Source organism: Corynebacterium sp. MSK122, from assembly GCF_030229435.2.
GTDB lineage: Bacteria > Actinomycetota > Actinomycetes > Mycobacteriales > Mycobacteriaceae > Corynebacterium > Corynebacterium marquesiae.
In genome coordinates this window covers 57672-114712 of sequence record NZ_JASPHV020000004.1, presented here as the reverse complement: position 1 = coordinate 114712, position 57041 = coordinate 57672, and the positions used below count along the sequence as shown (strand labels likewise).

Below are 57041 nucleotides of genomic sequence, written 5' to 3'. Positions count from 1 at the left end.
CTCGGTCTGTTCCAAAACCATTGACCTGTGCGAACATGACGAAAACGTAGAGGAATCCGCCAATAATTACAGCTAAGAGTAAAGAGCGTGGAACCGTGCGTTTGGGATTTGCTGTTTCCTCCCCAAGGGACGAACCTGACTCAAACCCTGCCCAAGAGAGAAAAGCGAATACTGACGCTGTCATGATTGCTGACCAAGAGTTTCCAGCTGGTGTTAGCGATTGAAAGTCAAGTGAAGTAGTGGTATCGGAAGTTCCTTTAGTCACCTGAAATAGGATGACAATGGAGAGGATGACCATCGCAACTATTCCGACAAACCCAATCGCCAGCGTCACACGGGCCGCTGCAGACGAGTTTCTCAAATTTAAATATAGCCCCGCTCCAGAAATGATAATAGGAATGAGGAACCAAATACCTGGCGGAACTGGAACGCCCAGTTCGTGAAGCATTGCCTCAAAGAAAACGCTGCAAGCACCCAAAATACAAGTAGTCATGAAAATATAGGTGCCTAGTAACGCGAAGCCGCTAAAGAATCCAGACTTAGGGCCAATCGTAATTCCAGCTAGCGCATATACCGAACCGGCGTGCGTAACTCTCTGGAGAAGTCGTACAAATGCGTAAGCCACGAAAAGTGTTCCAGCAAAAGCAACAGCGAATGCGAAGGGTACTGCTTTGCCGACTAGGCCGGCTACTCCAATGCCATTTAATGACATGGCCATAACCGGTCCCATGAAGCCGACAGAGATCGCCGTTACTTCCCAAGTGGAAAGAATTCTTCGATTAGCGGGAGGGGAGTTCATTGGGGAGGACGCCATTTTATGGATCCTTTCATGTGGTGTTCTTTGTGAAATAAACCATACAAAGATATGATGCAGATCGCAATGGATTTAGTAAAGAAATGTAAATCACGTTCCGTTAATTTGAAGTTGGTTTAATTGCTGGAATTTGGGGCTTCGGAAGAATGAACTTTTCGTTTGGTGGCGGTTGCGGATAGTGTGGACTGCCTTACTTCTCTGTTGGGAACCCGTTTTATGACAGTAAAACGGACGAAGCTGCTCTCGGTGGTTGTAGTAAACGGCCCGTAAGTATCAGTCCTTTTCTGGAATCTTTATAGTGAATTCCTCCGGTGGGAAAGGTTTCGTAAAAAGGGTGGGAACATTCACTCAATGCCGCAAATGTTTTCGGGTGGGGACTTGCAATCCTTGAAGCGATTGACTCGTGGCGGTTTTGTGGTGTGTATCCAGGGTGAATGCCTGTCTTCCCCCCCTTGGTTGCCGGCATCAAAACAGCATCTGATGCACAACACTAGGTGCATTATGGGGGTTGATATGGGGACGCCGATACGGCGGGGTCCCACCACTGGGGTATTGACGATGAGGGCGGCGGTAGCTAGTGGTAGGTGTTTGTCTGGCGCGGCAGAAACAGTGGTGTGAAAAGGCGATTTAGGTAGTGAGTTTGAAAGTGGATTGGGAAGCCTGACGTTGGATTGTGTTGTGAAAAGTAGCTACCGTTTCATGTCATTTGCCATGGGAACAGCCAGGGCGATTTGGGTACGTTCTTGGCGTACATTGTCTAGTGGTTTCCTGACTGGCTTGGATGGGGGCAGTGTGTGGAGGACGTGTCGAGAGTGAAAGGGGCTATGGGTGTGATACTTACGGCGGTGGAGAAGTGGGCTTTTAAAATCGGTAGGTGTTCATCATGGGGGGGAGAATGTTAATTATTATGAATTGCCGATCTTATAGATGTAAACGTTTGAGTCAGAGGTCTAATAGCTAAAATCCCACGGCTGTATCTTTAAAGCCCTTAGCCTGCCACAGTGTTGCTTGTCTCTGAAACGGGATGTAGAAGAGAATCAAGCTGGCATAAAAATACCCACGCGGCGCTGAAAGTAGCGCGGCGTGGGCTGGGGGAGCGGACTAGGAATTAGTCCTGTGCAACACCAACGTTGACTTCGATGTTGCCGCGGGTGGCCTTGGAGTAAGGGCACATCTGGTGGGCGGCGTCGGCAAGCTCCTGTGCCTTGTCGTCCTCAACGCCTGGGATAGTGACCTCGAGGTCCACGCCGAGGAAGAAGCCCTCGTCGTTCTTGCCCAGGGAAACGCGGGCGCCGACGGTGGAGTTATCCACGTCTACGCCCTTGTCCTTGGCCACTGCCTTCAGAGCAGAGTGGTAGCAAGCGGCGTAACCAGCAGCGAAGAGCTGCTCCGGGTTAGCGCCCTCGCCGCTGCCGCCCATCTCCTTCGGGGCGGTCATGGTGAAATCCAGATCGGAATCCTTGACTACAGAGCGGCCGTCGCGGCCTGCTCCGGTGGAGAGTGCTTCGGTGGTGTAAACGGCGTCCATGATGACTCCTTTTCTATTGGGTCTTTGTACGTCCGCCGATTGTACGCAAGAACGCTAGTCTTCGACGATGCTGACGGTGACCCTTGGTAATGCCGCGGGTGGCGTTGGAGTAGAGGTGGATTTATGAACGTTGCCGGCACTCCGATTGGTTGTGGGGCCGGCGATAGGCCGAGCCGGAAACTCGAGCCCGACGGAAAGCTGGGAAGCCCATTTGTACCGAATACATAACGGCAGTTATAAGCGAAGATACTTATGTTGACGTGGGCTTTGGCTCGAGGATGAAGCTCTAGTCAGATCAACTTCCATTTTCGGGCGGAAGAAAAATGCTTTATAGAGCGATTGCTAGTGGTCGATTGGACAGCTCGGTAGAGCGGCTCAGCCTATTGCTCTAGGTCGAACGATTGCCTTCCAACTTCCTTCTGGCCGAAATTATCCTTAGCCACTAGTTGAACTGGAGTAAATTCGTCATCGAGTTCATAGGCGATAGTACCGCGCGCAGTGCCACCCTTTTTGATCTCCTCAAACTCATCGTCAGAAGTTTCTGGATCATAGTATCCGCCTACCGTTAGCTCGTTAACGGTATCGGGATTATTGTCCTGAACGGCCGTGAAATAAAAGGGAAAATCTGAAGCGGTCATCTTCTCATCAGTTTTATTAGTCACCTCGTAATTGAACACGATTAATGGCTTCTCGCCCGCTTCATTGCCGGCTCCGCCAGCTGGGATGATTTTGTGCTGATTGATCTTGATCGTGGTGCCAGGCATTTCGAGAACGCCGTTTTCGAAGCTCCGAGTGGAATCGGTGCTCTTTAGAGTGTTTACAGTGGCTGGTTCATCTTTGATCTTCTTCAGCTCAGCGGTGAAATCAGCATCGTCGAAGGAAACTTTGAAGCTCAAAGTGTCATTATTGACCGTGAAATCCTTTTGGTCATCCGTAGAAGCCATGAGCTCAGTATCGGTGGCTACGGAATCGCGCTGTGAAGCAACGGTATTACCAGCAGCAGCTTCGGCTGAGTCGAAGGAGCCGATCCAAAAGACCATGCGCTTTTCACCGTTATTAAATACCCACTCGACTGTGACAACGTCATCGGTCGTGCTGGCTTCCATCCACCCATCGTCCGAAGCACTGTCAACTTGTTTCCAGGTTCCGATTGCAGTGCTGGAATCGTGTTGAGATTCAGAAGCGCTCTTATCTTGCCCGCCTGATTCTTCAGAGGATTTTTCTGCGCTGGAGCAAGCCCCAAGAGACAGTGAGGAAATGATTAGGAGAGAAGAGAGAAATCTACGCATAAAAGAATTTCTACACCCAGGGGGTAGTGTTCACCCTAATCAACGTCGGTCATAGGGGGTAAAAGTTTCAGGAGGGTGGCATTACAGGCCGATGAATTGGTCTTTGGTGTCCCATTGACTAATCTTCTGAGGGCAGAGAATCGCCCTAGTGGGCGGTGCAATCTGTGTGGGGCTATAGCTCAGTCGGTTAGAGCTACGGACTCATAATCCGTTGGTCCCGGGTTCGAGCCCCGGTGGCCCCACGGTGAGAGGGAGGCGTCGGCAAGCAAGGCCGGCGCCTTTTCTCGTGCCTGGCTGCGCATATGGGTGTGCTAATTGCGCGGTGACGGGCGGTGAAGTCTAATAACCATATGGTTGAAGTGGATCCGCTCATTGAATCTCTCTACCGCTGGTCCGATATCAGTGGTGTGCTGCTGATGGGAATTATCGGTGGCACTATGGCGCGCAAGCGCGGCTACGATATCATCGGCTTCTTCTTCATTGCGATGTTTTCTTCCCTGGGCGGCGGTATGGTGCGCGATGTACTCATTAACCGCGGCACCGTTGCGGCAATGAGCCAGCCGGAATACCTCTACTTGGCTTTTACCGGTGCGCTGATTGCTCGCTTTGTTTATTTCAAAGGCAAGACCTGGGATTATCTGCAGGCGCATGGCGACGCCGTCGTTTCCGGCCTGTGGGCCGCCACCGGCGCGGTGAAGGCCATTACCTACGGCCTGCCATTGATCCCATGCATCATGATGGGCGTGTTTACCGCTACGGGCGGATCGATGATTCGTGACATCGTGATGGGGCGCGAGCCTAGCGTCTTTGGCGATAACCAACCGACGGTTATCCCGGCTGTTGCTTGCGCTGTCATCGTCTTGGTGGGCCACCACTTCGACATGATGGCGGTGGGCATGATCATCGGGCCGCTAGTTTCTATCTTCTTGGCGCTGCTGGGCATCTGGGCTGGGTGGCGCGTGCCGGCCTACCAAGATTGGGCACCTATTAATGACACCGCCGCACAGGTTAAAGTGTTGGCCAAGAAAGCCGAAAATAAAAGCCGTGCGGTTGGCCGCCGCCTCGAGCCGCACCGCCTACGTTCTTGGCGCCACCGCCAGATGGAGGCCGCGCTGCAACGCCGTATTGAAAAGGAAGTGCGCTCCGGCAAGCGTCGCAAGGAGGCTGCTGCGGAGGCTAGTGAGTTTATGGAGTCGTTTGAATCGGACGTCGATCAGCTCAGCGCCCAGACCGCGGAGACCGAGAACACCGACATTGGCGTGGATCTTAGCGGTGACTCCTATGAGGCGGAAGAGCAGGCTTCCCACGAGGAATCCCAGCGCCTGCTGGATACCATCTTGGAAGATGACAAACTTACCGATGAGCTCATTGACCGCCTCATGAAGCGTTATAACTCCCGCGGCTAGGGGCCGGGCAATCCGCGCTCGATCCATTGGCTGCTTGCACGGTTGCTGGCAGCCAACTGGCATCCAGTTTTCAGGCATGCGGCCTAGGCTAGGGGCATGAACCTGAAGTATTACTTCTACGAGCTGTGGAGCCTCTTTGTTGACCACGGCTTGCCGCTTATCGCACTATTGCTGATAGGCATTTTGATCCCGCGCATCGGCAGGCTGGCCATCCGCATTATGGAGCGCCGCCTTGATGAAGAGGAAGAGGCCACCAAGGCGCGCCTGGCACTGACCGGTGCGCTGGTCTATATCGTGCAGGCAGCAGCGTACTTCCTTATCATCTGGGCCGCGCTGACCAATCTCGGCGTGCCAGCGGTAGGTGCGGCGGTGCCGGCGACGATAGTCTCGGCCGCCGTGGGCTTTGGCGCCCAGTCCATCATTGCGGACTTTCTCTCCGGCTTCTTCATCCTGTCGGAAAAGCAATTTGGCGTGGGCGACTATGTCAGCTTCGATGGCGTGACCGATGTGGAAGGCACCGTGGTGATGCTGACCCTGCGCACTACCAAGGTGCGCACTCCCACTGGCGAGCTCGTCACCGTGCCCAATAGCTCGGCCGGCGCGGTGACCAACTATTCCCAGGAATGGTCGCGCGCCGTGGTCAACTTTGACGTGCCGGTGCAAGAGGGCGAGACCCTGCCAGAAATCACCCGCCGCGTTCGCACCATTTCCGAGCAGGCGATTCGAGAGCCGTCCATCGCCGTAGACGTCAATGGCGAGCTGGAGGTGCTGCCGGCCACCCAGCTGGTTGCCCCGCAGGCCGCCGGCCAGTCTTGGCACGTGACCTACCGCGTATTGGTGACCGTAAACCCCGCCCGCCAGTGGGCGGTGGAGCGTGCCATTCGCTCCGCGCTGCTTTCCGAGTTCTGGGATCACTACAACGTGGCCGACTTGGACGAAATCCAGCGCCCGCTTCTTCCGGCAGGCGACAATGCTGCGGCACAAGAGTCCGTCAAGGATGCCTCCGCGGCAGGGGAGGGCTCGCACCCCGATTCCCAGCCGGAACACCAGTCGCCTGAGGCGGATGGCCCGGATAGTGATGGCCCCGGAAAGCCCGCGCTGCCGGATGAGGAGGACCACGAGCCCGAGCCCACCCAAGGAATCTGGCGCGCGCTGGAGACTAATTCCAAGTTCCAGAAGATCGCCACCATTGGCGGCCGGGTCCGCGCCTCTACCACGGGCCTCATCCTGGCTCTGCTTGTCGTCGGCGCCTTGGCCCTGGCCTCGAGCAACCCCGAAAACGCCGACGCCGGCTGGCTTTCGCCCGAGCACTGGCGCGATAGCGGCGAGGCGGCCTCCTCCTCGCAGCTTTCCGACGCCCCCTCCACCAACCCCACCCCCGAATCCACCGAGACCGGCACGCAGTCCGAGCCGACAGAAGACAGCTCTGCTCCCACGGAGACCGCTAACCCGCAAGGCTCTAATGGCGCTGGCGCGACCGATACCCCTGCCGGCAGCGGTGGTGGCGGCGGTGGCCAGGGAACTGGCGCTACTGGTAATGCCTCGCCCGCCCCGAGTGCCGCCAACGGTGCAGATAACGCCGGGACTGATTCCGGCAACGGGGCCGGCACTGCGCCCACTGCCGGAAGCGACGCTGGCGACGGCACCCAAGCGTCCGGAACCGCCGGCAGCACCGGCCAAGAGATCCCGGCAGAGCCGCGCTAGTAGGGCTGGCCTTCTACAGTGAGTCGGTCCGTCCAGCGCTCATTATTGGGCGAGGTAAACCTGGCATACACGCTGGTGTCATTATCCTTTTGACAGTGGTGAAATAGTGCAGCCCGGCTGCGCGTTGCACTGGGCATGACTTCACTTTTCGAACCACTGGAACTTGGCCGATTCAAGCTAGATAACCGCGTCACCATGGCGGCACTGACCCGCCAGCGTGCAGGCGAAAGCGGTGTACCTACCGAGCTGCACCAGAAGTACTACTCGCAGCGTGCAACGGCCGGTCTGGTAGTTACGGAGGGAACTTTCCCGGCGTGGACCAACCGCGCATTCCCGGGCCAGGCGGGCATTGCGACCGACGAGCAGGCAGAAGGCTGGCGCGCCGTCGCGGACCGCGTGCACGAGGAAGGCGGCACCCTGTTCATGCAGATCATGCACGGCGGCCGCACGAGCCACCCGGACCTGATCGACGGTGCGAACCCGGAGGCGCCGAGCGCCTTTGACTGGGGCGGAACCGTGCGTGGATTCGCTGGCAAGATGGACGCGCCGGTGCCGCGCGAGCTGAAGAAGGAAGAGCTGCCGCGCATCGTGGATGAATTTCGCCAGGGCGCGCGCCGGGCTATTGATGCTGGTGTCGACGGCGTGGAGATCCATAACGCGAATGGCTACCTGCTGCACGAGTTTATGGCGGCCTCGTCCAATAAGCGCGAGGATGAATTTGGCGGCAGCCCGGAAAATCGCTGGCGCCTGCCAGAGATGGTCATTCGCGCCGTGGTGGAAGAAATCGGTCCCGACCGCGTGGGCGTGCGTTTCTCCCCGGCACACAATGTGCAGGGTGTTATCGAAGACGATCAGGAAGACATGCTGGCCACCTACGGCGGGCTTCTCGATGCCCTGGCACCGCTGAACCTGGCTTATGTGTCCCTGCTGCACGGCGAGCCGGACAGCGAGCTCATCGCCACGCTGGCACGGAAGGCACGCGCAAACGGCGTGACCAAGGTGCTCATGAATGATGGCTTCCCCACGATTACCTCCAAGGAGGATGCCCAGCGCGAAATCGAGCTGGATTATGTGGACGCCGCAGTGGTGGGCCGTCAGCTCATTGCCAACCCGGACCTGGTGCGGCGCTGGAGTGAGGGCCTTGAGCTCAACGAGCCGGACCAGGCTACGTTCTACCTGGGCGGCGAGCGCGGCTACATCGACTATGAGTATGCCGCGGACTAGGGAAGAATCCGCGGCACCAAAGGGGGCCCGACAGGCGGGCGAGTGATAGGTAGTGAAATTCCCCAGAGAGGGTCTTTCACTATCTCTATCGAAGGTGTACTACTCGTTCGTTAACACCGAGTACCTGTCATGTGACAGAACTTACAACTACTTGGTGTAGCCCTCACCCGGGCGCCAGGTCATGGTCACGGCCTCGCGCACCGGGGACTTGGCGGTGAGCAGATTATCTACGCGCAACCAGTGCATTTCCGCCGAATCCGGGCGCACGGTGACATAGCTGTAGCCGTGGTGGTCCAGATCCACGTGGCGGGTGTGCGGGTTGGCGCTCATCAAGTAGCGCTCAGCCAGCTTGGACAGCTCATTGCCCTCCGGCAGCTTCAGCTGCTCGTTCACGTTGGGTGCAGACACGGAGGCGCAGACCATCTCGGCGCCAAAGATGCGGCCGTCCTTGCTGATATTGTGCGCCCACTCGGAGTGGATATCGCCGGTGACAAAGAGGGTGTGGGAGTCGTGCTTTGAGAGGGCGTCGATAAGCAAGCGGCGCTCCGCCGAGTAGCCATCCCACTGGTCCCCATTGACCGGAATACCGGTGATATTGGAAGACAGCGAGGATGAAACCGGCTTGGTCTTGTCATCTTGTTGCAGGGTAGCCAGGTTCATGGGGGAGAACATGACGGAATTGCCCAGCATATTCCACTTGGCAGAAGAGGTCTCAATCTTATTGAGCAGCCAGTTGTACTGCTCGGAGCCGAGCATCGTGCGGCCTTCAGCGGCCATCTTGCGCGGGCCAAAGCGCACCTGCTCATCGCGGTAGGTGCGCAGGTCCATCATGGTTAGCTCCACTAGGTCACCGAAGGTCAGGCTGCGGTAAAGGTGGCCCTGCTCGGATGGGTTGGTCGCACGCACCGGCATCCACTCAAAGTAGGCCTGCATCGCGGCCTTGCGGCGGTCCAGGAAGGCTCCTTCTTCACCTTCGGTGTGGTTCTCGGCGCCCTCGCGCCAGTTATCGTTGGCTACCTCGTGGTCATCCCACACCACGACCCACGGCAGCGCACCGTGTGCGGCCTGCAGGTTTTCATCGGTGCGGTAGCGGCCGAGGCGGATGCGGTAATCCTCCAGCGAGATAATCTCGTGCGCTGGGTGGTGCAGGCGCACCGGGCCATAGCCGGCGTACTCGCGCTGCGGATACTCGTAGATATAGTCGCCCAGGAAAATCATGTAATCCAGCTGATCCGCGCGGCCGCGCTGGGCAATATCGCCATAAGCATTGAAGAAGCCGGACTCCCAATTGGCGCAGCTAGCCACGCCAAAGGTGAGCTCCTCCGGGGAGGCGCTCAGCGCCGGGGCGGTCTTGGTGCGGCCGACGGGCGAGTACTTATCCTGCGCCTTAAAGCGGAAGAAGTAGACGGTCTCCGGCTCCAGGCCGTGCGGGTCCACGTGCACGGTGTGGTCCTTGCGGGCGTCTGTGGTTACTTCTCCCCGCTTGACGACGTCCCCGAACCCCTCATCCTTGGCAATTTCCCACTCCACCCGGGTGGCTTCGCCCAGCCCGGATCCCGGCATGGCATCGGCATCCGGGGTCACGCGGGTCCACAGGATGACCGAGTCCGGAATCGGGTCGCCAGAAGCCACGCCGTGGAGGAAGGGCCGCTCGCCCAGCTTCGGCTCCACCATGTGCTGCTCCACGCGTGGCGAGAGGCTGCTTTGGGCATTGGCGGCTGCACCGGACAAAGCGATGGCGGCACCGGCCGTGCCCGAGGTCTGCAGGAAGCGGCGGCGATTAACTGCGCTGCCCGTGTTCTTAGAATCATTAGACATGGTTGAAAGTTTTCTCATGTCTAATGGGTGTGCAACCGTTTCCTGCCCGATTCCATAAAATGTTCTTGTTGTTTTAACCGGTGGTTTACTTGGGCGGCCGCCTGTGGGCCTGACGCGTCTGGCGGCTGGGCGGTTTCGAGGGGCTTTCGCCGGCTTCTGTGGCTTAGGTCCAGTCTGATCGGGCTGATTTGAGGTCTTTAGGGCTGAATTGAGGGGTCCATTCGCTCAGATCGGCCCGATCACCTTGGACCTAAGGTGTGCGGGACCCAGTAGGCCAAAGGAGTGACCGGCTCGAGAAGGCGCGCCCAAAGCGGTCCAGTCCTTCCGAATGCGGCTCAGTAGGCTAGAGGGTATGAGTGAATTTAGCCAAATTAGCCAGTGGCCCGCGGATACGGTGGCCGGAGCCTTACTACACCAAGGTGAGGTGGCAGAAACGGTGGGGGATACTGCCCGCGAGTTTCCGGTGGCATCAGTGACCAAGCTGGTTGCGGCCTACGGTGTGATGCTGGCCGTGGAAGAAGGCGCGGTGGAATTGAAGCAGCCGGCTGGTCCGGAGGGCTCCACTCTCGAGCACCTGCTTGCCCACGCCTCTGGCATTTCCTTTGACTCCCGGGAGCCGCAGAAGCCAGTGGGCGAGCGCCGCATCTATTCCTCGGCCGGTTATGAGTGGGCCGCGGATACCGTGGCCGAAGCTACGGGCATGGACTTTGCCGAGTACCTGCGCGAAGGCATATTGACCCCGCTGAGCATGAAGTCCACCCGGCTCGAAGGCTCGGCCGGCCATGGCCTGGTTTCCACAGTGGAGGACCTTGCGGCCTTTGCCGCGGAAGTTCAGGACCCACAACTCCTGCACCCCTCCACTGTGGCCGACATGCGCCGCGTTCACTTCAATGGATTGCGCGGCATTGTTCCGGGCTACGGCAGCTTCAAAGACTGCACCTGGGGCCTGGGCTTTGAAATCCGCGGCGATAAGGAACACTGGATGGGCTCCTTGCCTGCCGACGCCGTCGGTCACTTCGGCATGTCCGGCACCTACCTCTGGGTCGCCGGCGACTATGCCATGGTTGCGCTCACAAACCGCGACTTTGGCGAGTGGTGCAAGCCCCTCTGGCACGATACAAATACCGCCATCTGGAATTCTTTGTAATCTGCTAGCTGTGGCGGAGCGAGCACCTTCCACTGGGGGAAGTGGCGCGGTGGAAGGCTCCCCCGTGGGGCGGGGAGAAGCCGGGGAATTTCGTGCGAAAGGAGGCCATCCTGCGCGTGAAACTGGCATGAGCGCATGGCCGGCTGTTGCGTGAGAGCCTAGTTGCGCTTTCCGGTGCGTGAGCAGGGCTTCTGTCGCCTGCCGTCAAGGAGGGTAAGAATTTTCTCAGCAAACTCCAAATCTCACATTTGTAACATTGGTTTCACCTGCAACTTTAGCCCCAGTCTGTACCTAGGGTTGAGGTTTAGCGAATGGGGGTTGAAGTGAAAGTTGAGGGTTGTAGGGAGGGCTGTGACGCAGGAAAATTGGGAGCAGACGCATCAGACAGTTCGTTGGGGAAGACGAAGCTCGTCTTGCATCGCGCCGGGCCGGCAGGCCTCGTGCGGTGGTGATCTATGTCGAGGGAGAATCGGCTATGAATACGTGCGTTAACCCTGCGCCGGTTGAACAGCCGGCCTCCACCTCCACGTGGCCCTCCGTCAACGGTGGCGCCACCGTGGTCACCGGTGTGCTCAAGATTTCCGGGATGCCGCGCACGCTGCGCTCGGAGATTGAACACGCCATGGATCGGTGCATCCGTACCGAGTCGGAATTTATCATTCCGGGCGATGACCCACTGACCGCTCAGTGGTGCACCCGCTGGTTCCGGGATGGGCTTTCCATAGCGGCGCTTGCCCAAGGCGGTAGCGCCTGTGCCAACGCAGGCAGCGGTATCGGCTGCCACCAGGTGCTTACCGGCACCCGCGAGGAGCTGGACGCGCTTGATTGCGTCGTGCGCTATCTCGCGCAGCGCCACGGTTTTACTGCTGCCGTGCGCCTGCCACAATAAGCGCACAAAGGGGCTGGCCAGCCTAAGCTGGGTCAGCCCCTTTGAGCTGCGGTGAGCATGCAGCGCGGCTTAGTTATCCTCTGCGAACGGATCTAGGATCTTATCGGGCAGTTCGGCCACGGATTTCAGCACGGCAGAAGGGCGGTACGGGTAGCGGGAAATTTCTCGGTCATCGGAGATACCGGAGCGCACCAGCACCGTGCGCATGCCCGCTTCGAGACCCGCCTTGACATCTGTGTCCATGCGGTCACCAATCATGACCGTGTGCTCCGAGTGAGCACCAATATGATTGAGCGCCGAGCGCATCATGACCGGATTGGGCTTGCCCACGTAATAAGGCTCGCGGTTGGTGGCGGCGGTAATTAGCGCCGCCACGGCGCCGGTGGCCGGCAGTACACCCTCAGGAGCCGGGCCGGTGACATCCGGGTTGGTGGCGATAAAACGTGCGCCATTGCGAATGAGATTGATGGCGTTGGTGATGGCTTCAAAGGAATAAGTGCGGGTTTCACCAAGCACCACGAAATCTGGGTCATCGTTGGTGAGGATCCAACCTGCCTCGTGCATGGCGGTGGTCAGGCCGGATTCGCCCACAACGTAGGCCTTGCTGGAGCTTACCTGGCTGGAAAGAAAGTTCGCGGTAGCGGTAGCGGAGGTCCAGATGCGCTCAGCGGGAATGTCTAGACCAGTATTGCGCAGGCGTGCAGATAGGTCCCGCGGGGTAGACATGGAGTTATTGGTCAGCACCATGTACTCGATGTCATTGTCTTTAAGTGCCTGGATAAATTTATCGGCGCCAGGGATCATCTCACCTTCTTTGATGAGCACGCCGTCCATATCGGATAGATAAGAAATCATTGGTTATCCTCCACATATTCGGCGATATCGCCGATGGTTTCGCAGTTGAGCATCGTTTCCTCAGAAAAGCGCACCTGGAAGGCTTCTTCCGCGCGCACGGTCAGCTCCACTAGATCTAGCGATTCGACGCCAATATCCTTCAGCCGCGTATCCCGGCTCAGATCTTCCTCGGTCCCGGTGACCTTGTGGATGAGTGCGATGAGCTGGTCGAGAGTATCTCGCTCCGGCTCCTTGTCCGGCGCACTCGCATTGAATTTTGCCTGCAATTGGGCACTGAGGTCGTTTGCCATGCCCACCAGTCTAGTATTGATTGCGTTATGGCATTGAGAAAACGTTCTTCCGTTGTGGCGCGTAGTTGGCTCAAGCGCCTGCGCCCCTCGCACCGCGCCGAGCTAGAAAAGCTCTATGGCGGATTGCATGATCCCTCTACCGAGCCGGGGCTTACCCACATCAGCGCGTCCGGCACCGTGGACCACGATGGCCTAGACATTGCCTGGTATGAAGTTGGCCAGGAGGACGCCCCGGTGACGGTGGTCTTCATCCACGGCTATTGCCTGTCCTCAGAAGCCTATTATGACCAGGCCAATTACCTGCGTGGCCGCAATGTGCGCGCACTCTTGGTGGACCTGCGTGGGCATGGGCAGTCCTCCACGGTCGACCCGGAAGAGTGCACCGTTGACGCGGCTGCCGACGACGTCCTAGCCGTCATCCGCGAGCGCGCTCCCCGCGGCGACTTGGTCATCGTGGGCCATTCCCTGGGAGGCATGGTTGCCTTGAATCTTATCCGCCGTGCGCCGACCGAGGTTTATGGGCGTATCAAGGGCGCGTTGCTGATTTCTACCTCTATGCGCCGCTTTGCGGCCAAGGGCGTGGCCCAGATTTTGCAGTCCAAGTCCCTGCACGCGCTCTACCGCCTGTGCCTGCGCTTGCCCGGCCGCGTCGATAGCGCCCGCTTTGAAGTTGCTCGCTTTATCGCCCCGCTTTTTGCCGTGACCTTGGCCGGCTTTCCCCAGATGGAGAAGTTGCAGTTCCACGTTGCCATGCTTCTCGATACCCCCTTGGCCTCCTATTCCGGTTTCTTCGACGATCTTCTGGAACATTCCGAATACGGCGCCGCCGAAAGGCTAGCGAAGCTCCACGGCGAGGTAGTGGTGGGCACCGCCGATATTGTCACCCCGCGGTCGCAATCCGAAGTCCTGTGTGAGAATTGGCCCGCCGCGAGCCTGCAGACAGTGGAAGGCTCAGGACACATGGTGATTCTCGAAGATCCTGAGGCTATCTCCACGGCCCTCGGCCGCGTCCTCGACGCGATTTAAGCTGGCCAGCCCCAGAGCACTTCTTAGTGCACGCAAAAGGCGCCGCGGCGGGAAGCCGGCGGCGCCTTACTTACAACACACTGGTGCGGGTCTAGCCCGCACCAGTGCGGGGGTTAGTCCTCGATGTGGGTGGTAGCGGTCGGATCATCCAGCTTGAGATCCTTGGCTGCCTTCTCCACTACGGAGCGCTCAATCTTGCCCTCGCGAGCCAGGCCGTCGAGTACGGCGACGACGATCGACTCGGCATCGATGTTGAAGTAGCGGCGTGCGCCTTCGCGAGTATCAGAGAAGCCGAAGCCATCCGCACCCAAGGTGATGTAGGTACCTGGGACGTATGGGCGGATCTGCTCCTGCAGCTCGGTGGTGAAGTCAGAGACGCCAACGAACGGACCCTCGTAGCCCTTGAGCTGGGAGGTAGCAAATGCCTCGGTCGGCTCCTCACCCTTGCGCAGGGCCTCCTTATTGCGGCGGGCACCGTCGCGGGCCAGCTCGTTCCAGGAGGTGACGGAGAAGATGGAGGCCTTGACATCGAAGTCGTCGGCAAGCAGCTGCTGCGCGCGCAGCGCTTCATGCACGCCCACGCCGGAAGCCAAGATATTGGCAGCAATGGAGCCGCCCTCAGCGGTGTTGAAGTGGTAGATGCCCTTGTGCAGGCCCTCCACGTCCAGATCCTCCGGCTCGGCCGGCTGGTGCACCGGCTCGTTGTAGACGGTGAGGTAGTACATGATGGCTTCGTTGTCCTCGCCGTACATGCGCTCAATGCCGCGGGTGACCAAGTGGGCAACCTCGTAGCCAAAGGCCGGGTCATAGGAAACTACAGCCGGGTTGGTAGCGGCCAGGACAGGGGAGTGGCCGTCCATGTGCTGCAGGCCCTCACCGGTCAGGGTGGTGCGGCCGGCGGTAGCGCCGATAATGAAGCCGCGGCCCATCTGGTCACCAGCTGCCCAGAAGGCATCGCCGGTGCGCTGGAAGCCAAACATCGAGTAGAAGATGTACAGCGGAATCATGGCTTCGCCCTGGGTGGCGTAGGACGTAGCTGCCGCGGTGAAGGAGGCGGCGGCACCGGCCTCAGAAATGCCCTCGTGCATGATCTGGCCGTCGGTGGCCTCGCGGTAAGAAAGCATCAAGTCGTGGTCAACCGGCACGTAGTTCTGGCCGCGTGGGTTCCAGATCTTCATGGTGGGGAACCAGGAGTCCATACCAAAGGTGCGGGCCTCGTCCGGAATGATTGGCACGACGCGCTTGCCCAGCTCCTTGTTGCGCATGATCTCTTTAAAGGTGCGCACCAAGGCCATGGTGGTAGCTACTTCCTGCTTGCCGGAACCCTTGCGCACGGAGCGCAGCTTGTCCAGCGCCGGTGCCTCGAGCGGGGTGAAGTCCTCACGGCGCTCCGGCAGGAAGCCGCCGAGCTCTTTACGACGCTCCAGCATGTACTTGATCTCCGGGGAATCCTTGCCCGGGTGGTAGTACGGCGGCAGGTACGGATCCTTTTCCAGCTCCGCATCGGAGAATGGAATCTCCTGCTTATCGCGGAAGCGCTTCAGGTCATCCAGAGTCAGCTTCTTCATCTGGTGGGTAGCGTTGCGGCCCTCGAAGTTGTGGCCCAGACCGTAGCCCTTAATGGTGTGTGCCAGGATGACGGTTGGCTTGCCGGTGCCCTTGTTCTCCAGCGCGCGGGCGTAGGCGGCGTAGACCTTGCGGTAATCGTGGCCGCCGCGGCGCAGTGCCCAAATCTCATCATCGGACATGTCCTCTACCAGCTTGGCTGTGCGCTCATCGCGGCCGAAGAAGTGCTCGCGCACATAGGCTCCATCGTTCGCCTTGAAGGTCTGGTAGTCACCATCGGAGGTGGTGTTCATGACGTTAACCAGGGCACCCTCGGTGTCCTTTTCCAGCAGCTTATCCCAGCCGCGGCCCCAAATAACCTTGATGACCTCCCAGCCGGCGCCGCGGAAGAAGGACTCCAGCTCCTGGATGATCTGGGTATTGCCGCGAACCGGGCCGTCAAGGCGCTGCAGGTTGCAGTTGACCACGAAGGTGAGGTTATCCAGCTCGTAGAGGGATGCAATCTGCAGCAGGCCGCGGGATTCTGGCTCGTCCATCTCGCCATCGCCCAAGAAAGCCCATACGTGCTGCTTGGAGGTGTCCTTGATGCCGCGGGTCTCCAGGTACTTATTAAAGCGTGCCTGGTAGATAGCGTTAATCGGGCCCAAGCCCATGGATACGGTGGGGAATTCCCAGAACCATGGCATCAGGCGCGGGTGCGGGTAGGAGGGCAGGCCCTCGCCCTCACCGCGGGAGACCTCTTGGCGGAAGCTGTCCAGATCCTTTTCAGTCAGGCGGCCTTCCATGTATGCGCGCGCGTACATGCCTGGGGAAGCGTGGCCCTGGAAGAAGACCTGGTCGCCGCCGGAAGGATCATCCTTGCCCTTGAAGAAGTGGTTCAGGCCGACCTCATACAGCGGGGCAGCGCCTGCGTAGGTGGAGATGTGTCCGCCCACGCCAATGCCCGGACGCTGTGCGCGGTGTACCATGATGGCTGCGTTCCAGCGAATCCAGCGGCGGTAGCGCTTTTCCAGCTCCTCATCACCTGGGAACTCCGGCTCCATGGTGGTGGGGATGGTGTTGACGAAGTCCGTAGACGTCAACGACGGCACCTCAACGCGTTTCGCGGTAGCGCGCTCGAGCAGGCGCAGCATCAGGTAGCGTGCGCGCTCCGGATCGGAGTGGTCCAGCAGACCATCGAGGGAGTCCATCCACTCGCGGGTCTCTTCTGGATCACTATCGTGAAGATACGATGCAACGCCGTCGCGGATGAGGGGGAAGTTGGAGTCGCCCTGGTGGGCGTCCTTCTCGGCCATTTAAACCTCCTATTTAAGGGTCTGCACAGTTTGCTTACTAGGATACGCGCTCACAGATCCACAGTTGTTGTGAAGTCCGACTTAAGGGTACGTGCGGTACGTTACATCGCCATAACCAGTATTTTTGTAAAATTTGGTGGGGCAAAAGAGGGTAGTTTGCTAACTCTGTGGAGTCAGCTGCGCTGGCGGAAGGGCCTGCAAAATGGGGGAATTGTGGCCCTTAGGCGGGTAAAGGGGGCCGGTGGGCGTTAAAATACTTCTATTAAGCCGCGATTTGCCCGCAGGATGTGGGCGATACGCGGACCAGACATTCACTAAATTAGGAAGGAAATGCATAGTGGCTGACGCTGCAGTCAAGCTCGGAATCAAGGAAGGGCAAATCGCCCTGGAGCTTGGTTGGGACGAGGATTGCGACACCGCGATCTCTGAATCGATCGAGGCCGTGCTCGGCGATGACTTCTTGGAAGAAGAAAATGACGAGCTGTGCGATGTAGTTCTTCTTTGGTGGCGCGAAGAAGATGGCGACCTTGTGGATGGACTGGTGGACGCGAGCCGCCCGCTGGCCGATAACGGCGCAGTCTGGCTGCTTACCCCGGGTGCCGGCAAGCCGGGAACCGTAGAGCCTGGGCTCATCTCTGAGTCCGCTCAGCTGGCAGGCCTAGTGCAGACCAAGGCGGAGCGCCTAGGTGAGTGGCAAGGCTCGTGCTTGGTGCAGCGCGGCTACACCAAGAAGTAGGGCGTTACCTGCCGATTTGTGTTGCTTTAGCAACCTGCGCTACTGTTTCTAACAGCGCAAGAGCGCATGCGGCTTTAGCTCAGCTGGAAGAGCAATTGGTTTACACCCAATAGGTCGGGGGTTCGATCCCCTCAGGCCGCACAAGATAGACCGCCTCTCGGATTGATTTCCGAGAGGCGGTCTTTTTGCGTTGGTGGGCTTAGCCGGCTGGGAGGGTTGAGGGGTCAAAGCCTCGAGGGCCAATTTGTGGCCACGTTATGCCCCAAGAGGAGAGGCATAACGCATTAACGTGGCTGCTCCTTTGGGCCTAGGCGGATGTGCAGGCAACGGCCTAGGCAGAGAGTAGCTAGTAGCGCTCGCGGCGGCGCTTGTTCAGCTTGGCGTAGTGATCCGGCTTCGAGTCGCCGTAGCGGGAGCGATTGCGGCGGCCGGCGGCATGCGAGGAGGACGCGGCGGGAACGGCCGTGGCGGCATCGGTGGCGTCGTCAGGGACCGCGTGGACATCGTGCTGGGAGGCCGCAGGGGACGGGGCTTTTACGGGTGCGGAGCCTGAAGCGGAGGCGTCCTCGGGCTCGGATGGGGTTGAGGCATCGGCGTCGAGGGCGGCGAGGGCCTCTTCCTCCTCGCGCAGGCGGCGGCGCTCACGGATTTCGGACCATACGAAGTAGCCCAAGCCCAGCGGGGCCATGATGCCGAAGGCAATCCACTGGTAGCCGTAGGAGAGGTGGTTGCCGCGGTCGAGCTGCGGGATCGGCATGGGGTTGAGCACGCCGGGCTGGTCGGCGGAGAGTTGGATGTAGTCGTGGGCCAAGGGGGCGTCGATAAGCGAGGCAATCTGCTCCGTATGGATGGAGTAGACCTGCTGGTAGCCCTCTTGCTTAATGGGGGCGGACTGGTGCTCGGCCTCGTCGGCGCGGATCATGCCGGTGAGAGTGGTCTCGCCCGAGGGAGCATCAGGGATATCTGGCACGGCGTTGGCCTCGCCGGCCTTGACCCAGCCGCGGTTAACCAGGATGGTCAGGCCGGAATCGGTGCGGAAGGGAACCAGAGATTGGTAGGACGGACCGGACTCGACCGGGCGCAGGCGCAGCAGCACCTCATCCTGCGGCAGGTACTGGCCGTGGAGGGTGGCGCGGGACCACTCATCGTCCTTGATGGCGCCGTTGCCATCCACGAGGTCTTCCACCGGCTGGGGGTCAGCTTCATAGGCGTGGGTGATGAGCTCGTTGCGTTCCACAATGTCATCATCCTTGCCCAGCTGCCATGGGGCGAGGACAGTAAAAGCAAGGTAGGAAAAAGCCACCACGAACAGCAGCAGTAGAACCCAACCCGGCTTAAGGAACGTCTTTAGCATGGGGCCTAGTTTAGTCGCGGTTAGCGCGAATCCAATCCAGCAGGCCAGGCACGGCGGCCTCGATATTCTTGCGCGTGGTTTCAAAATCCGCTGCGGAACCATAATAGGGGTCTGCCACGTCCGCGTCCTCCGGGGAGTTGGGATCGAAGCTGCGCATCAAGCGGATCTTGTCCGGGTCGATGCCGCGCTCAATAAGGGCGTCGCGGTGGCCCTTGTCCATAGCAATGAAGAGATCAGCATCCATATGCTCTGCCCCTAGCTTGGACGCGCGGTGGGAACCGCCATCGTGGCCGCCGCGGCGCAGTTCGGCAACTGCGCGTTCGTCCGCGCCCTGGCCCACATGCCAGCCGCCGAGGCCGCAGGAATCTACGGTGGCGACGAGGTCTAGCATGTCCTTTTCCATTTCATCGCGCACGATGATTTCTGCCATGGGGGAGCGGCAGATATTTCCGGTGCAAACAAAAACGAGGTAGAGGCCGGAGCGGGTATCGGTCTCGGACATGCGGAAAACCCCTTCGCGCGAATAGTACTGTGGTGCGGAAGATAGGATATAGCAGTAGTAACTATTCCATGAAACGAGCATAAAGGAGCACCTCCATGTCCGCTGTGAGCGTGGGCGATGTCCGCCGCGTACTCGATGAGGCCTACCCGCCGCACCTGGCGGAAAAGTGGGATGCCGTGGGGCTTATCTGCGGGGATCCGGCCGCAGAGGTAAAGCGGGTGGCTTTCGCTTTGGACTGCACCCAAGCGGTGGCCGAGCGCGCGGTGGAGCTCGGCGCGGACATGCTCGTGGTTCACCACCCGTTGTTGCTGCGCGGGGTGGAGTCTGTGGCGGTCGATACGCCCAAGGGCAAGGTAGTGCACACGTTGGTCAGCAATGGTGTTGCGCTCTTTGCGGCCCACACCAACGCGGATAAGGCGCGGCCGGGCGTCAACGACAAGCTCGCGGAGCTGGTAGGCATCAACCCCGGCCGGCCCATCGTGCCGGAGCCCCAGGGCGTGGATAAGTGGGGCGTGCACGTGCCGGTCGCCGCGGCCGAGGAGGTAAAGCAGGCGCTTTTCGACGCCGGCGCGGGCCACATCGGCTCTTACTCCCACTGCTCCTTCGATATCGCGGGCACGGGCCAATTCCAGCCCGAGGAGGGAGCTGACCCGACCGAAGGCGAGATCGGCGCGCTGCACCGCGGCGAGGAACTCCGTGTCGAGTTCGTCGCCCCAGCCGCACTTCGCTCCTCTTTGCTGCAGGCTCTGCATACCGCCCACCCTTATGAGGTGCCGGCCTATGACATCACGGAAACCGCCGGCCACCAGGACCTGGATGAGGCGCTCGGCCTGGGGCGTGTGGGAGAATTACCGCAGGAGATGACCCTGCGTGAGTTCACCCAGCACGTGGCTAATGCCCTGCCGGAGACCGCCTGGGGTATCCGCGCCGCCGGCGATCCAGATCAGAAGGTGCGCACCGTGGCCGTGTCTTCCGGTTCGGGAGATTCTTTCCTCTCCGCGGCCGCGAAGCTAGGCGTGGACGTGTATGTTACCTCGGATCTGCGCCACCACCCGGTGGATGAGCATCTGCGCGCCGGCGGCCCGGCCGTCATCGATACCGCCCACTGGGCCAGCGAATTTCCGTGGACGGCCCAAGCGCGCGATATCGTAGAGAATGCTTTAGAACTGGATACGGAAATTATTAGCCTGCGCACCGACCCGTGGACTATCTCTGCGCACCCAAAGGAGTCATAAGTGAAACTATCGCAAGAACTACAGCCGGTACTGCTGGAGCTGGCCAACCTGGAACGCTCGCAGGGCCATGGCGCAAAGAAGGAAATCCCGGAACAAGCCGAGTATGACAAGGCTAAGGAGGAGCACAAGCGGCTGCTGGATGCCTCCGGTTCTGCGCAGATGGCCGTCGATGACATGGAGACCGAAATCCTGCGCATCCAGGCCGATGAGCGCAAGCTGCGCCAGCGCGAGCGCGATGATAAGCGCCAGCTCGGCGCCGCAGTGGACCCAGAAACCCGCAAGGATCTGGAGCACGACCTCTACGCTGCCAAGTCCCGCATCGCAGATCTCATGAGCGAGCTGCAGGAGGCGCATAACGAGGTGCACGCGCTGCGTTCCAACCTGGATGTCCACGGCGCGCGCGTTTCCGATTCCGAGCGCAAGCTGGAAAAGCTGCGCCGTGCGGCCGAGGCGGCTAAGGAAGCGGCCGCCAATCAAGAAGATCCGGCCGTGCGCATCGGCGAGCTGCGCGATCAACTGCCCGCCGGAGTGCTCAGCGAGTACGATACCCAGCGCGAGGAAAATGGCGTAGGCGCTGCCCAGTTCAAGGCCAACCGCGCCTGCGGCGGTTGCTTCATCGTCTTGCCGCCGGCCGAGCAAAACGCTGTGCGCAATGCCCCGGCCGATGAGCTGCCGCAGTGCGGCGATTGCGGCTCCTACCTGGTGCGCCTGGTCTAATGAAAGTCATCATTTACGCCGATGGCGGCTCCCGCGGCAACCCCGGAGTAGCCGGTTCCGGCACCGTTATCTATGACAGCAGCGGTCAGCGCATCCTGCGCGAAATTGTCTACGTGGTAGGAACCAAGTCCACCAATAACGTCGCTGAGTACAACGGCCTGCTGCGCGGCCTTGAAGCCGCCACCGAGCTGGGCGCTACCGAGGTGGAATTCCACATGGATTCCAAGTTGGTGGTGGAGCAGATCAACGGCCGCTGGAAGATCAAGCACCCTGATATGCAGAAGCTGGCCCTGTGCGCTCGCGAATACATCAACGGCTTTTCTTCTTTCAGCCTGGACTGGGTACCGCGCGCCAAAAACAAGGTGGCAGACGCCCTGTCTAATGACGCCATGGATGCCGCGGCCGCCGGGCACCCAGAAGGCATTGTTGCTAACGAAGAAGACTCCGAGTCAGCCCCAGCCGCGGAGCAGGACACCACCGCGCCGCACCCCACCGATTGGCTGGGGGATCGCGGACCTACCACTCGCTTTATCTTGCTTCGCCACGGGCAGACGGAGATGTCGGCCGCCAAGCAGTACTCCGGCCGCGCCAATCCGGGCCTTACGGAGCTCGGACAAAAGCAGGCGCTTGCTGCTGCCCAAGCGCTTGTCGGCACCTACTTTGATGCCATCGTCTGCTCGCCCCTGCGTCGCTGCCAGGAAACTGCAGCGGCCGTAGCCAATGGCCGCGATATCGCGGTAGAAACCGTCGAAGGCCTCATCGAGGTGGACTTCGGTGCGTGGGAAGGCAAGACCGCAGCCGAGGCCCACCAGCGCGATCCGGAACTCCACGAGGCATGGCTGCATGACGCGAGCGTCGCCTGTCCGGGCGGCGAATCGCTGCAAGCGGTCAACCGCCGCGTGCGCACCACCCGCAAGGAGCTCCAAGAGCGCTTCGCAGGCAAGGCCGTGTTGGTGGTTAGCCACGTCAACCCAATTAAGTCCTTCATCCGCCAGGCGCTCGATGCCGGCCCAGCCACCTTTGGTCATCTCTTCTTAGACCTGGCGGCCATTTCCCAGGTGGAGTTCTGGGAAGGCGGCTCTATGGTGCACGGATTTAACGATGTGGGCCACCTGGCAGGCCTGCGCTAGAATAAGGAACGCGAATGAGCCGGCCGGGTGATCGCGTCGCTTCAAACGGGTAGCCACGTGCTGCCGCGTGGGCGCCGAGGAAAGTCCGGACTCCACAGAGCACGGTGGTTGCTAACGGCAACCCGGGGAAACCCGCGGGCAAGTGCAACAGAAAGTAGACCGCCTTGTGCCTCCGCTTGAGCTTCGGCCCAAGTTGGAGCAGCAAGGTAAGGGTGAAACGGTGCGTTAAGAGCGCACCAGCACCGTCAGTGATGGCGGTGGCTGGGTAAACCCCACCGGGAGCAAGGCATCACGGCCCCGCCACGTTGCGGGGCCCGATCAGGCGTTTTAAGGCTGCTCGCTCGAGCCTGAAGGTAGCTGCTGGAACCAACTGGCAACGGTTGGTCTAGATGGATGTTCACCGCGCGGTGCTTCCCAGGGAGTGCCGCGATTAGACAGAATCCGGCTTATAGGCCGACTCATTCGCCCTACTACGTTTATGGTGGTGGGCATGAAGCTCTATGCCGCCCCGCTTGATTTCCGCGCCATTGCCACAGAATTTTCGGTAGCCACCGATTTTCCGGCCGAGGTCACCGCCCAGGCCGCCCGCGCGCAGGACCGATACGCCGACTCGCGCCGCGACGCCCGCGAAATTCCCTTCGTGACCCTGGATCCCGCCGGCTCCATGGACTTGGATCAGGCGGTTTACATCGAAGAACGCGAGGGCGGATACCGCGTCTACTATGCCATCGCGGACGTTGCTGCTTTCATTGAGCCCGGCAGCGAGCTGGAGCGCGAATCTTTCCGCCGCGGCCAGACCATCTATCTTCCCGATGAACCCGCGCGCCTGCACCCGCCCGAGCTTTCGGAGGACCGTGCCTCACTGTTGCCTAAAACCGATAAACCAGCCGTGCTGTGGACCTTTGATTTAGATGACGCCGGTGAGGTGGAGTCTTTCCACGTCGAGCGCGCGCTGATTTACTCCCAGGCCCGCCTGGATTATGAAGGCGCGCATGCGGACCTCGCGGCCGGCAAGCTCCACCCATCTATTGCTTTGCTGCCGGTGGTCGGCAGGCTGCGCCAGGAATCCTCCCTGCGCCGTGCGGCCATTTCCTTGCGCCTGCCCTCCCAGCGCGTCGTGGAAAATGCTGACGGCACCTTTGAGCTCATCATCGAGCCGCGCTATGAGGTCATGGACTTTAACTCGGAGATGTCTTTGCTTGCTGGCATGTGCGCTGGGCGCCTCATGCAGGAAGCTGGCGTGGGCTTCTTGCGCACCCTGCCCGCGGCCGAGCCGGAGCACGAGCGTCAATTTCGCGCCGAGGTGCAGGCCCTAGGCTTTGCGCTTGGCGACGCCCCCATTCCCCAATTCCTCCTCACCGTCGACGCCGATTCCCCGCGGGGTATGGCTGTTATGCGTGAGGCCCAAAGCCTTTTGCGGGGCGCCGATTATGCGTGGCTAGGAGAACAGGAGGCGCAGGTGCATGCCGGGATAGGCGGCTATTATGCACACGTGACCGCGCCGCTGCGGCGCCTGTCCGATAGGTTCGCCACTGAGGTCTGCCTAGCCCTATGCGGCGACTACGAGGTTCCCGGCTGGGTGGGGGAGCGCGCCAAGGACGTCATTGGCGCAATGCGCTCTACTTCGCAGCTTGCCTCCCAGGTGGATAAGGCCTGCCTTAACCTCACCGAGGCTACCGTGCTGCACCCTTGGCTCGGCACCAATTTCCCGGCCACCATTGTCAGCGGCGATTCGAAGCGGGACAAAGCTCGGATTTTTGTCCCGGAGCCACCCGTCTTCGCCCAATCTGTAGGCGCGCCAGAAACCGGCAGCGAAACCACCGTCTCGCTGGTGACAGCAGATACCGATTCGCGCGAGGTGCTCTTTGCGTGGCCTGCTGATTAGCCGGAGAGGCTACTAGCTTTCGCCGCGCGCGGCCTCGCCTGGCTGCAACTCGACTATGAGCAGGCCGTCTTCCGCCAAGTCGGCCGCAAAGTTGTGCGCGCTTTTCGCCGGCACATAAGCGATGACCGCGTTCGAGGTGCCGGCATGCGCCGAGCGACCCGCTACGGCGCCGCGGACCGTGACCAGCTCGGCGAGCTTTTCCGCCGAATCCAAGCCGTAGATATTGGCCAAGGAAGACTGCGACTGTAACAGGATAGGGAAGAGCTCCGCGCCGCGGTGCGAGCGCAGGAAGCGAGTGAACTTTTCTACGCGCTCAGTTTCTTCCTCATAAAAGGCCATCCACTCCGTGGCGGCGCTGATACTCGGGCGGCCCTCCTCGCCGTAGACCTTGTGGACGGCTTTGAGCCAATCAAGGACGCGCTGTTGGGCGTCTGGAAGCAAGCGCAGCGAATCGGTGCCAAAGGAATGGCAGGCATCATCAATAAAGCGCTGGCGCTGGCGGATATCGGCGATAGCCTTTTCCTCCTGCGCGGAAAAATCTTCCGGCACCGCCACTGCGAAGGCAGCTATCTCGCGACCTACAAGGTGCGGGGCGTGGGTGACAGAACCATCGGCGTAATCCATGATGCATACGCCCTCACCCGTGCTGCGCAGGGCTGCGCTGTGGCGGGCACGCAAAGGCGGCCGCGCACCAAAGGTAGTAACGGCCTGGGTGCATACATCCGCCACCCGGGCCCTTAGCGGCGCATCCAGGTCCGCATCGGCCCCCATGAGGGCCAGCGCTACCGCGACATCCGCGGCGGCATCTGCACCCAAACCCGCACCTTCCGGAATATCGGAGGCGATGGTGATATCCGCGCCGGCTGTCTCACGAGAGAGCAACTGGCGGTTAATCATCGTGTGGACGATGCCACCCACGCGAGCGGCCAGACCTCCTTCCGGTGCCGGTGGAATGATTGGCTGTCCCTCTGCATCCGTGGTGGGTTGTTGCGCTGTTGCCAGCTCTGCGAGCGCTTGCAGGCTAATCGAGTCATGAGCAGTCTCGCCCTGAGATGGGTGGAAATGTACGGCCACCACGCCGTCGGTGCGCGGGCCTACCGCCGCTGCAGCGCGCAACTTTCCCACACACATGGCAACAATGCCGCCGAAGTGGTCAATATGTTCACCAATAAGGGACCACGTTGCCGGTGCGCTGGCGGTATGCGTTGGAGCGCTGCCCGTGAGTTCAGTATGTGCTTGGGCGGCGCGCTCGGCTACAGGCTCTGCAGGCGTTGACCACAGTGGCATGGGTGCTAAAGCTCCTTTTCCAGGTTCTGGGACCAGTAGTCTTCATTGCCCCACACACGCGGTGGTGCGTTTAAAGCAACGAACGCCCGCCACTTATGTGCGCGGTGGCGGGGAGTACGACATGGATTCGTATAAAAGAATTGTGCTGCCCCACATTCTAGCGGGCATCGGTGAGACAGCGTAGGTAGTGTGGGCACAAGCCATATCAGCGGCAGCACTTAGCCGGTGCCGCTGATGCAACGACTGAGAGGATAGTTTCATGAGCGATGCAGACCAGAAGTGGTTCTTTGATCCCGCCACTAAGGAAGTCAGCCAAGGCAAAACTTCTGGCTGGGAAAATCGGATGGGCCCGTATGACACCCGCGAAGAGGCAGAAAATGCCATCGAAATCGCCCAAGCCCGCAATGATGCGGCAGATGCCGCAGACAAAGAGGATGACTGGAAGTAAATAACCTCCAGCCATCTTTTTCTACGCCGTGTTTCCCAGTAACTGTCTGGGAAGCGCGGCTACTTTAGTTTCTTACGCAGCGGCTTAAACGCCGCCTTGATGTCCTTGAAAGACTCGGCGTAATCGTCAAGAGCCTTGAGACCAATGGTTCGCTCGCGCTGGTAAAGCAGGCCGTAGCCAAAGGTATTCTCCCCACGACGGCGAGCGGACTCTGCCAGCTCGAGCAGCTTATCGCGCGAAGTCACCGAATCCTGGAAGTCACCGAGCACCGACTGCATCTGCTTGCAGGCCTTGTAGAGGCGCTTGGTCTTGAGGTTGGTGGCAGAACCAGCTGCTTCAGCTGCATAGCGCAGCTTCTTTGCTGCCTTGCGCATATCGTGGAAATAATCCTCGCGCTCGTGCAGGGACAATTCCTGGTTATCCCAGTTCTCCACGGCCTTCTTATGGCGCTTAACCAGCTTTTTATAGGCCTTTTCAAGGTGCTGCGCCATTACGGTATCCATGTCGGCGGACTTGTCCTTGGACTTCTTTTTCTCCGGCTTGTGCTCGGACTTCTCCGCAGCAGGCGCGCTGTCCTCGCTGGATTCGGTAGGGGTAGCGGCGTCCTCTTCCGCAGAGGACTGCTCCTCCGTCTCCTCCGCCTCGCTTGCTGCCGGAACGGACTCCTGCTGCTTATCGGCCGTTGGCGGGTCTGCGAGCAGCCGGTCAAGGGACTCCAACAGCTCTAGGTAACGCTCGGAATCAAGGGCTGCGATAACGCGACGGTGCGCACGGCGGTAGGCGGCGCCCATATCTTGTGCAATGTGCTCGCGGGTGGAGTCATCCAAGGTGTCAGAATCTTCGGACTCCAACAGCTTCTGCCAGCGCTCTTCCACAACTTCCGCATCGCGAGCAACGCCCAAGATGCCGGCGAGCTCCTTGAGCTCGGCTTCAATTTTTTCGATTTCTGGGCCGACCACAATGCCGTGAAAGGTCTGAAGGTGGCTGCGCAGCTCGCGGGTAGCTACACGCATCTGATGCACCGAATCCCACTCATCGCGGCGCACACGTGGATCATAATCAACCAGCTTGTCGCGGTTAGCTTGCAGCGCGGTGATCACGGCGGCGGCAGGGGAGTCCGAGTCCACGTCCGGCGTTACCAAGGCCGGGGGAAGCGGGGCGTTGGCATAAGAATCACCCAAGGCCGATTTCAGCTTGGATGGGGAAGAAGATACGCGAGCGCCGGCACCGATGAGAAGAGAGGTAGCACGGCGAATGAACTGCGTTCCTTCCTCGGTACCAGGTAACTCACCCGCGAGCTCTACTTCCCACTCGCGCCACGACTGCTCCTGGCCACCAGGAAGGAAGGAAAAGGCGGTGACGTGGTCATCGCAGAATTCTGCTACCGGCTTATTATCGGTATCCGCTAGGACCATCTCGGTACGCTTGTTGTCTACCTGAGCAATTGGGGCGAGCTCATTGTGGCGGACAATTGAGCGGACCTGGTGGAGAAGCCCCTCAGGTACTTCGTAGCGGCCATCTACAGGTTCTCCCAGTTCGGCGTGGATTTCAGTGCGGCCAGCCTCGCTAGGAATCTTGATATGCCAGCCATCATCATTGCCACCGGTGCGGCGGCGGAGGGTGATCTTTGCGTGGGTGAGGCGGAGGTCTTCAGTGTCGTAGTAGATGGCGGATAGTGCGTGGTGGCGCGTGTCCGCAACGTGGTCAACTCCCTCAAGGCGGGTCAGTTCAGGGAGCTGAGTGGACTCGGCTACGGAGAATTTCGCTTCAACTTCGAGAAAAGACTGTGTAGACATTCACGTACCTTCTACTTTCTAGACCTAATCAATCTCATCGGTGATCTTACCTGTAATGACCTCGTTGTGGTGCCAATTTTCGCCCCCGTTCGCTAGCAGGGAACGGGGGCGGAGATGCGTATTGAACAGGGAAATTACCGTGTAATTTCTGGAACTGAACCGAGCCCTGAGGCGTCTCCTCCTAAGTGAGATTTATCGGCAGCGGCAATGCCATCGTTGATGCCGTGCAGACTGTTCATTGATAGTGACATCTCTGAGAGATTGGGGAAGAGACGGTTGCGGGTATCGATGGCGTGATCGGTGCGTGCTTGCAATGCGGGAAGGGTTTGGGTGGCTACAGTCTCTGCATGGTGTGAGCAATACTGAGACTCACGCAGGTTTTCAGCAATTCCGTCCTCATTGGCTTGGGTGAGCAATTCACCGATGCGGGCTGCATAAGACAGACGGAAGCTGCGGCGATAAGCGGCAGTGGAATTAGTAGCGCGGGCGATTTCCGCTCCATCGCCGTTACGCATAAACCAGTCGCATTGGCGGTTGAGGGAGGCAAAAAGGTCGGCGCAATGGGCGGCATCGGCAGGAGCGCCAATCACACAGGCTAGACCTTTGTCATGGATGAGGAGCGTGGTGCATCCATTGGCGTCGGAGATGGTGCTGAGCAGGGAAGCCTGGTGCTTGATGTAGGGCGGGTGAATGTGCACGCGATGAGAAATGAGATCAGGGAGCTCGGATGTAAGCAGATCCTCGATGCGATACTTCTGTTGCAGGGACTGCGCTTTAGAAATAAGAACCTCGGCCTCGTCTTCAAAACTGGTGGACTCAGCCTTGCGTAGAAGGCCTAGGACCTTTGCACGAATTTTGCGTTGTTTATCGCTAAGTCCGTCTTCTCGCAAGGATTCGCCAGAGGCCAAAAGTTCAGTATCGCGTAACCTAGGCAGATGAATTAGCTCTTTAATAATGGCGCGCAGCTTATCGCGCGGAATGAAATTTTCTTCCGGCGGTGCCATTTGTAGCCAAGCCTTGCGTAAGGCAGGGGAGGTAATCCGTGCCGGCACATGAGGGCTAGCACGGTAGATAATGGGATAGGCGTGTGGGCCTAAGACGTGTTCTAAGTCCGCCGGCGCCCAGCCTTGTTGTGCGGCGGTGATGAGGCGTTCGATTACGTGAGCAGAAAGGTCATCGTAGTGGGTGGCCATAAAGATTCGTCCTTTAAGAGGTGTACGTGTGTTCGCTTGCCCACTTAGCAAAGCATGCGCTGAAGCTTGCTCCTGGCGGAAAGGCCCCCTCTAGATACCCCCTAGATACTCTTGCGACCTGCGCTTTTCTCCCTGGAAAAACTGTCGCATGAACTGTACATCCCTCGGAGGTAAGCCGGTAAAGTCTAAGGCATGAATAGCCAACACGAATTTGTCCTACGAACCGTTGAGGAACGCGATATCCGCTTTATCCGCCTGTGGTTTACGGATATTTTGGGTGCCCTCAAATCCGTGGTCATGAGCCCGTCCGAGCTGGAATCGGCCTTTGAAGAAGGTGTTGGCTTCGATGGTTCTTCCGTGGAAGGGTTCTCCCGTATATCTGAGTCTGACACCATCGCCCTGCCGGATCCCTCCACCTTCCAAATTTTGCCCTTTGATATGGATGAGCCGGACCTGCAATCGGCCCGCATGTTTTGCGATATCGCCCAGCCAGATGGCCAGCCCTCCATGGTGGACCCGCGCCATATCCTGCGCCGCCAGGTCACAGAGGCCGCCAACGATGGATTTACCTGCATGGCCTCGCCAGAAATCGAGTTTTATCTTTTCGAGCGCGGCCGCGAACTTACAGACTTGGTGCCCACGGACAACGGCGGTTACTTTGATCAAGCAACGCACGATACCGCCCCGCTTTTCCGCAGGAAGGCAATGTTAGCGCTGGAATCGCTGGGAATTGCCACGGAGTTTAGCCACCACGAAACCGCGCCAGGCCAGCAAGAAATTGATCTGCGCCATGCGGACGTGCTCACCATGGCCGATAACATCATGACCTTCCGGCACGTGATCAAGCAGGTGGCCACCAATTCCAAGGTACGCGCCACCTTCATGCCTAAGCCCTTCGAACATTTGCCGGGCTCTGGCATGCACACCCACTTGAGCCTTTTTGAAGGCCAATCCAATGCTTTCCACGATCCGGATGATGAATTCTCTTTGTCCCAGACCGGCCGCCAGTTCATCGCCGGTATCTTGGAGCACTCCACGGAGATGTCCGCGATTGTGAACCAGTGGACCAATTCTTATAAGCGTCTGATGTTCGGCAACGAGGCGCCGGGCGCAGCCACCTGGGGAGTATCGAATCGCTCCGCGTTGGTCCGCGTTCCCACCTACCGGCTTACCAAGGAAGAATCGCGCCGGGTAGAAATCCGCTCCATTGATGCCTCGATGAACCCCTACCTGGGGTATGCGGTGCTATTGGCAGCAGGCCTGCGAGGCATCCGCGAGGGCTACGAGCTTGATGATCCGGCCGAGGACGATGTCCACCAGCTCACCCGCCGCGAGCGCCGGGCAATGGGCTATAAGGATCTACCCACCAGCTTGGATCAGGCCTTGCGAGAATTTGAAAAATCCGAGTTCATGGCAGAAGTCTTGGGCGAGCACGTCTTTGAGTTCTTCCTGCGCTCCAAGTGGGATGAGTGGCACCACTATCAGAGCCAAATCACCACCTTTGAGCTGCGCAATAACCTGGACTTCTAGGAGAAAAATGCGTCCTGCTGCTGTGCCTTCACCGGCCACACTAGGTCTTACCCGCCCGCATGCTGCGCAAGATATTGAGCAGCTGGGGTGGAAGAATCCGGAATCAGCGGATCTGTTGTGGACCCTCGCTGCCGTGGGTGACCCAGACCTGGCTCTCAATAATCTGATCCGCATCTATGAACAAGCCCCAGAGCTAGATGATGCCGTGCGGTCCAATGAAACTTTGCGCGTGCGCCTCTTCGCACTACTGGGGGCGTCGACCGCCTTTGGCGATCATCTCGCGGCGCACCCTGAACTGTGGCGAGAATTAGAAAAACCCCTTCCGCAGCCCGAAGAGATGCTGCAAAACCTGCTTGGTGCCGTCGATGCCCAGCCTGCGGACTTTGCTCACGACGTGGACCGGCCTGATCCGGCGTGCGAGGACTTGAGCGCGGCGGGCACTTACCGCGCCGGCGAGGGGGAGCATAAGCAGGCGCTGCGCACGACCTACCGCACTTTGATGATGCGCATTGCCGCCTGCGATGTGGCGGGCACCTTCCATTCCCGCAAGGGCCAGACCAGGCAGCAGCCGGAGGTAGGATTCCGCCAGATTACGGCGCTGACCACCGCGCTTGCCGACGCCGCCTTAACCGCCTCCCTTGCCTGCGCCGTGCGCACCATCTACGGCGATGAACCCTTGGATGCACAGCTGGCAGTCATAGCGATGGGCAAGTGTGGCGCAGGCGAGCTGAACTATATCTCTGATGTGGACGTCATCTTCGTCGGCAGCGAGGCAACCCCTAGGGCCACGCGGCTAGCGGCGGAGTTTAATCGCATTGGATCCACCACCTTTTTCGAGGTGGATGCGAACCTGCGCCCCGAGGGAAAGTCGGGCGCATTGGTGCGCACTTTGGAATCCCACGTGGCCTACTACAAACGGTGGGCGGAGACGTGGGAATTCCAGGCGCTCCTTAAAGCACGCGCTATGACGGGCTACCTCCCGCTAGGCCAAGACTATTTGGACCAGATCCGCCCGATGGTGTGGACGGCGTCGCAGCGCGAGTCCTTCGTGGAGGACGTACAGGCCATGCGCCGCCGCGTGCTGGCCAATGTTCCTGATGACCTTAAACATCGCGAGCTGAAGCTAGGCGTGGGCGGTCTGCGCGATATCGAATTTGCTGTTCAGCTCTTGCAATTGGTCCACGGGCGCTCCGATGAGACGCTGCGCGCACTTTCCACGGTGGAGGCGCTGGAGGCGCTGATTTCAGCGGGGTACGTCGGCCGCGAGGATGGCACCCAGCTCATTGAAGCCTATGAGTTCCTGCGCTTGCTTGAGCATCGTCTGCAATTAGAGCGCTTCCGCCGCACGCACACGCTGCCGGAAAAGGACGACGAAGAGGGGATGAAGTGGCTGGCGCGCATCGCCGGCTTTTATCCGCAGGGCACCAAGTCGGCGGCCGAGCGCATGCTGTCGCACCTGCGCCGGATCCGCCTGCGGATCTCCGAGCTGCACTCGCGCCTGTTTTACCGGCCGCTGCTCAATTCCGTGGTCACCATGTCCGCCGATGAGCTCAAGCTTTCGCCGGAGGCCGCCAAGCTGCAGCTGGCCGCGTTGGGCTATAACCACCCCGACCGCGCATTCGAGCACCTGACCTCCTTGGCGGCGGGAACCTCGCGCAAGGCACGCATCCAGGCGATTTTGCTGCCAACCTTGATGGAATGGCTGGCTGATACCGCAGACCCCGATATGGGCCTGTTGAACTATCGCAAGCTCTCGGAGGCCGCGAACGATAGGTCGTGGTTCTTGCGCATGCTGCGCGATGAAGGAATTGTGGGCCAGCGGCTTATGCACATTCTAGGTACCTCGCCGTTTACCTCTGATCTGATTATTAGCGCCCCAGATTCGGTCAAGCAGCTCTCCGACGGCGCCACTGGCCCCAAACTGCTAGAAACCAAGCCCGAACAGGTTTCCAAGGCGCTGGTCAATTCCAGCAAGCGCCACGCCGACCCGGATAAAGCGGTGGCGGTGGCGCGCTCGTTGCGCCGAGTGGAGCTGGCCCGCATCGCCAGTGCGGATTTGCTGGGCTTCATGCCGGTCAAACAGGTGTGTTACGAGCTATCCACCATTTGGGATGCCGTCCTTGAGGCTGCACTTCGCGCCGAGGTGCGCGCGTGGCGCCTGGCCAACGAGGACGCAGAGCCACCAGCGCGCATTGCCGTCATTGGCATGGGCCGCTTGGGAGGCATGGAGCTGGGATTTGGCTCAGATGCGGATGTGCTCGTCGTAGCAGAACCTAGCGAACCGGCCGATGACTCTGGTGCGGAAGGGGAGGCCGTGAAGTGGGCCATCGGGATCGTCGATAAGCTTCGGCGCCGCCTGTCTAAGCCTTCGGGCGACCCACCACTGGACGTCGACCTGGGCCTGCGCCCAGAGGGCCGCTCCGGTGCGGTGGCACGCACCATCTCCTCCTATGAGCGTTACTACCGCGAGTGGGGCGAGTCTTGGGAGCTACAGGCTTTGTTGCGCGCGGCCTTCGTGGCTGGCGATAAGGAAGTAGGCGAGCGTTTTATGTCCATGGTCGATAGCTTCCGCTACCCAGAAGGCGGCGCGAGCGCCTCGACCATTCGCGATATCCGGCGCATGAAGGCGCGCGTGGACAATGAGCGCCTCCCGCGCGGCGCGGACCGCAATACTCATACCAAGCTGGGGCGCGGTGCGCTCTCAGATATCGAATGGACCGTACAGCTCCTGACCATGATGCATGCTCACGAGTATCCCCAGCTGCACGATCCGTCCACACTGCGCGTGCTTGACGCCTTGGAGGAAAACGCAATCCTCTCTGCCGAGCAGGCCTCGGACCTGCGCGAAGCCTGGCTTATGGCTACCGACGCCCGCAACGCCCTGGTGCTTGTGCGCGGCAAGCGCGTGGACCAGTTGCCCGGGCCCGGCCCGCAGCTGGCCCAGGTAGCCGGTGCCGCCGGCTGGCCGCCGGAGGAGAACCAAGAGTTTCTAGAGAGCTATCTGAAACTTACCCGCCATGCCCGAAAGGTTGTGGATGAGGTCTTTTGGGGCGAGGAGGAATCCTTCGAGCATTCGTAGAGTTGGCCTTGAAAGTCCTCGAAGTGCGCATTATGGCCTTACTTTTTGCACTTTCGACTCTAAAGTGGGAGGAGAATAAGAAAGGACTGGCTGGTTATGTCTTTCAAATTGCAACTCGATGTGGACACCGCCACGGTGGGCGAGTTATCCGCGCTGCTTTCCGCAGCGCGTGCCGCGGGCGTGCGCGACGGCGACGCCCTCCACCTTGAGGGCACCACATTGACCATCGAGGTCTCCACACCGCGGGAGGAAAAGCCAGTGCCGCCGCGTCAGGAACCATCGCCCGATAGCTCCCGGCAGGCGCCTCGCTCGTGGGGGCGAGCCGACCGCATAGGGGAGGCCACCATCCGCTCCATCATTGATGCCCTCAATGATCGCGGCGAGAACCCCCACGGCAATGACTACGGTTCCTTCGGCGGTGGCGCTGGTTACCATGGCTAAAATCAGCGGAGTGCATCGACATAAGCTCATCTACCTGTGGACCTTTGTAGCTGTTGCCGTCATCGTGGCCATTGCTGTAGGGGTGTGGGCCACCAATCGCGATAAGCCGCCGAAGGGGACGATGACGGTGGGCGAGGCCGTGGCTGGCGGCGTGGTCCAGGAAGACATGCCCGCCCAGGTCAACGGTGCTATCAAAGGCGATGATTCCACTGACGCTAACCGCGTGACCTCCCTGGCTAAGGCGCTGGGCATTCCGCTCAATTCCGTCCCGCGGGGTATTACCCAGACGGAAAACGGCAAGTCCGATGTGCGCGTCTACCTTGAGCGTGAGCTCAGCAGCGCGGTGGAGGCCGGAGACATCAGCGAATCCGATGAAGAGGCAGTCCTCGTAGCCTTTGAGCAGGGACTTGTGATGCCGGCCAGCGATGGCATCGTGGCTGAAAGTTACCCGGCAAACTAGCCCTTTATTTCCTCGCGAACTGGGCGCGAAAATTCAGGCAACCCGCAGCTAGGCGGCATGGCCTTGGCAGCGATTCTCCCTAAGCTAAAACATCACAAATCGGTAACGGGCAAGGTGCTCGGTACCGAAGCTTCTGGAGGAGACTATGTCTTTCAAGACCACACTGTCGACCGCGGTGGGAGTGCTTGCCGCTATCGCCATACCTATCACCGGCGGGATAGGGGTGGCCTATGCCGTTAATACCGTGCCGGCCGATACCATCGCCCAATCGGTTCCGTCTGGCGACTTGGGTGACCACCTGAAAAACTTTGGCGCGGCGGCAGCGCAAGAAGACGCGCTGCGCGTACTCGATGAACTGAATTAACCTAGGGCCCATGCTGGTTGATGCCCTAAGCCTGAAATTCAAGCCTGATGACTACCGCGCTGAGCTGCCTGTCTTCGACTATTTAGCTGATTTGGGCAGCTTCAAGCTGCGGAGTCCAGTAACTGTTTTCGTAGGTGAAAATGGCATTGGCAAATCTAGCTTGCTCGCGGGCCTAGCTAGTGACTTGGGTTGTTCTCCCTCGGGCGGCCGCATGGGTGACCCAGATGAAATCGTTCCTCGCAGCCCCATCCGCTGTGATACTGAGGAAGTAATCCACCGCGCCTATTTCCTGCGCGCTGAAAAGCACGAGTACTTGATTGAGCGTGGGGATTCAGCGGCCGAACGGGGCGGACGTTCGACTCTTTCTCAGAACGTGGATTTGTCCCGCCGATCGCACGGGCAATCCGTCTTTGACCTGCTCTATGAGCACATCAATGGCCAAGGCGTCTACATCCTTGATGAGCCAGAATCTGGGCTGTCCGTTATCCGGCAACTGGCCCTCGTAGGGGAAATTACCCAAGCAGTTGACCGCGGCGCACAGGTCATTATTGCCACGCACTCGCCGATTCTTCTGGCCTGCCCTGGTGCGGACATTGTGGAGCTCAACGATACCGGCTTTGAACGCATCGCCTTCGACGAGGCGGAAGCCGTGGCGGCGACCCGGGAGCTTTTGGCGGACCCTGAGGGTACCGTTCGCTTTATCCTCAACCCGGAGTAATCAACCGACGGTTTCTAGGAAACCTCCACGATGGTGACAGAAGGCCCGTCTTCGCCCGCGCGACGGCGAAGGAAGTGGGTGATGACCACACCAATCATGCCTACTACCCAGACGGCTAGCACCGCAGCCGCGGCGGCAGTGAAATCCGGCATAGAATAATTGGGGGCATCGGAGGAGTGGTCCAACACCATGCCGAAGAGCTGCGCGCCCAACATGCCAGAGGTAAAACCACCCATATTTCCCAAGCCCGTAGCCGTGGCTACCACAGAGCGGTCCATGCGTTCTCGCACAATATCGAAGCCGTAATTGGCCGTCGGTGTGCACAGCGCGGTAATAAAGGACACCACCAAGATTGCCGGCAGCCCGCTGTCAGTTCCAAAGGCAAAGAATACGAGCCAAGTCAGCACGTGAACAGCCACAAATCCGAGGCTAAGCCACGGTCGAACATGCTGTGCGCGAGATGAAATTTTGCCGTGCAAGGGGCCGACGACGACCAAGAATACCGCCAGCAAGGTAAGTACCAGGCTGGACTTGGCCTTGGACATCTCCATGCCTTGGGTCATCATGGGCATGCCCCAGAGCATGACAAAGACGATGAGTGGGAGCATTCCGATGTAGTGGATGAAGTAGGCCTGCCAGGCCACTGGGGAGCGGAAGACCTTCTTCAAACGGGCCGGGATGCTGGTGGCCTGCGAGTTGGGTGGTTCCTTCTCCGTGGGAATAATCCCCAACTTCTCTGGTGAGTCTGCTACCGCCACGATAGCGGCGATGGCTACCAAGATTCCTACCGCGCCAAGGGTAACGAAGGCGGCGGTCCATCCGGCCGCACCCAGCAACCACAGGAAGGGCACCGCGGAAATGAACTGGCCCATTTGTCCTAGCGATGACGTCACCTGAGTAAACATCGGCGTGCGGTGTAGTGGGAACCAGTAGGGCAGGATGCGCATCACGGAGAGAAATGCCGTGGCATCGCCCGCGCCGATGAGCACGCGCGCGGCAATGGCTACGCCATAGCTGGTGGTAAAGCCCAGGACGACCTGGCCAATGCCCATAATGACGGCGCCGACCACGAGGAGTAAGCGCGGGCCGAACTTATCGATCAAGATGCCGGTGGGGATTTGGGCTAGGGCATATACACCTAGCTGCACGGAGGTAAAAACCGCGATGCGGCCGGCATCGACATCGAAGCGCTCAATGGCATCTAAACCGGCCACACCAAAAGAGGTACGGCCGGTAATCGCTACGAGGTAGACCGCCATGGCGGCTACCCAAATGCTTAAAGCCTGAGTGGTAATGACTTCTCTAGGATTCGGCTGCGACATGGCTGATACCTTACGCCTTAACTACTAAGATTCTTTTGTGTGAAGTACATTTCGACCCGCGATACCGCCCGTCAGCCCGCATCTTTTACCGATATTCTCCTCGGCGGGCTTGCCCCCGATGGCGGTTTATACCTGCCTGAGAGCTACCCACAGCTAGATTCCGGCGCTTTAAATTCATGGCGCAGGCTCCTAGCAGACAAAGGCTACGCGGCGCTTGCGGCCGAGGTACTTAAGCTTTTCATTGACGATATTCCGGCGCAAGACCTCGAGGCCATCGCCGTGCGCGCCTACACTAGCCCCAAGTTCGCCGATCCTGAGATTGTGCCCGTAACGGAGCTAGGCGAGGGCCTTTTCATCGGTCATCTATCTGAGGGACCTACCGCGGCTTTTAAGGACATGGCCATGCAGCTTTTGGGGGAGCTCTTTGAATACGAGCTCGCCCGCCGCGGCGAGACCCTCAATATTTTGGGAGCCACCTCAGGCGATACAGGGTCCTCTGCAGAGTATGCGATGCGCGGGCGCCGCGGCATTCGCGTCTTTATGCTCACCCCGGCCGGCCGGATGACGGCCTTCCAGCAGGCACAGATGTTTGGATTGGATGACCCGAATATCTTCAACATCGCCCTCGATGGCGTATTCGATGATTGCCAGGATGTGGTCAAGGCGGTATCGGGAGATGCTGATTTTAAGGCCGCCTATCGCATTGGCGCGGTCAATTCCATTAACTGGGCACGGTTGATAGCCCAGGTGGTTTACTACATTTCCTGCTGGCTCAAGGTCACCAAAAGCGCCGATCAGAAGGTTTCCTTTAGCGTGCCTACCGGTAACTTTGGCGATATTTGTGCCGGCCACATCGCTCGCCAGATGGGCCTTCCCATTGATCGTCTTATCGTGGCTACCAATGAGAATGATGTGCTGGATGAGTTCTTCCGTACCGGAAACTACCGGCCGCGCCCAGCCGCAGAGACCATGGCTACCTCTTCGCCGTCCATGGATATCTCGCGCGCCTCGAATTTTGAGCGCTTTGCGTTCGACTTGCTCGGCCGCGATGCAGCCGAGACCTCGGATCTTTTCGGCACCAAGGTGAAAGAGGGCGGTTTTAGCCTCGACCACGACAAGATTGCCGCTGCCCGCGAGGACTATGGTTTCATGTCTGGTTCCTCCACCCACGCGGACCGCCTAGCCACAATTAAGGACGTACACGAGCGCTTTGATTACCTGCCGGATCCGCACACGGCCGACGGCATCAAGGTGGCTCGCGGCGCACAGCGCGAGGGTGTAAAAACGCCCATCGTGTGTCTGGAGACCGCGCTGCCGGTGAAGTTTGCCGAGACCATCAAGGAGGCCATTGGCTCTGCCCCTGAGCCGCCCGAGCGCTTTGCCAGCATCCTCGATACTGAGCGGCACGTCAAGGACTTGCCTAATGATGCCGCGGCGGTAAAGGATTACATCACCACGTCGATTCAGAAAACGGAGGTTTAGGCCATGGCCCTAGAAAATTTTGCCGGCCCGGAACACTACACCGAGTTTGATCCGGAAAAGTTCATCCGCGATCTCAAAGCCCAGGCGGAGATGGATGCGGAAGAAGATAATAAGGACAACGCCGGGGATGCGGACGCGGAGAGCAACTAGCGTCTTTGTAGCGTGCACGGCCGCGTTCCTTGCGGCCTGCAGCCCGGTACGGGGTGGGGAAGAACCAAGTTTCGCCGCCCTGTCTTATAAAAACCTCATTCCCAATGAGTCCTATTCCCCGGCCACGGCACCGCTCGCGCCGGGCACCGCCTTGGACCTCTCCGGCGATGAACCGCGGCCGGGCGCCTATTTCAACTACCAGTCGTGTACCGCGGCATGGTCATTTACGCTTGCCGACGCCCGCACGATCGCCGTCACCGCTTCCCATTGCGGCAAACCCGGCGATAAGGTCTGGGCCGGAACCGCCGACGGCAACTTTAGCTACCCCGCCGAACCTATCGGCGAGGTCATCTACTCTGATTTCTATTCCGAAGACAGCCACGACCTCGATGTGGCCTTTATCGAGATCACCGGCAGCGCTGAGTACTATGTCCCCGGGGCGGTAGACAATAGCGTCGCCACCTCCCTGGCTCACCTGCCACATCAGGTGTGCAAGCTTGGCCGCGTGACCGATGAGACGTGCGGCACGCTTTCCCAAGATGCAGAGATGGCGCAGCTGAACTCGGAGGGACTCCAGCGGGATTCGCTCGCGGCTAGGGCGCGCGTATGCAGCACCAATGGTGACTCCGGTGGTCCGGTGTACGGCGAAGTAGAAGGAAAACAAACCATTGTGGGCGTGGTCTCGGGAACGACGCAGCGCCTCGAAGAAGGCCACACCTGCCAAACCACGCCGACGGACATGGAGCTGTCTTTCACGTTGGCCACCGATATTCAGCTTCTAGCTAAAGAGGTTTTGGGACCCGTGGCCTAAGTGCGCCGCACTGGTCTACGCTAGGTGGCATGCCGACTCCAGATTTTATTATTCAGCTGCGCGAAAAGATTGACCACGAGCAGATCTTTGTGCCGGCCTGCAGCGCCATCATCATCCGTGATGTTCCGGCAGACGCCGCGCTCTGGGAAGTCCCCTCCGTGCTCCTAGTAAAGCGTTCCGATAACGGTACGTGGACCCCGGTGGAAGGAATCTGCGAGCCAGGCGAGGAGATCACCACCACCGCGCTGCGAGAAGTCAAAGAGGAAGTGGGGCTTGACGCCAAGGTGGAAGCCCTTTTGGGCGTGGGGCAGTCCGGCCCTGTGACCTACCCCAACGGTGATGAGTGCACCTTTATGGGAACGGCGCTGCGCGTATCAGTAGCGGATGGCGCAGAGCCGGTCATCAGCGATGAAGAAAATACCGAGGCTGGGTGGTTCTCCGTGGCGAAGCTTCCCGAAAGCGTTTCGCGCCGCCACCGCCTCATGATTGCCGACGCCGTAGCGCAGATGAAACATCCCCGCGGTTTTGCCCCGCGCATGGGCTGGATGAAGCGCAGCGAGCAACCGGGACTGTAGGGCTAGTCTTCTGCGGCGTCGGCAAGCAGCCCGCACAATTGCTGTGGATTTTCGGCAGCGATGAGCTCTTGTGCAATGCCAGCGCGCGCATCGGCAATGCCGTCTTTGTCGCCGCAGGAAATCACGGTATCGCTGATAGGAATTAAGAGGTTTCCGCGCCGGGCTAGGTCATAAAAGAGCAGGCAGTCTTGCGCGCTCCAGCGCCAGGCCGTGGCGTAGAAGTCCCGCGCGCCTGAGCCAAGCCACGACGTCTCCAAGAGCAGGTGGCCGCGGCGCAGGAATATGCCGTCTCGCCGCAGGCCGGCGAGTACGTCTCTCACCGCAGTCAGGTTGGCGCGATCCCAAGCGATGAAGGTGATAGGGGAGCTATTTTGCATCAGCGGCGCCGGCGACGATTGCCATCTGCGCGGCCACCGGAATAGGCGCGCACGGAATTCTCGCCGCCTTCGGGGCCCAAGTCATCTATGCCCCAGGAATCTTCCGCATAGATTGCGTATTCCCTGCTCCAGTGCTCGCGCCGCGGTCGCGCTTCACGCGTGCGGCGGCGTGTGCGGCGTTTGCCTCGTTCAAAGCTAGCGTCTTGCATAGTGGCTGCGCCTCCTTGCTACCTTTCTGGACCCGTCTTAATGAGTGGTTCTTCAGGGCCGGTTTCCTTCTTTCCCTCCCACACCCAGCTGAGGAAGCGGGTGGAACACAGCGCCCAGTGGGCGGTGAGGAGGACGGGAATGGTGAGCGCAATGGCGTCGATAAGCTCGGAGCCATTGACCAATGCCAGCTGGTGGCCGCCCATGCTTACGGTGCCTGGCGGGAATGTGCAGGACCACCACGCCGGCGAGTACGGAACCCACCGTGCCACATTGGGATAGAACGTAAACATCGCGTAGATGGACAGCGGAATGGCGATAATAAGCGCCGTAACGCCGTAATAGATGGACACCGGGCCGGGGAAGAGAATCTGCATTGCCGTCGTGGACTGGCCCACTACACCTAGCGGGACCCATGCGGTGGCTGATTTCGCGCCGGTGAAATCCACCTTGCCGTGCCATGCGGCCCAGTACACGCGGGCGAAGGTGGGCACCGCCGTCACCAGGGACATGAAGAAAAATACCGTACCCATCACGTGGTAGAGCGGGCCGTAATCATTAGCCAGCCAACCGGAAACGGAAGCTGAAATCATAGGGCCGACCAGCGGCAGGCCCCAAGTGAACTTCGGTTCGCCATCAAAGCGCGTGAGCTGAATAGCCCACGTGATAACCGTAACTGGGCCACCGATCCAAAAGCCCACTAGACGGAATGTAGGGATATCCGTCAGACCGGAAAGCGCAGCGCCGAGCGCCAAGATTCCGATGAAAAACATCGACCACTCCGCCATAGTGGTGCGCTCAAAGCTAGGGTGGCGGTAGCGCAAGAAGCCCGCGGTGAGAACGACAAAGATGACGCACGCGATGGCGGCAAAAATGCCGGCCAGGATCATCATGCCTTCTTCCACGAGCAGGCGCGAAACGATGGAGGTGCCCATGAGGCTGCCTCCCCACGCGGGGCCAGGGGCTGGGAGTTGGCGGAATCTATCTGTCACACCCATATGTTAATTTCTTTCGATCGGGTTATCAGAATTTTGCTGTCGTTTTTGCTGGTGAGAACTCTCGCTAAGCGTGCATATAGGGGCGGGGGTCAATCCCACGTGAATGTGTGTCTGGGGTCGCAAAAAACTGGGGTGCCGTTGTGCGTTCATAAACCAAGGAGGCTATGAATGATGAGGATTCGCTATACCTTGGTAGAAAGCCGGAGTTTGTTTGATGAGCTCTAAATACTCATCCAAGAATCCAACCCATGATTTCGTAAGAAAGAGAAAATTATCAAGGGCTACAATTACTGCCAGTAGTGAGTTCTCGCCATAATTTTGACCTAAAACCTTCTCAGCACGTCGTTTCGTAGCATTGGATACTGCAGGTTGGTCCAAAACGAAACTGTTCCATAACCGAGCTGAGTGAGCACACTTATTTCTCACGAATGTAAAAGAGCGCAATTGGCGCGCTAAATATTGTTTCTTTACGCCAAGAATGGAACAAGTCTTTGCGTAAACTTGGTTGTTGTCGTTTCGGAAGCTTATTGCTTTCGACAACGTACCAAAGGACAGTGCCTCGACTGCTACCCAGATTGGAACATCGTAAACCCACCTTTCAGTGTCGGATCCTGAGTCCTTTTGGTATTTGTGGAGGTATGGTTCCTTAGACCGCTTGAGCTCACTGATAATTAGATCGTGTGTGGGCCTCATAGTCGGATTTGGTGGGCGCCGGTAAGCAGTGGGCTGAAGATACTTCTCATAAGGAGAATGGATTTCACCTTCGCTGAGAGCAAAGGCCGTCCTGGCCGCAAGCTCTGCTTCTTGGAGCCCGCGGAGAAGGAGAGAACGAAGTTCGATGTCCAACCGGTAGATGTTAACTATTTCATCCCATTGGGTGCCAAGGAAGAATCTGGCTTCGTCCCCGGCTATGTCTTCTTGGAAGTACCGCATGTAGCCCGAAAAGCGGTAATAATTTTGGCGCTCAAGGAACTCTTTAGCAGATTTTTCGGAAGGAAGGATTAACCCGCGGTGCTGAATTAAACTTACTTGCTCTTGAATGCTTAGGAACTTCTTCCTGCGGTTCATTGCTTCAGCATAGCAAAGCCCCCCTCTCATATTGAGCTGTTCCTATGGGAAGCTTGGAGGGGGTATCGATTGACTAAAGTATAGCTCAAAATGCGCAATTTTAGTAATCATTTGCGCAAACTTTTGTTCTCGGGCCGCGAATTTGGAAAACGCTGCGGTAGTCAATTAACGAGGAGTGGCCACCGCTAATAATCAAGGGCGCTTGTCAATAGTGGTTGTACAACCTCTGAATCCAAAGTGCACAGAGGATCTGCAAAGCCCCCAAAGGCCACTCAGCAATTTGGGGCCTAGGATGGCGCAAAGCTGGTGGCGAGAGGGGGCGTCGGCAAACGCTGCTTTAGCAGTCGTAGTACATCTCAAATTCCTGCGGGGTAGGACGCAGGCGAACCGGGTTGATCTCGTTCTCGTACTTGTAGTTGATGTAGGTCTCGATGAGATCCTCGGTGAAGACATCGCCTTCGGTGAGGAAGTCCATGTCCTCCTGCAGGGCCTTGAGGGAAGCCTCGAGGGAGGTCGGTGCCTGTGGGATGGACTCAGCCTCTGCGGGCGGCAGCTCGTAGAGGTCCTTATCAACTGGAGCATGCGGCTCAATGCGGTTCTTTACGCCGTCGATGCCGGCCATCATCATGGCGGCAAAGCCCAAGTACGGGTTGCCGGATGGATCCGGTGCGCGGAACTCGATGCGCTTGGCCTTCGGGTTGGAACCGGTAATCGGGATACGGATAGCGGCCGAGCGGTTGCGCTGGGAGTACACCAGGTTAATCGGGGCCTCGAAGCCCGGCACCAGGCGGTGGTAGGAGTTCAGCGTCGGGTTGGTGAACGCGAGAACGGCACCGGCGTGGTGGAGGATGCCGCCGATGTAGTAGCGGGCGATATCGGAAAGGCCTGCGTAGCCAGCCTCGTCGTGGAAGAGAGGCTTGCCGTCCTTCCACAGGGACATGTGGGCGTGCATACCGGAACCATTATCGCCGGCCAGCGGCTTGGGCATGAAAGTTGCGGTCTTGCCCCACTGTGCCGCAGTCTGCTTAATCACGTATTTGAAAGTCTGAATGTCATCGCCCGCGTGCAACATGGAGTTGAAGCGGTAGTTGATCTCATTCTGGCCGGCGCCGACCTCGTGGTGGAAGCGCTCGATTTGGAAGCCAACCTTTTGCAGGTTCTCTACCATGGCATCGCGCACCTCACCGTGCTTGTCATACGGAGCGGTGGGGAAGTAGCCACCCTTCATGCGGGTCTTGTAGCCAGTATTCGGGGTGCCGTCGAAGTTGGTTTCGCTATCGCGGTTCCACCAACCCTCATCGGAGTCCACCTCATAAAAACCGTGCTGGGCATCGGTGGCGTAGCGCACGGAGTCAAAGAGGTAGAACTCGGCCTCAGCGCCAAAGTTGCAGGTATCGGCAATGCCGGTGGACTGCAGGTACTCTTCCGCCTTGCGCGCGATGTTGCGCGGGTCGCGGGAGAAAGGCTCAAAGGTAAATGGGTCGTGGACGAAGAATTTGATGTTCAGGGTCTTGGACGTGCGGAACGGATCGATATGCGCGGTGGCTGGATCCGGCAGCAGGGTCATATCGGACTCATCAATGGTGGTGAATCCGCGGATTGAGGAGCCGTCGAAGGCAAGGCCATTTTCGGCATCTTCTACGGTGAACTCATCTGCTGGGATGGAAAAGTGGTGCTCGGTGCCTGGGACGTCCGTAAAGCGGATATCGACGAACTTTACGTCCTCGTCCTTAATAAATTGGACGATGTCCTGCACTGTCTCGAAAGACACGTTTGTCTCCTCGTTGTTGACCGGTGAATTGTCTCTCTATAGCCTACTAGGTTCCGACCGTTGGCATCGTGATTCCCCTCGTTTCACATCTCACTTTGTGCCCGCTAGATTGGTGAGCATGGCAGATAAGCGTACGTGGCTCGACGGGCCGAATATTCCGGGCGAATACGATGACATGGAAGGCCCCGGCCGTTGGCCGGGCGAAAAGCTCGGCCTTCCGGAGTCCGGGCCGGGATCACTGGCCCCCGTTGGCCGCCGCGCCGGCGCCGTGGCGATTGACTGGATCGTGTGCATGCTCATTGCCAACCTGATCCACATGTTCACCACGGAATTCGGCGGTGTGGCTTTCTTGGGCTACGCCCTGTGGGTCATCATGGGCATTGTGTGTGGTTGGCTCTTTGCCCGCACCCCCGGCATGCTGCTGCTGGGGATGGGCGTGGCGCGTCTCGATGTCCCCGGTGCCCACGTGGGCCTATGGCGCGCGGCGTTGCGCACAGTGCTCACCGGTGTGCTGTTCCCAGCGGCCATGGTTGATGCGGATGGACGCGGCATGCACGACCGCGCCACCGGCACCATCGTTATCCGCTCCTAAACAGCCTGCTTTCAAGGGCATAAGAAAATCCCTGCTACGCCGTAGACGGTGTAGCAGGGATTAGCTTTAGGCGCTTATTTATTCTTCTTGCGCTGCTGGGCACGGCGCATGCGGCGGTTCATGCCGGCCATGTTCTGCGCCTGGTGGGGCATAGGGCCCTTAGGCATGCCCGGGGTGGTACCCGGCATGGAATCCATGGCCTCGATGCGGCGGATGTTGTCGTAGGTTTCGTTCTTATTGAAGTTGCGCGGCAGCTTCATGACCTTATTGCGCAGCTTGGATACGGGAACCTCGTCCTCGCCGTTGCCCACGAAGATCTCGTAGATGGGAACGCCGCCGGCGATCTTGTCTACACGCTTCTTAAGCTGGTTCAAGGTGGGGCGTACGCGGTTCTTATTGCCCTCGCAAACGAAGATGACGCCGGCGTTGCCGATGACGCGGTGGATAAGATCCTGCTGGCGGGTGGCGGCCACACCGGTCTTTACGGACCACACGATGCCCACGGTATTGCGCAGCTGCTGCTCTAGCGCCCAGCCGGCAGCGCCCGGCTGGTCTTCCACGCGCTTGTACATATCGCGCTCAAGGCGGCGGGTAAAGAGGAACATGGCGAGCAGGGCGCCGATGCCCAAGCCGAGGATGAGCATGAACCACTGGCCGCTAAAAAGCAGGCCAATGAGGAAGAAGAGCAATCCCATGCCCAGGAAGGCACCCAGCATGATGGGGATAAGCGCCTTATCCTGCTTGCGCTGCATATTGAATGCTTGCCACATCTGGGACCAGGTTTGCTTACGCTGCTGGCGCTTGGCCGCGCGTTCTTGCTTCTTTGCAGCCTTTAGTGCTGCCTTGTCATCTTTCGCCATGGCTCCTACTTTAAAGGTCAACGGGCATAAATGTTAAAACGGCCCACGCGAAAAGCGCAGGCCGTTATGAAAACGTTCGGTTTAGCGGATGGTAGCCGCCGCCGAATTCGCATTAGCCGGGGTCTTGGCCATGCGGGTGGTCACAGGAGTCTCTTCCGAGGGGCCGTACTTCTCCAGCAAGGTGGAGGCCTCTTGGGCGGTGGCACCCTGGGAGGTCTCGGCCAGGTGCTTGAGGTTTTCCGGCAGCTCGAAGCCGCGCTTTTCCATGGCCTGCACGTAGAGACGGCCGGCGCGGTAGGACGAGCGCACCAGAGGGCCGGACATGACGCCGCCGAAGCCGAGCTCCTTGGCCAGCTTGGAGTGGGCGACGAATTCCTCTGGGCGCACCCAGCGCTCAATCGGGTGGAAGCGCGGGCCGGGGCGCAGGTACTGGGTGATGGTGATGATATCGCAGCCGGCAGAGCGCAGGTCACGCAATGCTTCCTCGACCTCATCCTCGGTCTCGCCCATGCCGAGGATCAGGTTGGACTTGGTAATCAGGCCATAGTCGTGGGCCTGGCGGATAACGTCCAGGGAGCGCTCGTAGCGGAAGGCCGGGCGGATGCGTTTAAAGATGCGCGGCACGGTTTCCAGGTTATGGGCGAAGACCTCCGGCTTGGCCTCAAAGACCTCTTCCAAAAGGTCCGGCTTGCCGGAGAAATCCGGGGTGAGGTTTTCCACGCCGGTATGCGGGTTAAGCTCGTGAATCTTGCGCACCACCTCGGCGTAGAGCCATGCGCCCTCATCCGGAAGATCGTCGCGGGTAACGCCGGTAATGGTGGTGTAGTTAAGGTCCATCTCCTGGATGTTTTCGGCCACGCGGCGCGGCTCGTCGCGGTCGAGTTCTTCCGGCTTGCCGGTGGCAATATCGCAGAAGTCGCAGCGGCGGGTGCATTTATCGCCACCGATAAGGAACGTAGCCTCGCGGGATTCCCAACACTCGTGGATATTCGGGCAGCCTGCCTCTTGGCACACGGTGTGCAGGGATGCGCCGGCCACGCGGGACTTCATGTCCTCGTAGCCCGGACCAGTGCGGACCTGGTTGCGAATCCAGCGTGGCTTTTGTTCGATGGGTGACTCCGCATTCTTCTTTTCAATGCGGAGCATCTTGCGTCCTTCAGGCTTTACAGTCACAAAAACTCACTTTATCGGTTGATGGTGGTGATGGCTAATAGCTCTTCTAGGTATAAGTCGCCGCGGTCACATCCTATTCCGCGCCAGCCCCGAACGAGGGCTAGTGCCGCGCTTGCCGACGCCTCTCCCGTGCCCTTTCATTGGCCAGCTTCGTGGGATCCGGGGCTGAGCCGAAGGTGTGGTCGGCAACGATGAGGCGGCCCGAAAGGGCGTCGTCCAGCGCTTGCAACAGCGGCTGGGTGGCGTCTTCGAGACTGACCTGGTGGCCCAGTTCTAAGGACAGGGTGGTCACGTCGGCGTCGTCGATGCCGCAGGCCACAATGTGGTCGTAATAGTCCAACGTATTGCAGCAATTGAGCGCCAAGCCGTGCATGGTCACCCCGCGGGTAATGCGGATGCCCAGGGCGGCAATCTTGCGGTCGCGCTTCGGGGCAGCCGGATCCTTGGCCTGGGTGGTGGAAGGGACCCAGACACCCGAGCGGCCATCGATGCGCCCAGCGGTGGTAACTCCCATCTGTCGCACAGTCTGGATGGTGGCTTCCTCTAAGCGGCGGACATAGTCGACGACGTCGACAGGCTCGGCCAGTTTGATAATGGGGTAGATGACCAGCTGGCCCTCGCCATGCCAGGTGATGCGCCCGCCGCGGTCCACGGTGATAACGGGCAGGCCATTATCCGGCATATCCTCGGGCTGGGTGCGCTTGCCGGCGGTATAGACGTTCGGGTGCTCGACTACCAGCACCACGTCGCCTTGCTCGCCTTTGGCGCGGGCGGCTGCTATCTCGGCCTGGTAATCCCACGCCTCTTGGTAGTCCATCCGGCCCAAGAAACGAACCTCTAGTGGCTTATCGGAGGCGCGGATGGAGCGCTCGGCGGGGAAGAAGGGATCGCGTGGTGCAGTCATAGCCTCAAAGTTTCCTCTGGTGCGGTGGGCAAAGCAAAGCGGGAGGATGCGCGTGGCACACCCTCCCGCGTGGGGCCGAATTAGTCCAGGCCGTTAGCGGATGCGTAGGCGGCGGCATCCATGAGCTCGCCGGGTTCATCTACCTCGACCTCGAAGAGCCAGCCCTCACCAAACGGGTCGTTGTTGATGACCGCGTAGTCATCGTGCACGGCCTCGTTAACGGCCTTGACGGTGCCGGTGACAGGGGAGTAGAGGTCAGAGACGGACTTGGTGGACTCGACCTCGCCGCAGGACTCGCCGGCGGTGACGGTATCGCCCACCTCCGGTAGCTCGGCAAAGACAACCTCGCCCAGGCGATCGGCAGCGACGGAGGTAATGCCGATGCGCACGGTAGCGCCTGCGACGGCGTCAGCGGTGGCGTTGACCCACTCGTGGTCTTCGGAGTAGGAGAAATCTTGTGGAAGGGTAGCCATGGTGATGTAGTCCTTTCGGGCTGGTTGAGAAGATGTTTACTTGTCGCGCTTGTAGAACGGCAACGTGGTTACTTCAAAAGGATAGCGCTTGCCGCGGATCTCTACTTCGACTTCGGCGCCGGGCTCGAGTTCGGCGCTGGTTTCCAGCAGCGCGATAGCCACTGGGTGCCCCAGGGTGGGGGAAGGCTGGCCGGAGGTGACGGTTCCGACCTTTTTGTCTCCCACGAATACTTCGGCTCCGGCGCGCGCGGCGCGGCGCTGCGTGGAGGTGAGGCCGGTGATCGCCACCTGTGGGCCTTCGGCGGCGCGCTGGCGGATGACCTCGGCGCCGACGAAATCGGCCTCCTTCTTGGCAAAGGCACGCGCCATGCCCGCTTCTACCGGGGTGATATCGCGAGAGAGCTCGTTGCCATAGAGCGGCATGCCGGCCTCGAGGCGCAGGGAATCGCGGGCGGCAAGGCCGCACGGCTTGAGGTCGTATTCCGCGCCGGCCTTGAGCAGTTCTTCCCACAGCTGCGGGGCATCGGAGTTATACACGATGAGCTCGAAGCCATCCTCACCGGTGTAGCCGGTACGCGCGATAATGGCGAAGGTGCGCGCTACCTTGCCCATGGTGGCAGCGTAGTAGCCGAGGTTATATACCTCGTCCTGCTTATTGTCTTCTACTAGCGGCACGAGGATTTCTGCGGCCTTAGGGCCCTGGACGGCGATCATGGCGACGTCGCGGGACTCGTTCTTCAGGGAAACATCGAATCCCTCAGCGCGCTTATTGAGTTCGTCCCACACGGTATCGGCATTCCCGGCATTCGGCACGACGAGGAATTTGTCCTCTTCAAAGCGGTAGGTAATCAGGTCATCGATGATGCCGCCGTCTTCAGCGGCAATCATGGAGTACTTGGCCTTGCCCACCTTGAGTGGCTCAAAGTTGGAGATGAAAGCATAGGACAAGAACTTGTCGGCGTCGGCGCCGTTGACCCAGATTTCGCCCATGTGGGACAGATCAAAGAGGCCAGCGGTGCTGCGCACCGCGCGGTGCTCATCCAGCTCGTTCTGGTACTTCAAGGGCATGTTCCACGGGCCGAAGGCCGTGAAAGTGGCGCCGAGCTTCTCGTGCTCGGCATGAAGCGGGGAGGTAAGTAGTTCGGTCATGGTTACTCCTCAGAATCGTCGATGTCGAAAGCTTCTGGTGGTGGGCAGCTGCATACTAGGTTGCGGTCGCCGTAGGCCTCGTCGATGCGGCGCACCGGCGGGAAGTACTTGTAGCTGTGGCGCAGGGATTTCACGGGCCACGCGGCCTTTTCGCGGCTGAAGGCGAACTCCCACGTATCGGAGCCGATGGACTCCGCGGTAAATGGTGCGTGGTGGATAACGGAGCCCTCGTAGGAAACCTCGCCGTCGATGATCTCTTGAATCTCGGCGCGAATGGTGCGCATTGCCTCAATGAAGCGGTCCAGCTCGCCCAAGTCTTCAGACTCGGTGGGCTCGACCATAAGGGTTCCGGCCACCGGGAAGGCAAGGGTGGGGGCGTGGAAACCAAAGTCCACGAGGCGCTTGGCTACGTCGGCTGCGGTGACCCCGGAGGCGTCAGTAAGCGCGCGCAGATCCAGGATGCACTCGTGTGCCACCAAGCCAGCGTTGCCGGTGTAGAGCACAGGGAAGGAATCTTCCAAGGACTTGGCCAGGTAGTTCGCGCCCAAAATGGCGTGGGCGGAGGCTTGAGCCAGGCCCTGCGCACCGGTCATGGCGAGGTACGCCCAGGAAATCGGCAGCACACCCGCCGAGCCGTACTTGGTATTGGTAATTGGCACGCCCTGACCTACTGGGGTAGCGGTGGTGGCATCCAGCTGCGGATCCGCGGCATTGGTGGGCAGGAAGGGGATGAGGTGCTCGGCCACTGCGACCGGACCCACGCCCGGGCCGCCACCGCCATGCGGAATGGTAAAGGTCTTGTGCAGGTTGAGGTGGGAAACATCGCCGCCGAACTGGCCTGGGCGGGCCCAGCCGGTCAGCGCGTTCATATTGGCACCGTCGATATAGACTTGGCCGCCCACTGCGTGGACCTTATCGCATACGTCGCGGACCTCCGGATCAAAGACACCGTGGGTGGACGGGTAGGTCACCATGATGCCGGCGATGTGGTCGCCGTGCTTGGCAATCTTGTCATCCAAATCCGCCAGGTCGATAGAGCCGTCCTCGGCGGTCTTCACCACTACAACGCGCAGGTTAGCCAGCGTTGCCGAAGCCGCATTGGTACCGTGCGCGGAGGCTGGGATGAGCACAACATCGCGCTCGTTATCGCCATTGGCTACGTGGTAGCGGCGGATGGCCAAAAGACCCGCCAGCTCGCCCTGGGAGCCGGCGTTGGGCTGGATGGAGACCTTGGCGTAGCCGGTGACCTCGGCCAGCCACCCCTCAATCTCTTCTACCAGTGCGCGCCAACCGGCGGTTGTTTCCTCTGGTGCGTAGGGGTGAATGCCTGCAAACTCCGGCCAGGAGATAGGTTCCATGGCGGCGGTGGGATTGAGCTTCATGGTGCAGGAACCCAGCGGGATCATGGTCCGGTCGAGCGCCAAGTCCTTATCTGCTAGCTTGCGCAGGTAGCGCAGCATCTGGGTCTCGGAGTGGATGCGGTTGAAGATCTCGTGTTGGAGCGGCTCTTCGCCGCGCTGCAGGTTCTCCGGCAGGGCAAAGTCGGCCTCAGCAGCATCGGCGCCGAAGGCTTGGGCGAGCTTGGCGACGTCCCCCTTGGTCGCCGACTCACCAAAGGACACCGATACCTTATCCTCGCCGATGGTACGCACGAGGTAGCCCTCTTCTTGGAGGTCAGCCTTGATGGTGGCGGCGTCTACGCCGGAGACAGTAACGGTATCGAAGAAGTCCTCCGAGACTAGTTGCTGTCCAGCATCCTTGACGGATTGTGCAAAGGAGGAAGCGAGCGCGTGGACGCGCTGGGCAATGGCCTTGAGACCTTGCGGACCATGGTAGACGGCGTACATAGAGGCGACGTTGGCCAGCAGTGCCTGTGCAGTGCAGATATTGGAGGTAGCGCGTTCGCGGCGAATGTGCTGCTCGCGGGTCTGTAGTGCTAGGCGGTAAGCGGGGCGACCATCCGCGTCCTTGGACACGCCCACGATGCGGCCAGGCATCTGGCGCTTGAGCTTTTCCGTGACCGCCATGTAGGCAGCGTGCGGGCCGCCGAAGAAGAGTGGAACACCAAAGCGCTGGGAAGAGCCGAGCACAATATCGGCGCCCAGCGAGCCAGGTGCCTCCAGCAGGAGCAAAGAAAGTGGGTCGGTGGCCACGGTAGCCAGTGCGCCGCGGGTGTGTAGCTCCTCGATGATGGTGGAGGGGTCAAAGGTATCGCCTTCGGTACCGGTGTAGGCGATTACTGCGCCGATGAGATCCTCGCCCACGAGGCCTTCGCGCAGGTCCACGATTTCTACCTCGAGGTCAATCGCGCGGGCGCGCTCCGCGGCGACGGTAAGCACCTGCGGGTGCAGGCGAGAATCCAGCACCACGCGGCGCCCCTTCTTGACCGCGCGGGACATAAGCCCCACGGCTTCCGCGGTGGCGGAGGCCTCATCCAGCAAGGATGCGTTCGCGATGGGCAGACCGGTCAGGGACTCAATCATGGTCTGGAAGTTCAACAGCGCTTCAAGACGACCCTGGGAGATCTCTGGCTGATACGGGGTATAGGCGGTGTACCATCCCGCATCTTCCAATAAACCGCGGCGGATGACCGCGGGGGTGAGGGTGTCAGAAAAACCTTGTCCATAGAAGGACTTCAGCACGGTGTTCTTGTTGGCGTACTCCCGCAATGTAGCCTGCGCCTCATCTTCCGAGAGTGCCTCAGGAAGCTGAGGCAGTTCTGCGGCGCGGATCTTTGACGGAATGGCGGCATCGACCAGCGCGTCCACGCTGTCGTAGCCTACCTTCGCAAGCATGGTGGCCTGCTCCGCAGAATCCGGCCCTAGGTGGCGGGAGATGAATTCCATGTCAGTGAGACTCCTTAATAGGGGGACAGTGGCTGTAACCGCCCCAATTATATGTTTAACAATGGGTGAACCGATCCCCCTTTGGAAACTTTTATGCAGCGCGTCACTGCATAGGGCTGCGCCTAGTGCGCTCACCATGGGCTTAGGGGCAGAGCTCCCTCTACACCTCGAATAAAAGGGGATGGATTAGTCCGGTGATTTTGGATCCGTCACCCCCACTTGGCACCCCAGGCATAGCTAAAGCCTCTTAGCCCCGCAGTGGGACTAAGAGGCTTTAAGCGGCGATAGAACCTTTAGACTTCGAGGTCTGCCTGGAAATCTGCAGTCTGCAGGCGGTCCTTGATAGTGGTAATGAAGCGGCCTGCGTCCGCACCGTCAACTACCTGGTGATCGTAGGTGAATGGCAGGTAGCACATTTGGCGGATGGCGATGGCGTCCTGGCCGTTCTCGTTGACAACGACCGGGCGCTTTTCAATAGCCGCGGTGCCCAGGATGCCGGCCTGCGGCGGAACCAAGATCGGGGTATCGAGCATGGCACCCTCGGAACCGATGTTGGTCACGGTGAAGGTAGCACCGGTGAGATCGTTCGGCTTCAACTTGTTATTGCGGGCCTTATCGGCCAGCTCTGCAATCTGCTGAGCGATCTGCGGCAGGGTCATATCCTGTGCCTTGTGGATAACCGGGGTGAGCAGGCCCTTCGGGGTGTCAACAGCGATAGCGATGTTGACGTCCGCGTGGTAGGTCATCTCCTTGGTCTCTGGGTTATAAGACGCATTGACGTTCGGGTGGGAGACCAGAGCCTCGGCGGTAGCCTTCACGATGAATGGCAGGAAGGACAGGTTGGCACCGTGCTTGTCGATGAACGCCTGCTTGTTCTTCTTGCGCATATCCCAGATAGCAGTCATGTCGACTTCCTGGACGTGGGTCAGCTGCGCGGAAATCTGCAGCGCCTCCACCATCTTGGCGGCGGTGATTTCGCGGATGCGGTTGACCTTTTGGGTGGTGCCGATGAGTTCCTGCTTGGCCGGATCCACGGACTTGGTGGACCAACGAGCGCGAGGGGAGTTATCGGACTGTGTGCCAGACTTGGCAGGTGCATCGCCCTCGCCAGCAGCGGCGAGCACGTCCTGCTTGCGGATGCGGCCGCCCACGCCGGTGCCCTCAACGGTATTGAGGTCTACGCCGTGCTTTTCAGCCAGTTTGCGTACCAGTGGGGTGACATAAGGAACGTTGTCGCCATTGTTGACCTTGGCAGAGGTGTTCAGGGAGGAATCCTGCGTGGACTCCTTCTTTTCCTCAGCCTTTGGTTCTGGCTTCTTGTCTTCCTTTGGCTCTTCCTTCTTTTCTTCCTGTGGCTCTGGCTTGGTCTCGGAGGAGGATGCGGTGGCGTTTTCGTCGCCGATGCGGGCGATGACTTCGCCGACCTCGATGGTGTCGTCCTCGTCGGCGAGGATTTCTACCAGGGTGCCTGCTACTGGGGAAGGGATTTCGGTGTCGACCTTGTCGGTGGAGACCTCGAGCAGTGGCTCGTCTACCTCGACGGTGTCGCCGACGGACTTGAGCCACTGGGTGATGGTGCCTTCGGTGACGGACTCGCCGAGTTCTGGCATTTCCACGTCGGCTGCGTCACCGGAGCCGCCGTTGGAGGAGTCAGCCTTCGGCTCTTCCTTAGCTTCTTCTGCTTCTTCCTCGCCCTTGTCAGCGGAGGAGTCGTTGGATGCGGAGCCTGCCTCATCCTCGTCACCGATGATGGCGATGACCTCGCCAACCTCGATGGTGTCATCCTCGTCAGCCTTAATTTCAATAATGGTGCCGGCTACGGGGGAAGGGATTTCAGTGTCGACCTTGTCGGTGGAGACCTCGAGCAAAGGCTCGTCTACCTCGACGGTGTCGCCGACGGACTTGAGCCACTGCGTGATGGTGCCTTCGGTTACGGATTCGCCCAGCTCGGGCATCTCAACGGAGTTCGCCATGAGTTATAAGACTCCTCGAAAGTTGGTAGTGTTCTATCGCTACCCGACAATCTTACAGCGTGTTGCTCACCCTCGTGCAGATGTGGGGTTAGTAACTACCCTCCTTCCGGGTAAGCTAAGGAATTATGTTCAACCCCTTCCGCCGCAATAAATCCAGATCGTCGCTGCGACCACCCCGCGGACCGGGGGAGACCATCCGCCCGGAAGACGCACAGGATCTGCAACAATGGGCCGCTGGAAAGGTATATGTTGAGGCCTTTGTAGAACCGGAAACAGTAGTCAATGAGATGTCCGTTGTTGTGGTTGATGAAAACGGCGAGTTCATTCGCCGCCGCATCGGTGGGCCCAAAGGCATCGATGCGGTGGCTAAATTATTGAGCTGCGATATTTATGACGTGGAAGAAACCGGCTACCCGCAGCGCATGCGTGAACGCATGGAGCGTAACCGCCTCCTGCGAAAGAGAGAAGAACAAAGGAAGCGCCGCGCTCGCTTTGAACGCGGCGAAAATCCCGATACAGGGCGAGAGCTAAGCTAGGTCAGCATCCTCGCGTAAATAAACCTGAGATCCGTTGCGGCGGAATTCGGCGGACTTTTCCTGCATGCCCTCCTCTGGTGCCGAGCCGTGGGCAGCCGCGCGGACCTGTTCGCCCAGCGTCGGCATGCCCAGCTCGGCCATTTGCCCACCGAACATCTCGCGGATGTCTTGGCTAATGCGCATGGAGCAGAACTTGGGGCCGCACATGGAACAAAAGTGCGCGGTCTTTGCTGGTTCCGCAGGCAACGTTTCATCGTGATAAGCCTGCGCGGTCTCCGGGTCGAGGGAGAGCGCAAATTGGTCATTCCAGCGGAATTCAAAGCGGGCCTTACTCATGGCATCGTCCCAGGCGCGGGCGGCTGGATGCCCCTTTGCGACATCCGCGGAATGCGCCGCAATTTTATAGGTAATGACACCTGTTTTTACATCATCGCGGTTGGGCAGTCCCAAGTGCTCCTTCGGAGTGACATAGCACAACATGGCCGTACCGCCCATTGCGATATGGGCGGCACCGATGGCGGAAGTAATGTGGTCATAGCCAGGGGCGATATCGGTAACTAGCGGGCCGAGGGTATAGAAGGGGGCATCTGAGGCCCAATCCTGCTCGAGCTCGTTGTTTTCTTGAATCATGTTGAGCGGCACGTGTCCGGGGCCTTCCACCATTACTTGGACGTCATATTCCCAGGCACGGCGGGTAAGTTCGCCGATGGTCTTGAGCTCGGCAAATTGGGCGGCGTCGTTGGCATCGGCAAGGCTACCGGGGCGTAGGCCGTCGCCAAGCGAAAATGCAACATCGTACTGAGCGAAGATCTCGCACAGCTCATCAAAGTGTTCATAGAGGAAAGACTCCTTGTGGTGAGCAAGGCACCACCCCGCCATGATGGAACCGCCGCGGCTGACGATGCCGGTCACGCGATTGCTTGCCAGCGGTACATAGGCCAAGAGCACGCCGGCGTGAATGGTCATATAGTCCACACCCTGTTCGCACTGCTCGATGACGGTATCGCGGAAGATCTCCCAGGTCAGATCCTCTGCCACACCATTGACCTTTTCCAAAGCTTGGTAGATGGGCACGGTGCCAATGGGAACCGGAGAATTGCGCAGGATCCACTCGCGGGTGGTGTGGATATCGTCACCGGTGGAAAGGTCCATTACGGTGTCTGCGCCCCATTGGGTGGCCCAGCGCAGTTTGGATACTTCTTCCTCGATCGAGGAGGTGACCGCAGAGTTGCCAATATTGGCGTTGATCTTGGTGAGGAATTTTCGCCCAATGATCATGGGCTCAGACTCGGGGTGGTTGACATTATTAGGGATAATGGCGCGGCCGCGAGCGACCTCAGCGCGAACGAATTCCGGATCGCAGTGCTCGCGCAGTGCTACGAATTCCATTTCGCGGGTAATGATTCCTTGGCGGGCGTAGTGCATTTGGGTTACGCGGCGCCCAGGCTGAGCCTTAAGCGGCGGGCGCTTAGAGCCCTTCCACTCTTGGGAAGACGCCCCGCGGCGCTGGGCGGCACGTCCATCGTCGGCCAGCTCGCGGCCGCGGCCGGTGTATTCTTCGGTATCTCCGCGCTCGCTAATCCACTCGCTGCGCAGGGCCGGTAGTCCCACTTCTGGTGCGCATTCTGGCCCACGCGTGCGATAGACGCGGAAGGGTTCATTGGGGCCTTGTGGGGAATCATCCAGTTGGATTTCGGTCTCTGGGACCTCTAAACCGTTGTGGTGAATGGGGGAATAGGAATGTTTAGGGTGGTTTTCTGGGGCAGCCGTCATGGCAAGCGCTCCTCTCTTCCTTCGTAGGTATTAACCAAACAGGTTCGAACGGTCTATGCGCAGCTTTAGCGCACTCTCAGCCCGTGCTCGGGCACCCGTGGGGACGCAAATCACCCTATAACAAACGTCTAGCGCAGCGCAGGGGTTTGCAATATCAGTGGGCAGGCATTCGACCGAGGGGAGGCGGCGGGAGCGTTGTCGGTAGATTTCAACAGGAAACTTTCAGGTACTTGTCACCCGTGTCCAATATCGATGGCCCATACTTAAATCATGCG

The 57041-nt window shown here is 59.5% G+C and carries 50 protein-coding genes, 2 tRNA genes, 1 other RNA gene and 1 riboswitch (1 of these 54 only partly in view); of the genes, 27 read left to right on the top strand and 26 right to left on the bottom strand.

All coding sequences use genetic code 11. From position 1 onward, the window contains the following. The 3 genes from QP934_RS03110 to QP934_RS03100 all read right to left on the bottom strand — a co-directional run. Positions 1-814, bottom strand: partial view of an APC family permease gene (locus QP934_RS03110; RefSeq protein ID WP_419126779.1) — the 5' portion only. It extends 617 nt beyond the left edge of the window; 814 of the gene's 1431 nt are visible here — the first part of the coding sequence; it begins with the start codon at positions 812-814; its stop codon lies off the left edge, out of view. 1108 nt (positions 815-1922) lie between these two features. Beyond that, positions 1923-2342 carry an organic hydroperoxide resistance protein gene (locus QP934_RS03105; protein ID WP_419126778.1) on the bottom strand — a complete coding sequence of 140 codons (420 nt, stop codon included), beginning with the start codon at positions 2340-2342 and terminating at the stop codon, positions 1923-1925. 380 nt (positions 2343-2722) lie between these two features. Next, positions 2723-3448, bottom strand: coding sequence for a DUF5067 domain-containing protein (locus tag QP934_RS03100; RefSeq protein ID WP_419126777.1), 726 nt, complete (start codon positions 3446-3448; stop codon positions 2723-2725). A 351-nt stretch (positions 3449-3799) separates the two neighbouring features. Between QP934_RS03100 and QP934_RS03095 the strand changes: the two genes are divergently transcribed. The 4 genes from QP934_RS03095 (at position 3800) to QP934_RS03080 (ending at position 7965) form a co-directional block, all read left to right on the top strand. Continuing rightward, a tRNA-Ile gene (locus tag QP934_RS03095) sits at positions 3800-3873 on the top strand. Positions 3874-3981: 108 nt separating this feature from the next. Continuing rightward, complete coding sequence (locus tag QP934_RS03090) at positions 3982-5037, top strand: TRIC cation channel family protein (protein ID WP_419126776.1); 1056 nt, start codon at positions 3982-3984, stop codon at positions 5035-5037. Between the two features lie 96 nt (positions 5038-5133). Next, a complete protein-coding gene (locus QP934_RS03085) occupies positions 5134-6741 on the top strand; it encodes a mechanosensitive ion channel domain-containing protein (protein ID WP_419126775.1) in 1608 nt (535 codons plus the stop codon). A gap of 135 nt (positions 6742-6876) precedes the next feature. Next, positions 6877-7965, top strand: a complete 1089-nt coding sequence (locus QP934_RS03080; protein WP_419126774.1) for an alkene reductase — start codon at positions 6877-6879, stop codon at positions 7963-7965. 147 nt (positions 7966-8112) lie between these two features. On the opposite strand, the gene QP934_RS03075 is transcribed toward QP934_RS03080, so the two are convergent. Continuing rightward, positions 8113-9783, bottom strand: coding sequence for an alkaline phosphatase D family protein (locus tag QP934_RS03075; protein WP_419126773.1), 1671 nt, complete (start codon positions 9781-9783; stop codon positions 8113-8115). 352 nt (positions 9784-10135) lie between these two features. Here QP934_RS03075 and QP934_RS03070 point away from each other — a divergent pair, with 352 nt between their 5' ends. Together QP934_RS03070 and QP934_RS03065 are read left to right on the top strand one after the other, a co-directional pair. After that, positions 10136-10930, top strand: a complete 795-nt coding sequence (locus tag QP934_RS03070) for a serine hydrolase domain-containing protein (RefSeq protein WP_284788868.1) — start codon at positions 10136-10138, stop codon at positions 10928-10930. Between the two features lie 475 nt (positions 10931-11405). Further along, positions 11406-11819 carry a hypothetical protein gene (locus QP934_RS03065; protein WP_419126772.1) on the top strand — a complete coding sequence of 138 codons (414 nt, stop codon included), beginning with the start codon at positions 11406-11408 and terminating at the stop codon, positions 11817-11819. A gap of 69 nt (positions 11820-11888) precedes the next feature. On the opposite strand, the gene QP934_RS03060 is transcribed toward QP934_RS03065, so the two are convergent. Continuing rightward, positions 11889-12674: an HAD-IIA family hydrolase gene (locus QP934_RS03060; protein WP_049377740.1), complete on the bottom strand. Its 786-nt coding sequence runs from the start codon at positions 12672-12674 to the stop codon at positions 11889-11891. Further along, on the bottom strand, positions 12671-12964 hold the full coding sequence (locus QP934_RS03055) for an acyl carrier protein (protein WP_284788867.1): 294 nt from the start codon (positions 12962-12964) through the stop codon (positions 12671-12673). The genes QP934_RS03060 and QP934_RS03055 overlap by 4 nt, the downstream gene beginning before the upstream one ends. Positions 12965-12991: 27 nt before the next feature. Between QP934_RS03055 and QP934_RS03050 the strand changes: the two genes are divergently transcribed. Continuing rightward, positions 12992-13990 (top strand): alpha/beta fold hydrolase, encoded by a 999-nt coding sequence (locus tag QP934_RS03050; RefSeq protein ID WP_284810955.1) that lies wholly within the window; start codon positions 12992-12994, stop codon positions 13988-13990. 113 nt (positions 13991-14103) lie between these two features. Here the strand turns inward: QP934_RS03050 and aceE are convergent, their stop codons facing one another. Beyond that, on the bottom strand, positions 14104-16851 hold the full coding sequence (gene aceE, locus QP934_RS03045; RefSeq protein WP_419126771.1) for a pyruvate dehydrogenase (acetyl-transferring), homodimeric type: 2748 nt from the start codon (positions 16849-16851) through the stop codon (positions 14104-14106). A gap of 337 nt (positions 16852-17188) precedes the next feature. On the opposite strand from aceE, the gene QP934_RS03040 reads away from it, so the two are divergent. Both QP934_RS03040 and QP934_RS03035 read left to right on the top strand, forming a co-directional pair. Next, the gene (locus QP934_RS03040; RefSeq protein WP_005324380.1) at positions 17189-17587 is read left to right on the top strand and encodes a DUF3052 domain-containing protein; all 399 of its coding nucleotides are present in this window, start codon (positions 17189-17191) and stop codon (positions 17585-17587) included. A 68-nt stretch (positions 17588-17655) separates the two neighbouring features. Next, a tRNA-Val gene (locus QP934_RS03035) sits at positions 17656-17728 on the top strand. 205 nt (positions 17729-17933) lie between these two features. Here QP934_RS03035 and QP934_RS03030 read toward each other — a convergent pair. Both QP934_RS03030 and QP934_RS03025 read right to left on the bottom strand, forming a co-directional pair. Then, entirely contained in the window at positions 17934-18941 is a 1008-nt protein-coding gene (locus QP934_RS03030) for an SURF1 family protein (RefSeq protein ID WP_419126770.1), read from the bottom strand. Positions 18942-18951: 10 nt separating this feature from the next. Further along, a complete protein-coding gene (locus tag QP934_RS03025; RefSeq protein WP_337888901.1) occupies positions 18952-19443 on the bottom strand; it encodes a low molecular weight protein-tyrosine-phosphatase in 492 nt (163 codons plus the stop codon). Positions 19444-19538: 95 nt separating this feature from the next. Between QP934_RS03025 and QP934_RS03020 the strand changes: the two genes are divergently transcribed. The 5 genes from QP934_RS03020 (at position 19539) to QP934_RS03000 (ending at position 24410) form a co-directional block, all read left to right on the top strand. Next, positions 19539-20678, top strand: coding sequence for a Nif3-like dinuclear metal center hexameric protein (locus tag QP934_RS03020; protein ID WP_419126769.1), 1140 nt, complete (start codon positions 19539-19541; stop codon positions 20676-20678). Continuing rightward, the gene (locus tag QP934_RS03015; RefSeq protein WP_239273529.1) at positions 20679-21395 is read left to right on the top strand and encodes a zinc ribbon domain-containing protein; all 717 of its coding nucleotides are present in this window, start codon (positions 20679-20681) and stop codon (positions 21393-21395) included. It begins immediately after the preceding gene. Continuing rightward, the gene (locus QP934_RS03010; protein WP_419126768.1) at positions 21395-22525 is read left to right on the top strand and encodes a bifunctional RNase H/acid phosphatase; all 1131 of its coding nucleotides are present in this window, start codon (positions 21395-21397) and stop codon (positions 22523-22525) included. The genes QP934_RS03015 and QP934_RS03010 overlap by 1 nt, the downstream gene beginning before the upstream one ends. A 15-nt stretch (positions 22526-22540) precedes the next feature. Next, positions 22541-22990, top strand: an RNA gene (rnpB, locus tag QP934_RS03005) — RNase P RNA component class A. 25 nt (positions 22991-23015) lie between these two features. Further along, positions 23016-24410 (top strand): ribonuclease catalytic domain-containing protein, encoded by a 1395-nt coding sequence (locus QP934_RS03000; protein ID WP_340418672.1) that lies wholly within the window; start codon positions 23016-23018, stop codon positions 24408-24410. Between the two features lie 12 nt (positions 24411-24422). Here QP934_RS03000 and QP934_RS02995 read toward each other — a convergent pair whose 3' ends face one another. Next, a complete protein-coding gene (locus QP934_RS02995) occupies positions 24423-25697 on the bottom strand; it encodes a galactokinase family protein (RefSeq protein WP_419126767.1) in 1275 nt (424 codons plus the stop codon). 259 nt (positions 25698-25956) lie between these two features. On the opposite strand from QP934_RS02995, the gene QP934_RS02990 reads away from it, so the two are divergent. After that, a complete protein-coding gene (locus tag QP934_RS02990; RefSeq protein ID WP_049377728.1) occupies positions 25957-26145 on the top strand; it encodes a hypothetical protein in 189 nt (62 codons plus the stop codon). Between the two features lie 59 nt (positions 26146-26204). Here QP934_RS02990 and QP934_RS02985 read toward each other — a convergent pair whose 3' ends face one another. Together QP934_RS02985 and QP934_RS02980 are read right to left on the bottom strand one after the other, a co-directional pair. Next, positions 26205-27941, bottom strand: a complete 1737-nt coding sequence (locus tag QP934_RS02985; protein ID WP_340418674.1) for a CYTH and CHAD domain-containing protein — start codon at positions 27939-27941, stop codon at positions 26205-26207. A 134-nt stretch (positions 27942-28075) separates the two neighbouring features. Beyond that, positions 28076-29134, bottom strand: coding sequence for a DUF2786 domain-containing protein (locus QP934_RS02980; RefSeq protein ID WP_337887850.1), 1059 nt, complete (start codon positions 29132-29134; stop codon positions 28076-28078). A 192-nt stretch (positions 29135-29326) separates the two neighbouring features. Between QP934_RS02980 and QP934_RS02975 the strand changes: the two genes are divergently transcribed. The 6 genes from QP934_RS02975 (at position 29327) to QP934_RS02950 (ending at position 35726) form a co-directional block, all read left to right on the top strand. Beyond that, positions 29327-30664: a glutamine synthetase family protein gene (locus tag QP934_RS02975; RefSeq protein ID WP_337888895.1), complete on the top strand. Its 1338-nt coding sequence runs from the start codon at positions 29327-29329 to the stop codon at positions 30662-30664. 7 nt (positions 30665-30671) lie between these two features. Further along, a complete protein-coding gene (locus QP934_RS02970) occupies positions 30672-33743 on the top strand; it encodes a bifunctional [glutamine synthetase] adenylyltransferase/[glutamine synthetase]-adenylyl-L-tyrosine phosphorylase (RefSeq protein WP_337888894.1) in 3072 nt (1023 codons plus the stop codon). A 96-nt stretch (positions 33744-33839) separates the two neighbouring features. Continuing rightward, positions 33840-34184, top strand: a complete 345-nt coding sequence (locus tag QP934_RS02965) for a hypothetical protein (RefSeq protein WP_419126766.1) — start codon at positions 33840-33842, stop codon at positions 34182-34184. A gap of 10 nt (positions 34185-34194) precedes the next feature. Next, complete coding sequence (locus QP934_RS02960) at positions 34195-34644, top strand: hypothetical protein (RefSeq protein WP_337888892.1); 450 nt, start codon at positions 34195-34197, stop codon at positions 34642-34644. A gap of 145 nt (positions 34645-34789) precedes the next feature. Further along, the gene (locus tag QP934_RS02955) at positions 34790-35008 is read left to right on the top strand and encodes a hypothetical protein (RefSeq protein WP_337887852.1); all 219 of its coding nucleotides are present in this window, start codon (positions 34790-34792) and stop codon (positions 35006-35008) included. A 10-nt stretch (positions 35009-35018) separates the two neighbouring features. Further along, positions 35019-35726, top strand: coding sequence for an AAA family ATPase (locus QP934_RS02950; protein ID WP_337887853.1), 708 nt, complete (start codon positions 35019-35021; stop codon positions 35724-35726). A gap of 14 nt (positions 35727-35740) precedes the next feature. On the opposite strand, the gene QP934_RS02945 is transcribed toward QP934_RS02950, so the two are convergent. Beyond that, positions 35741-37048 carry an MFS transporter gene (locus QP934_RS02945; RefSeq protein WP_419126765.1) on the bottom strand — a complete coding sequence of 436 codons (1308 nt, stop codon included), beginning with the start codon at positions 37046-37048 and terminating at the stop codon, positions 35741-35743. A 39-nt stretch (positions 37049-37087) separates the two neighbouring features. Between QP934_RS02945 and thrC the strand changes: the two genes are divergently transcribed. From thrC to QP934_RS02925, 4 genes are read left to right on the top strand one after another with little or no spacing between them, the layout of a single operon-like run. Then, positions 37088-38530, top strand: coding sequence for a threonine synthase (gene thrC, locus QP934_RS02940; RefSeq protein ID WP_419126764.1), 1443 nt, complete (start codon positions 37088-37090; stop codon positions 38528-38530). A 3-nt stretch (positions 38531-38533) separates the two neighbouring features. After that, positions 38534-38680 carry a hypothetical protein gene (locus QP934_RS02935; RefSeq protein WP_005328137.1) on the top strand — a complete coding sequence of 49 codons (147 nt, stop codon included), beginning with the start codon at positions 38534-38536 and terminating at the stop codon, positions 38678-38680. Beyond that, positions 38658-39491: a trypsin-like serine protease gene (locus tag QP934_RS02930; RefSeq protein ID WP_419126763.1), complete on the top strand. Its 834-nt coding sequence runs from the start codon at positions 38658-38660 to the stop codon at positions 39489-39491. Before QP934_RS02935 ends, QP934_RS02930 begins: the two co-directional genes overlap by 23 nt. Positions 39492-39520: 29 nt before the next feature. Then, the gene (locus tag QP934_RS02925) at positions 39521-40066 is read left to right on the top strand and encodes an NUDIX hydrolase (RefSeq protein ID WP_419126762.1); all 546 of its coding nucleotides are present in this window, start codon (positions 39521-39523) and stop codon (positions 40064-40066) included. Positions 40067-40068: 2 nt separating this feature from the next. On the opposite strand, the gene QP934_RS02920 is transcribed toward QP934_RS02925, so the two are convergent. From QP934_RS02920 to glnA, 5 genes are all read right to left on the bottom strand, one after another. Next, on the bottom strand, positions 40069-40443 hold the full coding sequence (locus QP934_RS02920; protein ID WP_419126761.1) for a hypothetical protein: 375 nt from the start codon (positions 40441-40443) through the stop codon (positions 40069-40071). Continuing rightward, positions 40443-40652, bottom strand: coding sequence for a hypothetical protein (locus QP934_RS02915; protein WP_340418679.1), 210 nt, complete (start codon positions 40650-40652; stop codon positions 40443-40445). The genes QP934_RS02920 and QP934_RS02915 overlap by 1 nt, the downstream gene beginning before the upstream one ends. Before the next feature lie 18 nt (positions 40653-40670). Next, positions 40671-41642 (bottom strand): TDT family transporter, encoded by a 972-nt coding sequence (locus QP934_RS02910; protein WP_340418680.1) that lies wholly within the window; start codon positions 41640-41642, stop codon positions 40671-40673. Positions 41643-41810: 168 nt separating this feature from the next. After that, positions 41811-42716 carry an Abi family protein gene (locus tag QP934_RS02905; RefSeq protein WP_340418681.1) on the bottom strand — a complete coding sequence of 302 codons (906 nt, stop codon included), beginning with the start codon at positions 42714-42716 and terminating at the stop codon, positions 41811-41813. Between the two features lie 337 nt (positions 42717-43053). After that, complete coding sequence (gene glnA / locus QP934_RS02900) at positions 43054-44487, bottom strand: type I glutamate--ammonia ligase (protein ID WP_419126760.1); 1434 nt, start codon at positions 44485-44487, stop codon at positions 43054-43056. A 118-nt stretch (positions 44488-44605) separates the two neighbouring features. Between glnA and QP934_RS02895 the strand changes: the two genes are divergently transcribed. After that, positions 44606-45079: an RDD family protein gene (locus QP934_RS02895; protein ID WP_419126759.1), complete on the top strand. Its 474-nt coding sequence runs from the start codon at positions 44606-44608 to the stop codon at positions 45077-45079. 74 nt (positions 45080-45153) lie between these two features. Here QP934_RS02895 and QP934_RS02890 read toward each other — a convergent pair whose 3' ends face one another. The 7 genes from QP934_RS02890 to sucB all read right to left on the bottom strand — a co-directional run bounded on the left by QP934_RS02890 (position 45154) and on the right by sucB (position 54457). Beyond that, on the bottom strand, positions 45154-45939 hold the full coding sequence (locus QP934_RS02890; RefSeq protein ID WP_239273549.1) for a DUF4191 domain-containing protein: 786 nt from the start codon (positions 45937-45939) through the stop codon (positions 45154-45156). Positions 45940-46020: 81 nt separating this feature from the next. Beyond that, positions 46021-47085, bottom strand: coding sequence for a lipoyl synthase (gene lipA / locus QP934_RS02885; protein ID WP_284765921.1), 1065 nt, complete (start codon positions 47083-47085; stop codon positions 46021-46023). A 127-nt stretch (positions 47086-47212) separates the two neighbouring features. Continuing rightward, complete coding sequence (lipB, locus tag QP934_RS02880) at positions 47213-48016, bottom strand: lipoyl(octanoyl) transferase LipB (RefSeq protein WP_419126758.1); 804 nt, start codon at positions 48014-48016, stop codon at positions 47213-47215. Positions 48017-48096: 80 nt separating this feature from the next. Further along, positions 48097-48489, bottom strand: a complete 393-nt coding sequence (gene gcvH / locus QP934_RS02875) for a glycine cleavage system protein GcvH (RefSeq protein ID WP_239273551.1) — start codon at positions 48487-48489, stop codon at positions 48097-48099. Positions 48490-48525: 36 nt separating this feature from the next. Next, the gene (gcvT, locus tag QP934_RS02870; protein WP_419126757.1) at positions 48526-49638 is read right to left on the bottom strand and encodes a glycine cleavage system aminomethyltransferase GcvT; all 1113 of its coding nucleotides are present in this window, start codon (positions 49636-49638) and stop codon (positions 48526-48528) included. Positions 49639-49640: 2 nt separating this feature from the next. After that, positions 49641-52484: an aminomethyl-transferring glycine dehydrogenase gene (gcvP, locus tag QP934_RS02865; protein ID WP_419126756.1), complete on the bottom strand. Its 2844-nt coding sequence runs from the start codon at positions 52482-52484 to the stop codon at positions 49641-49643. Between the two features lie 293 nt (positions 52485-52777). After that, entirely contained in the window at positions 52778-54457 is a 1680-nt protein-coding gene (gene sucB, locus QP934_RS02860) for a 2-oxoglutarate dehydrogenase, E2 component, dihydrolipoamide succinyltransferase (RefSeq protein ID WP_419126755.1), read from the bottom strand. Between the two features lie 125 nt (positions 54458-54582). Between sucB and QP934_RS02855 the strand changes: the two genes are divergently transcribed. Further along, on the top strand, positions 54583-54993 hold the full coding sequence (locus tag QP934_RS02855; RefSeq protein ID WP_049377680.1) for a hypothetical protein: 411 nt from the start codon (positions 54583-54585) through the stop codon (positions 54991-54993). Here the strand turns inward: QP934_RS02855 and thiC are convergent. Next, on the bottom strand, positions 54985-56766 hold the full coding sequence (thiC, locus tag QP934_RS02850; protein WP_419126754.1) for a phosphomethylpyrimidine synthase ThiC: 1782 nt from the start codon (positions 56764-56766) through the stop codon (positions 54985-54987). The genes QP934_RS02855 and thiC overlap by 9 nt on opposite strands. After that, positions 56765-56875, bottom strand: a riboswitch (TPP riboswitch). (Overlaps the previous gene by 2 nt.) Between the last annotated feature and the right edge of the window lie 166 nt (positions 56876-57041).

Excerpts from the sequence above, each read along its gene's own strand:
- QP934_RS03020 (WP_419126769.1), top strand. The coding sequence starts at position 19,539 with ATGTCCGCTGTGAGCGTGGGCGATGTCCGCCGCGTACTCGATGAGGCC.
- gcvP (WP_419126756.1), bottom strand. The coding sequence starts at position 52,484 with ATGGAATTCATCTCCCGCCACCTAGGGCCGGATTCTGCGGAGCAGGCC.
- QP934_RS02980 (WP_337887850.1), bottom strand. The coding sequence starts at position 29,134 with ATGGCCACCCACTACGATGACCTTTCTGCTCACGTAATCGAACGCCTC.
- gcvH (WP_239273551.1), bottom strand. The coding sequence starts at position 48,489 with ATGGCTACCCTTCCACAAGATTTCTCCTACTCCGAAGACCACGAGTGG.
- QP934_RS02975 (WP_337888895.1), top strand. The coding sequence starts at position 29,327 with ATGAATAGCCAACACGAATTTGTCCTACGAACCGTTGAGGAACGCGAT.
- QP934_RS03070 (WP_284788868.1), top strand. The coding sequence starts at position 10,136 with ATGAGTGAATTTAGCCAAATTAGCCAGTGGCCCGCGGATACGGTGGCC.
- QP934_RS02985 (WP_340418674.1), bottom strand. The coding sequence starts at position 27,941 with ATGTCTACACAGTCTTTTCTCGAAGTTGAAGCGAAATTCTCCGTAGCC.
- QP934_RS03025 (WP_337888901.1), bottom strand. The coding sequence starts at position 19,443 with ATGTCCGAGACCGATACCCGCTCCGGCCTCTACCTCGTTTTTGTTTGC.
- QP934_RS02890 (WP_239273549.1), bottom strand. The coding sequence starts at position 45,939 with ATGGCGAAAGATGACAAGGCAGCACTAAAGGCTGCAAAGAAGCAAGAA.
- QP934_RS03055 (WP_284788867.1), bottom strand. The coding sequence starts at position 12,964 with ATGGCAAACGACCTCAGTGCCCAATTGCAGGCAAAATTCAATGCGAGT.
- QP934_RS02925 (WP_419126762.1), top strand. The coding sequence starts at position 39,521 with ATGCCGACTCCAGATTTTATTATTCAGCTGCGCGAAAAGATTGACCAC.
- QP934_RS02935 (WP_005328137.1), top strand. The coding sequence starts at position 38,534 with ATGGCCCTAGAAAATTTTGCCGGCCCGGAACACTACACCGAGTTTGAT.
- QP934_RS03000 (WP_340418672.1), top strand. The coding sequence starts at position 23,016 with ATGAAGCTCTATGCCGCCCCGCTTGATTTCCGCGCCATTGCCACAGAA.
- QP934_RS03050 (WP_284810955.1), top strand. The coding sequence starts at position 12,992 with ATGGCATTGAGAAAACGTTCTTCCGTTGTGGCGCGTAGTTGGCTCAAG.
- QP934_RS02930 (WP_419126763.1), top strand. The coding sequence starts at position 38,658 with ATGCGGACGCGGAGAGCAACTAGCGTCTTTGTAGCGTGCACGGCCGCG.
- QP934_RS03080 (WP_419126774.1), top strand. The coding sequence starts at position 6,877 with ATGACTTCACTTTTCGAACCACTGGAACTTGGCCGATTCAAGCTAGAT.
- QP934_RS02920 (WP_419126761.1), bottom strand. The coding sequence starts at position 40,443 with ATGCAAAATAGCTCCCCTATCACCTTCATCGCTTGGGATCGCGCCAAC.
- thiC (WP_419126754.1), bottom strand. The coding sequence starts at position 56,766 with ATGACGGCTGCCCCAGAAAACCACCCTAAACATTCCTATTCCCCCATT.
- QP934_RS03030 (WP_419126770.1), bottom strand. The coding sequence starts at position 18,941 with ATGCTAAAGACGTTCCTTAAGCCGGGTTGGGTTCTACTGCTGCTGTTC.
- QP934_RS02990 (WP_049377728.1), top strand. The coding sequence starts at position 25,957 with ATGAGCGATGCAGACCAGAAGTGGTTCTTTGATCCCGCCACTAAGGAA.
- QP934_RS03065 (WP_419126772.1), top strand. The coding sequence starts at position 11,406 with ATGAATACGTGCGTTAACCCTGCGCCGGTTGAACAGCCGGCCTCCACC.
- lipA (WP_284765921.1), bottom strand. The coding sequence starts at position 47,085 with ATGCTCCGCATTGAAAAGAAGAATGCGGAGTCACCCATCGAACAAAAG.
- QP934_RS02970 (WP_337888894.1), top strand. The coding sequence starts at position 30,672 with ATGCGTCCTGCTGCTGTGCCTTCACCGGCCACACTAGGTCTTACCCGC.
- QP934_RS02945 (WP_419126765.1), bottom strand. The coding sequence starts at position 37,048 with ATGTCGCAGCCGAATCCTAGAGAAGTCATTACCACTCAGGCTTTAAGC.
- lipB (WP_419126758.1), bottom strand. The coding sequence starts at position 48,016 with ATGACTGCACCACGCGATCCCTTCTTCCCCGCCGAGCGCTCCATCCGC.
- QP934_RS03085 (WP_419126775.1), top strand. The coding sequence starts at position 5,134 with ATGAACCTGAAGTATTACTTCTACGAGCTGTGGAGCCTCTTTGTTGAC.
- QP934_RS02855 (WP_049377680.1), top strand. The coding sequence starts at position 54,583 with ATGTTCAACCCCTTCCGCCGCAATAAATCCAGATCGTCGCTGCGACCA.
- QP934_RS03060 (WP_049377740.1), bottom strand. The coding sequence starts at position 12,674 with ATGATTTCTTATCTATCCGATATGGACGGCGTGCTCATCAAAGAAGGT.
- QP934_RS02905 (WP_340418681.1), bottom strand. The coding sequence starts at position 42,716 with ATGAACCGCAGGAAGAAGTTCCTAAGCATTCAAGAGCAAGTAAGTTTA.
- QP934_RS02895 (WP_419126759.1), top strand. The coding sequence starts at position 44,606 with ATGGCAGATAAGCGTACGTGGCTCGACGGGCCGAATATTCCGGGCGAA.
- QP934_RS02950 (WP_337887853.1), top strand. The coding sequence starts at position 35,019 with ATGCTGGTTGATGCCCTAAGCCTGAAATTCAAGCCTGATGACTACCGC.
- QP934_RS03075 (WP_419126773.1), bottom strand. The coding sequence starts at position 9,783 with ATGTCTAATGATTCTAAGAACACGGGCAGCGCAGTTAATCGCCGCCGC.
- aceE (WP_419126771.1), bottom strand. The coding sequence starts at position 16,851 with ATGGCCGAGAAGGACGCCCACCAGGGCGACTCCAACTTCCCCCTCATC.
- QP934_RS02995 (WP_419126767.1), bottom strand. The coding sequence starts at position 25,697 with ATGCCACTGTGGTCAACGCCTGCAGAGCCTGTAGCCGAGCGCGCCGCC.
- QP934_RS02915 (WP_340418679.1), bottom strand. The coding sequence starts at position 40,652 with ATGCAAGACGCTAGCTTTGAACGAGGCAAACGCCGCACACGCCGCCGC.
- sucB (WP_419126755.1), bottom strand. The coding sequence starts at position 54,457 with ATGGCGAACTCCGTTGAGATGCCCGAGCTGGGCGAATCCGTAACCGAA.
- QP934_RS02965 (WP_419126766.1), top strand. The coding sequence starts at position 33,840 with ATGTCTTTCAAATTGCAACTCGATGTGGACACCGCCACGGTGGGCGAG.
- gcvT (WP_419126757.1), bottom strand. The coding sequence starts at position 49,638 with ATGACCGAACTACTTACCTCCCCGCTTCATGCCGAGCACGAGAAGCTC.
- QP934_RS03100 (WP_419126777.1), bottom strand. The coding sequence starts at position 3,448 with ATGGAAGCCAGCACGACCGATGACGTTGTCACAGTCGAGTGGGTATTT.
- QP934_RS03105 (WP_419126778.1), bottom strand. The coding sequence starts at position 2,342 with ATGGACGCCGTTTACACCACCGAAGCACTCTCCACCGGAGCAGGCCGC.
- QP934_RS03090 (WP_419126776.1), top strand. The coding sequence starts at position 3,982 with ATGGTTGAAGTGGATCCGCTCATTGAATCTCTCTACCGCTGGTCCGAT.
- QP934_RS03010 (WP_419126768.1), top strand. The coding sequence starts at position 21,395 with ATGAAAGTCATCATTTACGCCGATGGCGGCTCCCGCGGCAACCCCGGA.
- QP934_RS02955 (WP_337887852.1), top strand. The coding sequence starts at position 34,790 with ATGTCTTTCAAGACCACACTGTCGACCGCGGTGGGAGTGCTTGCCGCT.